At 63.9% G+C, this 55,578-nt stretch carries 56 protein-coding genes and 1 pseudogene (1 of these 57 only partly in view); 43 read left to right on the top strand and 14 right to left on the bottom strand.

Annotation, left to right across the window (positions count from 1 at the left end; genetic code table 11):
* Nucleotides 1–110: the 3' end of an HlyD family secretion protein gene (locus ABIC09_RS16155; protein ID WP_354109874.1), read on the top strand. The gene continues 1,123 nt to the left of window position 1, outside the view; the window shows 110 of its 1,233 coding nt (coding positions 1,124–1,233); its start codon lies off the left edge, out of view; the stop codon is at nt 108–110.
* A 28-nt stretch (nt 111–138) separates the two neighbouring features.
* On the opposite strand, the gene ABIC09_RS16150 is transcribed toward ABIC09_RS16155, so the two are convergent.
* Both ABIC09_RS16150 and queF read right to left on the bottom strand, forming a co-directional pair.
* Nucleotides 139–924, bottom strand: a complete 786-nt coding sequence (locus ABIC09_RS16150) for a substrate-binding domain-containing protein (RefSeq protein ID WP_354109873.1) — start codon at nt 922–924, stop codon at nt 139–141.
* Nucleotides 925–940: 16 nt separating this feature from the next.
* Nucleotides 941–1,429, bottom strand: a complete 489-nt coding sequence (gene queF, locus ABIC09_RS16145) for a preQ(1) synthase (RefSeq protein ID WP_354037005.1) — start codon at nt 1,427–1,429, stop codon at nt 941–943.
* Nucleotides 1,430–1,555: 126 nt separating this feature from the next.
* Here queF and eno point away from each other — a divergent pair, with 126 nt between their 5' ends.
* The 14 genes from eno to ABIC09_RS16075 all read left to right on the top strand — a co-directional run bounded on the left by eno (nt 1,556) and on the right by ABIC09_RS16075 (nt 16,491).
* Nucleotides 1,556–2,839 carry a phosphopyruvate hydratase gene (eno, locus tag ABIC09_RS16140; protein ID WP_148753733.1) on the top strand — a complete coding sequence of 428 codons (1,284 nt, stop codon included), beginning with the start codon at nt 1,556–1,558 and terminating at the stop codon, nt 2,837–2,839.
* 34 nt (nt 2,840–2,873) lie between these two features.
* Complete coding sequence (locus tag ABIC09_RS16135) at nt 2,874–4,013, top strand: zinc-binding dehydrogenase (RefSeq protein WP_148753734.1); 1,140 nt, start codon at nt 2,874–2,876, stop codon at nt 4,011–4,013.
* 111 nt (nt 4,014–4,124) lie between these two features.
* A complete protein-coding gene (locus tag ABIC09_RS16130) occupies nt 4,125–5,123 on the top strand; it encodes an MBL fold metallo-hydrolase (RefSeq protein WP_354109872.1) in 999 nt (332 codons plus the stop codon).
* A gap of 183 nt (nt 5,124–5,306) precedes the next feature.
* Nucleotides 5,307–5,858 carry an NADPH-dependent FMN reductase gene (locus ABIC09_RS16125; RefSeq protein WP_148753736.1) on the top strand — a complete coding sequence of 184 codons (552 nt, stop codon included), beginning with the start codon at nt 5,307–5,309 and terminating at the stop codon, nt 5,856–5,858.
* A gap of 120 nt (nt 5,859–5,978) precedes the next feature.
* On the top strand, nt 5,979–6,296 hold the full coding sequence (locus ABIC09_RS16120) for an FtsB family cell division protein (RefSeq protein WP_148753737.1): 318 nt from the start codon (nt 5,979–5,981) through the stop codon (nt 6,294–6,296).
* A 94-nt stretch (nt 6,297–6,390) separates the two neighbouring features.
* A complete protein-coding gene (locus ABIC09_RS16115; RefSeq protein ID WP_354109871.1) occupies nt 6,391–7,770 on the top strand; it encodes a glycerophosphodiester phosphodiesterase family protein in 1,380 nt (459 codons plus the stop codon).
* A 169-nt stretch (nt 7,771–7,939) separates the two neighbouring features.
* Complete coding sequence (gene pdhA, locus ABIC09_RS16110; RefSeq protein ID WP_148753738.1) at nt 7,940–8,962, top strand: pyruvate dehydrogenase (acetyl-transferring) E1 component subunit alpha; 1,023 nt, start codon at nt 7,940–7,942, stop codon at nt 8,960–8,962.
* A 30-nt stretch (nt 8,963–8,992) separates the two neighbouring features.
* A complete protein-coding gene (locus tag ABIC09_RS16105) occupies nt 8,993–10,381 on the top strand; it encodes a pyruvate dehydrogenase complex E1 component subunit beta (RefSeq protein ID WP_354109870.1) in 1,389 nt (462 codons plus the stop codon).
* A 3-nt stretch (nt 10,382–10,384) separates the two neighbouring features.
* Nucleotides 10,385–10,687, top strand: a complete 303-nt coding sequence (locus tag ABIC09_RS16100) for a DUF5076 domain-containing protein (protein WP_015685879.1) — start codon at nt 10,385–10,387, stop codon at nt 10,685–10,687.
* 2 nt (nt 10,688–10,689) lie between these two features.
* Nucleotides 10,690–11,142, top strand: a complete 453-nt coding sequence (locus ABIC09_RS16095) for a nucleoside deaminase (RefSeq protein WP_354083022.1) — start codon at nt 10,690–10,692, stop codon at nt 11,140–11,142.
* A 62-nt stretch (nt 11,143–11,204) separates the two neighbouring features.
* A complete protein-coding gene (locus tag ABIC09_RS16090) occupies nt 11,205–12,563 on the top strand; it encodes a pyruvate dehydrogenase complex dihydrolipoamide acetyltransferase (RefSeq protein ID WP_354109869.1) in 1,359 nt (452 codons plus the stop codon).
* Between the two features lie 131 nt (nt 12,564–12,694).
* Nucleotides 12,695–14,116, top strand: coding sequence for a dihydrolipoyl dehydrogenase (gene lpdA, locus ABIC09_RS16085; RefSeq protein WP_354036997.1), 1,422 nt, complete (start codon nt 12,695–12,697; stop codon nt 14,114–14,116).
* A gap of 74 nt (nt 14,117–14,190) precedes the next feature.
* Nucleotides 14,191–15,432 (top strand): threonine synthase, encoded by a 1,242-nt coding sequence (locus tag ABIC09_RS16080; RefSeq protein ID WP_354109868.1) that lies wholly within the window; start codon nt 14,191–14,193, stop codon nt 15,430–15,432.
* Nucleotides 15,433–15,519: 87 nt separating this feature from the next.
* Nucleotides 15,520–16,491 carry a tripartite tricarboxylate transporter substrate binding protein BugD gene (locus ABIC09_RS16075; RefSeq protein ID WP_354109867.1) on the top strand — a complete coding sequence of 324 codons (972 nt, stop codon included), beginning with the start codon at nt 15,520–15,522 and terminating at the stop codon, nt 16,489–16,491.
* Nucleotides 16,492–16,523: 32 nt separating this feature from the next.
* On the opposite strand, the gene ABIC09_RS16070 is transcribed toward ABIC09_RS16075, so the two are convergent.
* The 3 genes from ABIC09_RS16070 to ABIC09_RS16060 all read right to left on the bottom strand — a co-directional run bounded on the left by ABIC09_RS16070 (nt 16,524) and on the right by ABIC09_RS16060 (nt 20,100).
* Nucleotides 16,524–16,910 carry a response regulator transcription factor gene (locus tag ABIC09_RS16070; RefSeq protein WP_187435143.1) on the bottom strand — a complete coding sequence of 129 codons (387 nt, stop codon included), beginning with the start codon at nt 16,908–16,910 and terminating at the stop codon, nt 16,524–16,526.
* A gap of 86 nt (nt 16,911–16,996) precedes the next feature.
* Complete coding sequence (locus ABIC09_RS16065) at nt 16,997–17,587, bottom strand: response regulator transcription factor (protein ID WP_502917676.1); 591 nt, start codon at nt 17,585–17,587, stop codon at nt 16,997–16,999.
* 77 nt (nt 17,588–17,664) lie between these two features.
* Nucleotides 17,665–20,100, bottom strand: a complete 2,436-nt coding sequence (locus ABIC09_RS16060) for a PAS domain S-box protein (protein WP_354109865.1) — start codon at nt 20,098–20,100, stop codon at nt 17,665–17,667.
* A 720-nt stretch (nt 20,101–20,820) separates the two neighbouring features.
* Here ABIC09_RS16060 and ABIC09_RS16055 point away from each other — a divergent pair.
* Nucleotides 20,821–21,219, top strand: a complete 399-nt coding sequence (locus ABIC09_RS16055) for a hypothetical protein (RefSeq protein ID WP_246230135.1) — start codon at nt 20,821–20,823, stop codon at nt 21,217–21,219.
* Between the two features lie 322 nt (nt 21,220–21,541).
* On the top strand, nt 21,542–21,754 hold the full coding sequence (locus tag ABIC09_RS16050) for a hypothetical protein (protein ID WP_354083016.1): 213 nt from the start codon (nt 21,542–21,544) through the stop codon (nt 21,752–21,754).
* A gap of 84 nt (nt 21,755–21,838) precedes the next feature.
* Here the strand turns inward: ABIC09_RS16050 and ABIC09_RS16045 are convergent, their stop codons facing one another.
* Nucleotides 21,839–24,016, bottom strand: coding sequence for a lytic transglycosylase domain-containing protein (locus tag ABIC09_RS16045; protein ID WP_354109864.1), 2,178 nt, complete (start codon nt 24,014–24,016; stop codon nt 21,839–21,841).
* A gap of 325 nt (nt 24,017–24,341) precedes the next feature.
* On the opposite strand from ABIC09_RS16045, the gene ABIC09_RS16040 reads away from it, so the two are divergent.
* The 8 genes from ABIC09_RS16040 (at nt 24,342) to ABIC09_RS16005 (ending at nt 29,989) form a co-directional block, all read left to right on the top strand.
* On the top strand, nt 24,342–26,078 hold the full coding sequence (locus ABIC09_RS16040; protein ID WP_354109863.1) for an adenylate/guanylate cyclase domain-containing protein: 1,737 nt from the start codon (nt 24,342–24,344) through the stop codon (nt 26,076–26,078).
* A 105-nt stretch (nt 26,079–26,183) separates the two neighbouring features.
* Complete coding sequence (locus ABIC09_RS16035) at nt 26,184–26,360, top strand: hypothetical protein (protein WP_187435144.1); 177 nt, start codon at nt 26,184–26,186, stop codon at nt 26,358–26,360.
* 209 nt (nt 26,361–26,569) lie between these two features.
* Complete coding sequence (locus ABIC09_RS16030; protein ID WP_148753751.1) at nt 26,570–26,782, top strand: hypothetical protein; 213 nt, start codon at nt 26,570–26,572, stop codon at nt 26,780–26,782.
* Nucleotides 26,783–26,932: 150 nt separating this feature from the next.
* A complete protein-coding gene (locus ABIC09_RS16025; protein ID WP_148753752.1) occupies nt 26,933–27,190 on the top strand; it encodes a hypothetical protein in 258 nt (85 codons plus the stop codon).
* A gap of 216 nt (nt 27,191–27,406) precedes the next feature.
* Nucleotides 27,407–27,697 (top strand): hypothetical protein, encoded by a 291-nt coding sequence (locus ABIC09_RS16020; protein ID WP_354109862.1) that lies wholly within the window; start codon nt 27,407–27,409, stop codon nt 27,695–27,697.
* 2 nt (nt 27,698–27,699) lie between these two features.
* Complete coding sequence (locus ABIC09_RS16015; RefSeq protein WP_354109861.1) at nt 27,700–27,906, top strand: CbtB domain-containing protein; 207 nt, start codon at nt 27,700–27,702, stop codon at nt 27,904–27,906.
* Between the two features lie 10 nt (nt 27,907–27,916).
* Nucleotides 27,917–28,687 (top strand): CbtA family protein, encoded by a 771-nt coding sequence (locus ABIC09_RS16010; RefSeq protein WP_354036984.1) that lies wholly within the window; start codon nt 27,917–27,919, stop codon nt 28,685–28,687.
* Nucleotides 28,688–29,116: 429 nt separating this feature from the next.
* The gene (locus ABIC09_RS16005; RefSeq protein WP_354110005.1) at nt 29,117–29,989 is read left to right on the top strand and encodes a DUF1259 domain-containing protein; all 873 of its coding nucleotides are present in this window, start codon (nt 29,117–29,119) and stop codon (nt 29,987–29,989) included.
* A gap of 33 nt (nt 29,990–30,022) precedes the next feature.
* Here ABIC09_RS16005 and ABIC09_RS16000 read toward each other — a convergent pair whose 3' ends face one another.
* Together ABIC09_RS16000 and ABIC09_RS15995 are read right to left on the bottom strand one after the other, a co-directional pair.
* The gene (locus ABIC09_RS16000; RefSeq protein ID WP_354109860.1) at nt 30,023–31,084 is read right to left on the bottom strand and encodes a nickel/cobalt efflux transporter; all 1,062 of its coding nucleotides are present in this window, start codon (nt 31,082–31,084) and stop codon (nt 30,023–30,025) included.
* A 4-nt stretch (nt 31,085–31,088) separates the two neighbouring features.
* Complete coding sequence (locus tag ABIC09_RS15995) at nt 31,089–31,367, bottom strand: metal/formaldehyde-sensitive transcriptional repressor (RefSeq protein WP_063706516.1); 279 nt, start codon at nt 31,365–31,367, stop codon at nt 31,089–31,091.
* Between the two features lie 522 nt (nt 31,368–31,889).
* On the opposite strand from ABIC09_RS15995, the gene ilvD reads away from it, so the two are divergent.
* Nucleotides 31,890–33,614, top strand: a complete 1,725-nt coding sequence (gene ilvD, locus ABIC09_RS15990; protein WP_354036981.1) for a dihydroxy-acid dehydratase — start codon at nt 31,890–31,892, stop codon at nt 33,612–33,614.
* Nucleotides 33,601–34,425 (top strand): tetratricopeptide repeat protein, encoded by an 825-nt coding sequence (locus ABIC09_RS15985; protein ID WP_148753758.1) that lies wholly within the window; start codon nt 33,601–33,603, stop codon nt 34,423–34,425. Before ilvD ends, ABIC09_RS15985 begins: the two co-directional genes overlap by 14 nt.
* 68 nt (nt 34,426–34,493) lie before the next feature.
* Here the strand turns inward: ABIC09_RS15985 and xth are convergent, their stop codons facing one another.
* Entirely contained in the window at nt 34,494–35,291 is a 798-nt protein-coding gene (xth, locus tag ABIC09_RS15980; protein ID WP_354109859.1) for an exodeoxyribonuclease III, read from the bottom strand.
* A 134-nt stretch (nt 35,292–35,425) separates the two neighbouring features.
* On the opposite strand from xth, the gene ABIC09_RS15975 reads away from it, so the two are divergent.
* Entirely contained in the window at nt 35,426–37,768 is a 2,343-nt protein-coding gene (locus tag ABIC09_RS15975; protein ID WP_354109858.1) for an ATP-binding protein, read from the top strand.
* Between the two features lie 126 nt (nt 37,769–37,894).
* Here ABIC09_RS15975 and ABIC09_RS15970 read toward each other — a convergent pair whose 3' ends face one another.
* From ABIC09_RS15970 to ABIC09_RS15960, 3 genes are all read right to left on the bottom strand, one after another.
* Nucleotides 37,895–38,797, bottom strand: a complete 903-nt coding sequence (locus ABIC09_RS15970) for a hypothetical protein (protein WP_354109857.1) — start codon at nt 38,795–38,797, stop codon at nt 37,895–37,897.
* Between the two features lie 142 nt (nt 38,798–38,939).
* Nucleotides 38,940–39,245 (bottom strand): HigA family addiction module antitoxin, encoded by a 306-nt coding sequence (locus ABIC09_RS15965; RefSeq protein WP_148753762.1) that lies wholly within the window; start codon nt 39,243–39,245, stop codon nt 38,940–38,942.
* Nucleotides 39,246–39,262: 17 nt separating this feature from the next.
* Nucleotides 39,263–39,544 (bottom strand): type II toxin-antitoxin system RelE/ParE family toxin, encoded by a 282-nt coding sequence (locus tag ABIC09_RS15960; RefSeq protein ID WP_354036978.1) that lies wholly within the window; start codon nt 39,542–39,544, stop codon nt 39,263–39,265.
* Nucleotides 39,545–39,844: 300 nt separating this feature from the next.
* On the opposite strand from ABIC09_RS15960, the gene ABIC09_RS15955 reads away from it, so the two are divergent.
* Entirely contained in the window at nt 39,845–40,510 is a 666-nt protein-coding gene (locus ABIC09_RS15955; protein ID WP_354083006.1) for a DUF4272 domain-containing protein, read from the top strand.
* Between the two features lie 245 nt (nt 40,511–40,755).
* Here the strand turns inward: ABIC09_RS15955 and erpA are convergent, their stop codons facing one another.
* Entirely contained in the window at nt 40,756–41,085 is a 330-nt protein-coding gene (erpA, locus tag ABIC09_RS15950) for an iron-sulfur cluster insertion protein ErpA (protein ID WP_354036976.1), read from the bottom strand.
* Between the two features lie 125 nt (nt 41,086–41,210).
* On the opposite strand from erpA, the gene ABIC09_RS15945 reads away from it, so the two are divergent.
* The 12 genes and pseudogenes from ABIC09_RS15945 (at nt 41,211) to surE (ending at nt 52,691) form a co-directional block, all read left to right on the top strand.
* On the top strand, nt 41,211–42,419 hold the full coding sequence (locus tag ABIC09_RS15945; protein ID WP_354109856.1) for a deoxyguanosinetriphosphate triphosphohydrolase: 1,209 nt from the start codon (nt 41,211–41,213) through the stop codon (nt 42,417–42,419).
* A gap of 9 nt (nt 42,420–42,428) precedes the next feature.
* Nucleotides 42,429–44,219 carry an arginine--tRNA ligase gene (argS, locus tag ABIC09_RS15940; protein WP_354109855.1) on the top strand — a complete coding sequence of 597 codons (1,791 nt, stop codon included), beginning with the start codon at nt 42,429–42,431 and terminating at the stop codon, nt 44,217–44,219.
* A 140-nt stretch (nt 44,220–44,359) separates the two neighbouring features.
* The gene (locus tag ABIC09_RS15935; RefSeq protein ID WP_354110004.1) at nt 44,360–45,916 is read left to right on the top strand and encodes an SPOR domain-containing protein; all 1,557 of its coding nucleotides are present in this window, start codon (nt 44,360–44,362) and stop codon (nt 45,914–45,916) included.
* A 246-nt stretch (nt 45,917–46,162) separates the two neighbouring features.
* Nucleotides 46,163–46,393 (top strand): annotated as a pseudogene (locus ABIC09_RS37445) (beta-hexosaminidase); the annotation flags it as partial.
* An 8-nt stretch (nt 46,394–46,401) separates the two neighbouring features.
* Nucleotides 46,402–47,241: a segregation and condensation protein A gene (locus tag ABIC09_RS15925; protein WP_148753768.1), complete on the top strand. Its 840-nt coding sequence runs from the start codon at nt 46,402–46,404 to the stop codon at nt 47,239–47,241.
* A 21-nt stretch (nt 47,242–47,262) separates the two neighbouring features.
* Nucleotides 47,263–48,015: an SMC-Scp complex subunit ScpB gene (gene scpB, locus ABIC09_RS15920; RefSeq protein ID WP_187435146.1), complete on the top strand. Its 753-nt coding sequence runs from the start codon at nt 47,263–47,265 to the stop codon at nt 48,013–48,015.
* Between the two features lie 170 nt (nt 48,016–48,185).
* Nucleotides 48,186–48,422 carry a twin-arginine translocase TatA/TatE family subunit gene (locus tag ABIC09_RS15915; RefSeq protein WP_092028685.1) on the top strand — a complete coding sequence of 79 codons (237 nt, stop codon included), beginning with the start codon at nt 48,186–48,188 and terminating at the stop codon, nt 48,420–48,422.
* Between the two features lie 87 nt (nt 48,423–48,509).
* Nucleotides 48,510–49,034 carry a Sec-independent protein translocase protein TatB gene (gene tatB, locus ABIC09_RS15910; RefSeq protein WP_354109854.1) on the top strand — a complete coding sequence of 175 codons (525 nt, stop codon included), beginning with the start codon at nt 48,510–48,512 and terminating at the stop codon, nt 49,032–49,034.
* Nucleotides 49,031–49,843: a twin-arginine translocase subunit TatC gene (gene tatC / locus ABIC09_RS15905; protein ID WP_148753771.1), complete on the top strand. Its 813-nt coding sequence runs from the start codon at nt 49,031–49,033 to the stop codon at nt 49,841–49,843. Before tatB ends, tatC begins: the two co-directional genes overlap by 4 nt.
* Nucleotides 49,844–50,031: 188 nt before the next feature.
* The gene (gene serS, locus ABIC09_RS15900) at nt 50,032–51,363 is read left to right on the top strand and encodes a serine--tRNA ligase (protein ID WP_354036969.1); all 1,332 of its coding nucleotides are present in this window, start codon (nt 50,032–50,034) and stop codon (nt 51,361–51,363) included.
* Nucleotides 51,364–51,458: 95 nt separating this feature from the next.
* Nucleotides 51,459–51,821: a hypothetical protein gene (locus tag ABIC09_RS15895; protein ID WP_354109853.1), complete on the top strand. Its 363-nt coding sequence runs from the start codon at nt 51,459–51,461 to the stop codon at nt 51,819–51,821.
* Between the two features lie 102 nt (nt 51,822–51,923).
* Complete coding sequence (gene surE, locus ABIC09_RS15890; RefSeq protein WP_187435147.1) at nt 51,924–52,691, top strand: 5'/3'-nucleotidase SurE; 768 nt, start codon at nt 51,924–51,926, stop codon at nt 52,689–52,691.
* Between the two features lie 24 nt (nt 52,692–52,715).
* On the opposite strand, the gene ABIC09_RS15885 is transcribed toward surE, so the two are convergent.
* The gene (locus ABIC09_RS15885; RefSeq protein WP_148753775.1) at nt 52,716–53,087 is read right to left on the bottom strand and encodes a response regulator; all 372 of its coding nucleotides are present in this window, start codon (nt 53,085–53,087) and stop codon (nt 52,716–52,718) included.
* A gap of 240 nt (nt 53,088–53,327) precedes the next feature.
* On the opposite strand from ABIC09_RS15885, the gene ABIC09_RS15880 reads away from it, so the two are divergent.
* On the top strand, nt 53,328–53,978 hold the full coding sequence (locus tag ABIC09_RS15880; protein WP_148753776.1) for a protein-L-isoaspartate(D-aspartate) O-methyltransferase: 651 nt from the start codon (nt 53,328–53,330) through the stop codon (nt 53,976–53,978).
* A gap of 109 nt (nt 53,979–54,087) precedes the next feature.
* Complete coding sequence (locus ABIC09_RS15875; protein WP_354109852.1) at nt 54,088–55,476, top strand: peptidoglycan DD-metalloendopeptidase family protein; 1,389 nt, start codon at nt 54,088–54,090, stop codon at nt 55,474–55,476.
* The last annotated feature ends 102 nt before the right edge of the window (nt 55,477–55,578 follow it).

The following is a 55,578-nucleotide window of genomic DNA, read 5'->3' as shown; positions in this document are numbered from 1 at the left end:
AAAGCTTCGCATTGCACATCGTCGATGCGACCGGACTTGTGCACGCCATGCTGCTGCGGATTCAGGCCCTGCTGTTGCCGGTCAAGACGCTGGTGCTGAGCGGGCATTGATCTGCCCGCGAGCCTGCTCTCGTGGACACTAAGGCCCGATCGGCTCCATCCCGCTCGCGATGATCGCGTCGCGGGCCGCGGGCGAGGCGAGGAATTTGATCAGGGCCCGGCCGGCCTCTTGTTCTTTCGATACGGTCGCGATCCCGGCCGAGAAGATCGTGATCTGCTGCAATTCCTTCGGCAGGGGACCTACGATGTCGATGCCCTTCACGGGCTTCAATTCGCTGATCTGCTGGAAGCCGAGCTCGGCCTCGCCGTGCGCGACGATCTCGCCGACCGGCGTCGCCGGGATCTTTCGCGCCTTGTCCTTCATGGCCTCGGTGATTCCGAGCTTGTCGAACATCTCGGTCGAGACGTAGACGCCGCTGGCGCTGTCGGAATAGGCGATCGTCTTCGCGGCCAGTAGCGCCTGCTTGACTGCGTCTACCGAGCTGATGTCCGGCTTCGGCGCCCCCGATTTCACGGCGACCCCGATCGGCGATCGCGTCAGATCGATCTGGCTGCCGGCCACGACCTTGCCCTTGCTGACGAGATCGGTCAGCGCGTAGCCCACCATGATCAGCACGTCCGCCGGCTCGCCGCGCTCGAGCCGGACCGGAATCGCATTGGTGGTGGTGCCCATCGACGGCCCGTAGGCGGTCAGCACCTTGTTGCCGGTGGCATTCTCGAACTCAGGCACGAGCGCCTGAAAGGCCGCCGTCAATCCTCCCGAGATCATCACGCGGACTTCGGCAGCGTGGGACGCGCCGGTGAACCACAGGACGCCAAGAAGGCCGAAGGCAACGCCGCGGAATTTTGCAGGTATCGATGTCATCGTCACGGGTCTCCAACTAGCCCCGGCCGCGATAGGGCGCGACGCCTTGTTCGGGCAACCATAGGCCCTTCGGCACGCGGCCGGTCTGCCAGAACACATCGATCGGGATGCCGCCGCGCGGGTACCAGTAGCCGCCGATGCGCAAGAATTTCGGCTTGATCTCGGCGGCGATGCGCTTGCCGATCATCACGGTGCAGTCCTCATGGAAGGCGCCGTGGTTGCGGAAGCTCGCGATGTAGAGTTTCAGCGATTTCGACTCCAGCAGCCATTGGCCGGGCGCGTAGTCGATCATCAGATGGGCGAAATCGGGCTGGCCGGTCACCGGGCAGAGCGAGGTGAACTCCGGCACGGTGAAACGGACCAGATATTCGGTCCCTCCTTGCGGATTCGGGACTCGGTCGAGCTTCGCCTTCTCGGGCGCATCCGGCCATTCCACGGCACGGCCGAGCTGCAGGGCAGGGGAATCTGAACGTGAGTTGCTTGATTTGCTGGGTTTTTTCGACATGAGGCCGCCTCCGAGCGGCCCTCTTAGCCAATCGTGGCGCGGCCGTCACCCGGCCTTTTCCGCTTCGATGCATTGCGGTAGAAGCACCGCCAACTGCCCCCCTTTGCTCCCCGAAAAGAGGCCCTCATGACCGCCATCATCGAAATCATCGGACGCGAAATCCTCGATAGCCGCGGCAATCCCACTGTCGAGGTCGACGTCGTGCTGGAAGATGGCGCGCTCGGCCGCGCCGCTGTGCCCTCCGGCGCCTCCACCGGCGCCCATGAGGCGGTCGAGCTTCGCGACGGAGACAAGACCCGCTATCTCGGCAAGGGCGTCACCAAGGCGGTCGGCGCCGTCAATGGCGAGATCTTTGAGGCCCTGAGCGGCCTCGATGCCGAGCAGCAGGCGCAGATCGACCAGATCATGATCGACCTCGACGGCACGCCGAACAAGAGCCGGCTCGGCGCCAACGCCATCCTCGGCGTGTCGCTCGCCTGCGCCAAGGCGGCCGCGAATTCGCTCGACATGCCGCTCTATCGTTACGTCGGCGGCACCTCGGCGCGGTTGCTGCCGGTGCCGATGATGAACATCATCAATGGCGGCGTGCATGCCGACAACCCGATCGACTTCCAGGAGTTCATGATCCTGCCCGTGGGCGCGTCCTCCTTTGCCGAGGGCCTGCGCTACGGTGCGGAAGTGTTCCACACGCTGAAGTCGGAGCTGAAGAAGGCCGGCCACAACACCAATGTCGGCGACGAGGGTGGCTTCGCCCCGAACCTGCCGTCGGCGGACGCCGCGCTCGAGTTCGTCATGAACGCGATCGGCAAGGCCGGCTACAAGGCTGGCAGCGATATCGTGATCGGCCTCGACTGCGCCTCGACCGAATTCTTTAGGGACGGCAAGTACGTCTATGAAGGCGAGGGCAAGACCCGTTCGGTCTCCGAGCAGGCCAAGTACCTTGCCGACCTCGTCGGCCGCTATCCGATCGTCACCATCGAGGACGGCATGTCGGAAGACGACATGGACGGCTGGAAGGAGCTCACCGACCTCGTCGGCAACAAGTGCCAGCTGGTCGGCGACGATCTCTTCGTCACCAACGTCAAGCGTCTCGCCGAAGGCATCAAGGCCGGCCGCGCCAACTCGATCCTGATCAAGGTCAACCAGATCGGCACGCTGACCGAGACGCTCGCCGCCGTCGAGATGGCGCACAAGGCCGGCTACACCTCGGTCATGTCGCACCGCTCGGGCGAGACCGAGGATTCCACGATCGCCGACCTCGCGGTCGCCACCAATTGCGGTCAGATCAAGACCGGCTCCCTTGCACGTTCCGATCGCACCGCCAAATACAACCAGCTCCTCCGCATTGAGCAGCAGCTCGGCAAGCAGGCGCTCTACGGCGGCAAGGCGGCACTGAAGGCGCTGGCATAAGCCAGCGCTTGAACAAGGACAGGGGAGGATCGACATGAGCGACGGCAAGACCGGACTGCAACTGCGTTCGCTGATCAAGAAGAGCGGAGAGCTCGAGATCCTGCTTCTGGACGTGCCGACTCCCGAGCCCGCGGATGACGAGGTCGTCGTCCGCATCGAGGCGGCGCCGATCAACCCGTCCGACCTCGGCCTGCTCGTCGGCGCCGCCGACATGAGCACGGCGAAGGCGTCTGGCACGAAAGAGGCGCCCGTCATCACCGCGAAGGTGCCTGATGGTGCGATGCGCGCAATGGGTGCGCGGCTCGACCAATCCCTGCCGGTCGGCAATGAGGGTGCCGGCGTCGTCATCAAGACCGGCTCGTCGGATGCGGCGAAGGCGCTGATGGGCAAGACCGTCGCGATGATCGGCGGTGCCATGTACGCGCAGTACCGGACCCTGAAGGCGAGGGACTGCCAGCCGTTGCCCGAGGGCACGACGGCGGCAGAGGGCGCATCCTGGTTCGTCAATCCGCTCACTGCGCTCGGCATGACCGAGACGATGCGGCGCGAAGGCCACAAGGCGCTGGTGCACACCGCAGCCGCCTCCAATCTCGGTCAGATGCTGAACAAGATCTGCATCAAGGACGGCATCGGGCTCGTCAACATCGTGCGCAGCAAGGAGCAGGCCGAGATCCTGAAGAAGATCGGCGCCAAGCACGTTGTCGATTCCAGCGTGCCTGATTTCCTCGACGATCTCACGGCCGCGCTGGTCGAGACCGGCGCGACCATCGCCTTCGATGCCATCGGCGGCGGCAAGCTCGCCGGCGACATCCTCAACTGCATGGAAATCGCGATCAACAAGACCGCGAAGGAATACAGCCGTTACGGCTCCAGCGTGCACAAGCAGGTTTACGTCTACGGCGCGCTCGATATCCGTCCGATCGAGCTGCCGCGCGGCTTCGGCATGGCTTGGGGCGTTGGCGGTTGGCTCTTGACTCCGTTCCTGCAGAAGATCGGACCTGCCGACATCGGACGGCTGCGTCAGCGCGTCGTGAGCGAATTAAAGACCACCTTTGCCAGCCACTACACCAAGGTGGTGTCGCTGCAGGAGGCGCTCGATCCCGCCAATATCGCGGTGTACGCCAAACGTGCCACCGGCGAAAAATTCCTCATCAATCCGAATAAATCTTCGTGATCGGCGACGGCAGGTTACCTAAAAGAGGTCTTGCCTTCTGAGAGAAGCGGGAGATTATTCCGCCGCGTTGAAAGCGGAAAAACCGTAACGCGCTCAGAAGGGGACATCTCCATGACCGATCTCAATCGCCGTCATCTGCTTGCAGGCGCCGCTGCAGTCGGCGCGGCCGCCGTCACGGGATTGCGACCAATCGCAACCAATGCCGCGGTGCCGCAAGCCGGCGCGCAGGCGCCGGGCTTCTACCGCTACAAGGTCGGCAGCTTCGAGTGCACCTCGATCAATGACGGCGCGCGCAGCTTCCCGATGCCGGACAAGTTCGTCGCCAACATTCCGAAGGAGGAAGCGCTCGCCGCTGCCGACGCCGCCTACATGCCGAAGGGCATGGTCACGGTCCCGTTCAATCCGCAGCTCATCAACATCGGCTCCAAGCTCGTGCTGATCGATACCGGCAACGGCGTCGCCAATCTGGAGCCCAGCAAGGGCGCCGTCGGCCGCACCCTGCAAAACCTGCAGGCCGCCGGCGTCGATCCGAAGAGCATCGACATCGTGCTGCTGTCGCACCTGCATCCCGACCACACCAACGGCATCCGCCTGGCCGACGGCTCGCTCGCGTTCCCGAATGCCGAGATCATGGTGCCGGTGAAGGATTGGGAGTTCTGGACCAGCGAGGACAACGCCGCCAAGGCGCAATCCAGCGACATGATGAAGAACTACTTCGCCAACGTGAAGAAGACCTTCGCCGGCATCGAGTCCAAGGTGACGAAGTATGAATGGGGCAAGGAGGTCGCGCCCGGAATCACCTCGATCGCGACGCCCGGCCACACGCCCGGTCACACTTCGTTCGCGGTCGCCTCGGGCGACAAGAAGGTGCTGATCCAGTCCGACGTCACCAACATTCCCGAGCTGTTCCTGCGCAATCCGGACTGGCACGTGGCCTTCGACACCGACGGCGTGCTGGCGCAGGAGACCCGCCACAAGTTCTACGACATGGCGGCAGCCGAGAAGGCGACCGTGGTCGGCTTCCACTTCACCTTCCCTTCGGTCGGCCATGTCGAGAAGGACGGCGCCAGGTATCGCCTGATCCCGTCGGCGTGGAATCCGACGATCTGATCCCGTTTGCAGATATGCACGAAAGATCGGGCCGCCGCTTGGCGGCCCGGTTGTTTTGGACGACCATCTGCTTTCAAGAAACTCAGCGTTTCCAAATCGGGTCGGTTCATGCACTTGCATCCATCAGTCCGGATCGCTTAAGTGCTGCCGCGGAACTCTCGCTCCAGATCTCAAGGACAACCCATGGCCTACAATATCGTCGTGATCGCCGGCAGCCTGCGCAAGGACAGCTTCTCTCGGAAGATCGCCAATGCGCTGACCAAGCTCGCGCCGGCATCTCTCAAGCTCGAGGTCGTGACGCTCGGGGGCATCTCGTTCTTCAACCAGGATCTCGAAAGCGCGCCGCCGGCCGACTGGCTGGCTTTCCGCGAGAAGCTGCAGAAGTCCGACGGCGTCATCTTTGTCACGCCGGAATACAATCGCGCCATCCCGGGCGTGCTGAAGAACGCTATCGATGTCGCCTCACGGCCCTATGGCAAGAGCTCGTTCAACGGCAAGCCTGTCGGTATCATCTCCAACTCGCCGGGCCCGCTCGGTGGCGTCAGCGCCGCCAAGACGCTCCAGAACATCCTGCCGGGCATTGCCGGCCCGATCCTGCAGCAGCCCGAGATCTATCTGAATGCGGTCGGCGACGCTTTTGATGCCGAGGGCAATCTGGTCAAGGAGTCGCTCAAGCCCGTGCTCCAGGCCTACATCGACGCGTTCGCCGCGCACGTTGCCAAGCATCACGGCTGATACGGTTCGAGCCTCCGTCATGTCCGGGATAAACCAAGGATAAACCCGGGCATGACGGGTCCGTAATACGGGAAAGGGAAGATTAGCACTCCCTTAACCAAGCTGCCCCATCTTGCCAAAATGGTATCTCGCGCCCGCCTCAAATCGGTCCTGACCGGTCTCGCCCTCTATGCGATGGCGGCCGCCATCGTCGGCTATTTCGGCGTCAACGCCTATACCGGCAAATACGGCCTCAACGCCCGCCAGGAGCTCGACCAGGAGATCATCGCGCTGACCAGCGAGCTCGCCCAGCTCAAGCGCGAGCGCGCCCGCAGCGAGCAGCGCGTCTCGCTGCTGCGCACCGAGAAGATCGATCCCGACATGCTGGATGAGCGGGCGCGGTTCCAGCTCGACTATGTCAATCCGCACGATCTCGTTCGGATGATCCCGCAGAACTGAATCGCCTGCCTTCCGCCGTCATCCGTATGTCAGAGTCTTAAGACAAGACAGCAAGCCCGGCATTGATGCGTTGCCGCGAAGATGGAGGCTTGTCATGACGAACGATCGTTCCCGACGGATGCTGCGTATTGGAGCGATGCTGTTCAGCGCGGCATTCCTGCCGCTGTCGATGGCATATGCACAGACCGCCTCGTCGCCATCAGGCGCCAAACCCTTCCTGACCGTCGACGGAAAGGCGCCGCTGATCCTCGGCCATCGCGGCGTGCCGGGGCTGGTGCCCGAAGAGACCGACGCCTCGTATGATCTCGCCGCAGCGCTCGGAACCGACGCGCTCGAAGAGGATCTTCACCTCACCAAGGACTGCGTCCTGGTCGCGCGCCACAACCCCTGGCTCGCGGACAACACTGACGTGGCCGAGGTGGCGAAGACCAATGCGGTGGTCGCGGCCCGCAAGCGCACGGTGCCCGGCGTGCATGTCAAGGCGCCTTCTCCCACCAACGGGCCCGCCGACTACCTCGTCGATCTCACCGATCCGGCCGATCCCAAATCGGTGCTGAAGTCATTGATCGTCGACGGCGAAGATCACACCAACGACTGGTCGATCACCGACTTCACCATGGCCGAGCTGAAGCAGTGGATCGGGGGCACCACTTACGATGCAGCCAATGAGCGGCCGAAGGTGTTCAACGGCAAATTCCCGGTTATCAGCTTCCAGGACATCCTCGATATCGCCAAGGCCAAGAGCAAGGAGACCGGGCGTCCCATCCTGGTCTATCCGGAAACCAAGAACCCGACCTGGAACAATGCGCAGGCCATCGCCAACGGCTGCGGCGCGCCGGGCAGCCATCCACTCGAGGATGCCCTAATCAAGATCATCAAGGACAACGGCCTCAACACCAAGGACGCGCCGATCCTGGTCCAGAGTTTCGAGCCCGGCAGCCTGAAATATATGCGCGGCCATGGCCTGGAGACGCGGCAGGTTCAGCTCATCGATGGTAACGGCATCGACTTCAAGACCGGCAAGGTCCTGCTCAACAACATCACCAACTCCCGTCCGTTCGACTGGACGGTGGCCGGTGACGCGCGCCTGTACGATGCGATGCTGACCCCGGTGGGCCTCGCCGAGATCAAGACCTATGCCGACGGCATCGGCCCTTGGAAAGCCTATATCGTTCCGCTCAAGATCGCGCCGTGGAAGGACAGCAATGCCGACGGCACGCCCTATAAGTCCTCGACGCCGGAGGCATCGACGCAGGAGGCAACCAGTCTGATCGCCGACGCGCACAAGCTCGGCCTATTCGTCCACGTCTTCACGTTCCGGAATGAGAAGAAATATCTCGCGGCCGACTATCACGCCGATCCGGCCCAGGAATATCTCAAATTTTTCCGTCTCGGCGTCGACGGGGTCTTCACCGACTTCACACACACCGGCGTTGCCGCCCGCGCAACGTATTTGCGAGAGCTCGGCTGGTGAGCCGAGCATTGCCAAAGCCGAATGTTGCCTGATCAAGCCCAAAGATTTTGCAAAATTTCGGCCACGTTGCAGTGCGGCATAATGAAAGTCGTGCCATGTCGCTGCGGTGCTTTCACACGCGATTGAGTTGGGTTAGAGAGGGCTTAGTTTTCTCTGACCCGGAATTCCCATGGCCGCCCCCAAGAAAGCCGCCGCAAGCAGCCCACAAGACAAGACCGACGGCGGTTCGCCCCCGGAGTTCACCAGGGAGCAGGAGCTGAAGGCGCTCCGCGACATGTTGCTGATCCGGCGATTCGAGGAAAAGGCCGGTCAGCTCTACGGCATGGGCGCGATCGGCGGCTTCTGCCACCTCTATATCGGCCAGGAGGCCGTGGTGGTCGGCATGCAGATGGCCCTGAAGCAGGGCGATCAGGTCATCACCGGCTATCGCGATCACGGACATATGCTTGCCACCGGCATGGAAGCCAACGGCGTGATGGCCGAGCTCACCGGCCGCCGCGGCGGCTATTCCAAGGGCAAGGGCGGCTCCATGCACATGTTCAGCAAGGAGAAGCACTTTTACGGCGGCCACGGCATCGTCGGCGCCCAGGTCTCGCTCGGCACCGGTCTCGCCTTCGCCAACAATTATCGCAGCAATGGCAATGTCAGCGTCACCTATTTCGGCGACGGCGCGGCCAACCAGGGCCAGGTCTATGAGAGCTTCAACATGGCGGAGCTCTGGAAGCTGCCGGTGATCTTCGTCATCGAGAACAACCGCTACGCCATGGGCACCTCGGTCTCGCGCGCCTCCGCGCAGCAGGATTTCTCCAAGCGCGGCGCCTCTTTCAACATCCCCGGAATGCAGGTTGACGGCATGGACGTCCGCGCGGTCAAGGCTGCGGCTGATGAAGCTGCCGCCTGGTGCCGCTCCGGCAAGGGCCCGATGATCCTGGAGATGCAGACGTACCGCTATCGCGGCCACTCGATGTCCGATCCTGCCAAGTACCGCACGCGCGAGGAGGTCGAGAAGGTTCGCCACGACCAGGATCCGATCGAGCAGGTGCGCAACCGACTGCTCGCGGCCAAGGTCAGCGAGGCCGACCTCAAGGCGATCGACGCCGGAGTGCGCGACATCGTCAACGCGTCCGCCGACTTTGCCCAGCACGATCCCGAGCCGGATGCCGCCGAGCTCTGGACCGACGTTTACCGCTGAAACGCGCGCAAGCTTTCTTTTGGAGAAGATATGCCAATTCAAGTGCTGATGCCCGCGTTGTCGCCCACGATGGAAAAGGGCAACCTTGCCAAATGGCTGAAAAAAGAGGGCGAGACGATCAAGTCCGGCGACGTGATCGCCGAGATCGAGACCGACAAGGCCACCATGGAGGTCGAGGCGACCGATGAGGGCACGCTCGGCAAGATCCTGATCCCCGAGGGCACCGCCGACGTCGCCGTCAACACGCCGATCGCGACCATCCTCGCCGACGGCGAGAGTGCCGCCGATCTGGCCAAGGCGCCCGCGCCGGCCAAGCAGGAGAAGGCTGCGGAATCCGCACCTCCCGCCACTGCCAAGGCCGAAGCGCCCGCGCCAAAGGCCGCGCCTGCGCTGCAGGCCGTCGCCGAGCCAGATCCCGAAGTGCCTGCCGGCACCGAGATGGTGACGCAGACCATCCGCGAAGCGCTGCGCGACGCCATGGCCGAAGAGATGCGCCGCGACGCCGACGTCTTCGTGATGGGCGAAGAGGTCGCCGAATATCAGGGCGCCTACAAGGTCACCCAGGGCCTGCTCCAGGAATTCGGCGCCAGGCGTGTCATCGACACCCCGATCACCGAGCATGGCTTTGCCGGTGTCGGGGTCGGCGCGGCCATGACCGGCCTGAAGCCGATCGTCGAGTTCATGACCTTCAACTTCGCCATGCAGGCGATCGACCAGATCATCAACTCTGCGGCCAAGACGCTCTATATGTCCGGCGGACAGATGGGCTGCTCAATCGTGTTCCGCGGACCGAACGGCGCGGCTGCGCGCGTCGCCGCCCAGCACAGCCAGGATTACGCGTCCTGGTACTCGAACATTCCGGGTCTCAAGGTGGTCGCGCCGTTCTCGGCCGCCGACTACAAGGGTCTGCTCAAGGCCGCGATCCGCGATCCCAATCCGGTGATCTTCCTCGAGAACGAGATGCTCTACGGCCACACCGGTGAAGTGCCGAAGCTCGACGACTTCGTGATCCCGATCGGCAAGGCGCGGATCGTACGCTCGGGCAGCCATGTCACGATCATCTCCTGGTCGAACGGCATGTCCTATGCGCTCAAGGCCGCCGACGAGCTCGCCAAGGAGGGCATCGAGGCCGAGGTGATCGATTTGCGCACGCTGCGCCCGATGGACACCGAGACGATCATCAACTCTGTCAAGAAGACGGGCCGTGCCGTCACGGTGGAGGAGGGCTGGGCCCAGAGCGGCGTCGGCGCCGAGATCGCTGCGCGCATCATGGAGAACGCCTTCGACTATCTGGATGCGCCGGTCGCCCGCGTCACCGGCAAGGACGTGCCGATGCCCTATGCGGCAAACCTGGAGAAGCTTGCGCTGCCCTCGGCGGCTGAAGTGGTCGAGGCCGCCAAAGCTGTCTGCTACAGGTAGGCCATGGCGGGCCCGAAGGAGCAGCCATTGCCGCCCGACGTCCTCGCCCGCGACGACGCGGTCGAGATCCTGCGCGTGTTCGTGCTGGATGGCGGGCTGTCGATGGCGTTCCAGCGTGCCTTCGAAGAGCCCGACATGTGGGGCCTGCTGCTCGTCGATCTCGCCCGTCACGCCGCGCGCGCCTATGCGCGCGAGAGCGAATACACCGAGGAGGACGCGATGAACCGGATCCTCGAGATGTTCCAGGCGGAAATCGAGCGTCCCACCGACACCGGCACCACGACCCCGCGCGGGAAGGGACACTGACCGTGGCGATCGAATCCCACCATTACGATCTCATGCTGGAGGCGATCCGCGAAGCGGAAGCCTCGATTGCGCAAGGCGGCCTGCCGATCGGCGCCGTGCTGACGCGCGACAACAAGATCATCGCCCGCGGTCACAACAACCGCGTGCAGGAGAACAATCCGATCCTTCATGGCGAGATGAGCTGCCTGCGCGAAGCCGGTGCGATCTCGTTCCATGACACCGTCATGTACACCACGTTGTCGCCGTGCTCGATGTGTGCCGGCGCGCTCGGCTTGTTCAAGGTTCAGCTGGTGGTGATCGGGGAATCCGTCACCTTCGAGGGTTCCAAGGATATTCTCGACAAGTTCGGAATCCCCTGGCTCGACCTTGCCGACGACCGCTCCATCGCCATGATGAAGAATTGGCGTTCCATCCCTGCCAATGAGCGCCTGTGGCAGGGCGACATCGGCAACTAAACCTGGTCTGCTCGTCTTCGCTGTCGGAGACGACGTTTTGCAAAATTCTTCTTGAGGTCAGCATGCCCATCAACATCCTGATGCCCGCTCTTTCGCCGACGATGGAGAAGGGCAACCTCGCCAAGTGGCTGAAGAAGGAAGGCGACAAGGTCAAATCCGGCGATATCATCGCCGAGATCGAGACCGACAAGGCGACAATGGAGGTCGAGGCCATCGACGAGGGCACGATCGCCAGGATCCTCGTGCCTGAGGGCACGCAGGACGTGCCGGTCAATGACGTGATCGCGGTGCTTGCCGGCGAAGGTGAGGACGTGAAGGCCGCTGGTGCCGCCAAGCCCAGCGCGTCGGCCGCGCCTCCGAAAGCCGCTGCTGCGCCTGCTGCCGCTCCTGCTGCCGCTCCTGCGCCTGCCGTCCCCAAGGCTCCGCCGCCTGCTGCCGCTGCTTCGGCGCCGCAGGCCGCTGCTGCACCGGTTGCGCAGAGCAACGGCCAGGGCGGCCGCGTGTTCTCCTCGCCGCTGGCGCGCCGCATCGCCAAGGAAGTTGGCATCGATGTCGGCATGGTCATCGGCACCGGTCCGCGCGGCCGCGTCGTTGCGCGCGACGTCGAGCAGGCCAAGTCCGGCAAGGGTCTCAAGGCACCCGCCGCGGCGCCGTCCGGTGCACCCTCGATTGCCCCGACCATGTCGGACAAGCAGATCCTCTCGCTATTCGAGCCCGGCTCCTACGAGGTCGTCCCGCATGACGGCATGCGCCGCACCATCGCGCAACGCCTGACCGCCTCGATCCAGAACGTCCCGCACTTCTACCTGACCATCGACTGCGACATCGGCAAGCTGCTCGCCGCGCGCGAGGAGATCAATGCCGCTGCTCCGAAGGACAAGGAGAAGAAGCCGCTCTACAAGATCTCGGTCAACGACTTCGTCATCAAGGCGATGGCGGTCGCGCTCCAGAAGATACCGAACTGCAATGTGAGCTGGACCGAAAGCGGCATGGTCAAGCACCACCATTCCGACGTCGGCGTTGCCGTGGCGATGCCCGGCGGCCTGATCACGCCGATCATCCGCAAGGCCGAGACCAAGACGCTCTCCACCATCTCCAACGAGATGAAGGATTTTGCCGCACGGGCGCGTTCTCGCAAGCTGAAGCCCGAGGAATATCAGGGCGGCACCACCGCAGTCTCCAACCTCGGCATGTTCGGCATCAGCCACTTCACCGCCGTGATCAATCCGCCGCACGCCACCATTTTGGCGGTCGGCACCAGCGAGGAGCGGCCCGTCGTGCGCGGCGGCAAGATCGAGATCGCGAACATGATGAGCGTGACGCTGTCCTGCGATCACCGCGCCATCGACGGCGCGCTCGGCGCCGAGCTGATCGGCGCCTTCAAGCAGCTGATCGAAAATCCCGTCATGATGATGGTGTGAGCCGAGAACGGTGGATACGTAGGGTGGGCAAAGGCGCAAGGCGCCGTGCCCACCTTATTTCATAGCGTTAGACGGCGGTGGGCACGCTTCGCTTTGCCCACCCTACGAATTTAAGTTGAATGGGAGCCGCAATGGCCGACACATCCTTCGACGTCATCATCATCGGCTCCGGTCCCGGCGGCTATGTCACCGCGATCCGCGCCGCGCAGCTCGGTCTCAAGACCGCGATCGTCGAGAAAGCCTATCTCGGTGGCATCTGCCTGAATTGGGGCTGCATCCCGACCAAGGCGCTGCTACGCTCCGCCGAGATCTACCACTACATGCAGCATGCCAAGGATTACGGCCTGTCAGCTGAGAAGGTGTCGTTCGATCCGAAGGCGGTGGTGCAGCGTTCGCGCGGCGTCTCCAAGCGGCTGAACGACGGCGTCGGCTTCCTGATGAAGAAGAACAAGGTGAGCGTGATCTGGGGCGCCGCCTCGATCGATGCCCCCGGCAAGGTCACCGTGAAGAAGTCCGACGTCGAGGCACCGAAGGGGACCCTCGGCGAGGGGAGCTACCAGGCCAAGCACATCATCGTCGCGACCGGCGCGCGTCCGCGCGTGCTGCCGGGGCTCGAGCCCGACAAGAAGCTGATCTGGACCTATTTCGAGGCGATGGTGCCGGAGCGGATGCCGAAGTCGCTGCTGGTGGTCGGCTCGGGCGCGATCGGCATCGAGTTCGCCTCGTTCTTCCACACCATGGGTTCTGACGTCACCGTCGTCGAGGTGCTGCCTCAGATCCTTCCCGTCGAGGACGCCGAGATCGCAGGCCTCGCCCGCAAGCGCCTGGAGAAGCAGGGCATCAAGATCATGTCCTCGACCAAGGTGACCAAGCTCGAGAAGAAGGCCGACAGCGTCGTCGCCACGATTGATGACGGCAAGGGCAAGCCGGCCACGACCGAGTTCGAGCGCGTGATCTCGGCGGTCGGCGTGGTCGGCAATATCGAAAATCTCGGGCTCGAAAAGCTTGGCGTCAAAACCGACCGCGGCTGCATCGTGATCGACGGCTACGGCAAGACCAACGTCCCCGGCATCTATGCCATCGGCGATGTCGCCGGCCCCCCGATGCTCGCGCACAAGGCCGAGCATGAAGGCGTGATCTGCGTCGAGGCGATCAAGGGCCTGCATCCGCATCCCATGGACAAGAACCTGATCCCGGGTTGCACCTATTGCCAGCCGCAGGTTGCCTCCGTCGGTCTCACCGAAGCCAAGGCCAAGGAAAACGGCCGTGAGATCCGCGTCGGCCGCTTCCCTTTCGTCGGCAACGGCAAGGCCATCGCGCTTGGCGAGGACCAGGGCCTGGTCAAGGTGATCTTTGACAAGAAGACCGGCCAGCTGCTCGGCGCCCACATGGTCGGTGCGGAGGTCACGGAGCTGATCCAGGGTTATGTCGTAGCCATGAATCTGGAGACCACGGAAGAAGAGCTGATGCACACGGTGTTCCCGCATCCGACCCTGTCGGAGATGATGAAGGAAGCCGTGCTGGATGCTTATGGGCGAGTGCTGAATATTTGACGGGCGCCATCGCCGCCCACCGCTCGCAATGACGGCGGCGAGAGCCGTTTGCAAAATAAGAAGGAAATCACCCCATGCACGACAATGACAACCTGACCATCGAGCGCCCGACCTTCGTCACGCATCTGGAATGCGCGATGGAGGGTGATCATTATGCCGCGGATCAGGTCCACAACCTTTCCAAGGCCGGCAAGCCGCTGCTGGTGCGTTACGACCTCGCCGGTGTGAAGAAGGCACTGACCAAGGACGCGCTGGCCCAGCGTCCCGCCGACATGTGGCGCTATCGCGAGCTGCTGCCGGTGCGCAAATGCAAGGACATCGTCTCGCTCGGCGAAGTCACCACGCCCCTGATCCGGCTGCCCAAGCTCGGCCAGAAGCTCGGCGGCGGCGAGATCATCGTGAAGGACGAGGGTCGGCTGCCGACCGGCTCGTTCAAGGCGCGCGGCCTCGTGATGGCGGTGTCGATGGGCAAGGCGCTCGGCATCAAGCATATGGCGATGCCGACCAACGGCAACGCCGGTGCGGCGCTCGCGGCCTATGCAACCTCCTGCGGCATCAAGACCACGATCTTCTGCCCGGCCGATACGCCCGAGGTGAATGTCAGCGAGATCGAGCTGCAGGGCGCGACCGTCTACCGCGTCAACGGCTATATCGACGATTGCGGCAAGATCGTTGGCGAGGGCAAAGCAAAAGTGGGCTGGTTCGACACCTCGACCTTGAAAGAGCCGTACCGCATCGAAGGCAAGAAGACGATGGGGCTGGAGCTTGCCGAGCAGCTCGGCTGGGACGTGCCCGACGTGATCTTCTATCCGACCGGCGGCGGCACCGGCCTGATCGGCATGTGGAAGGCTTTCGACGAGCTCGAGAAGATCGGCTTCGTCGGCTCGAAGCGCCCGCGCATGGTCGCGGTGCAGGCTTCGGGCTGTGCGCCGATGGTGCGCGCCTATGAGGCCGGCACCGAGCACGCCACGCGCTGGGAGGATGCCCACACCATCGCATCCGGCATCCGCGTGCCGCAGGCGATCGGCGACTTCCTGATTTTGCGCGCGGTGCGGCAGAGCAAGGGTTTTGCCATCGCGGTCGACGACGACAAGATCTCGGCGGCGCTGAACGAAGTGGCGCGCGAGGAGGGGCTGTTGCTGTGCCCGGAGGGCGCCGCAACTTATGCCGCCTACAAGGACAGCCTCGCCGACGGCCGTGTCGGCAAGACCGACCGCGTGATGTTGTTCAACTGCGCGACCGGCCTGAAATACCCGCTGCCGCCGGTCACCCGCACGCTCGATCGCCACAAGCCGATCGACTACACACAGTTCTAGCGCGTCATTTCATCTCTTCACGAACGACCTCTCTTCCCGTACGCGGGAAGAGATAAAAGCAAAAACGACATCGTTGGGGAGAACACAATGAACAAGGCCGTCTGGGCCGGGCTGATCGGTATTCTCGCTCTCGCAGGCAGCGTGCGCGCCGACGATTATCCGTCGCATCCCATCACTATCATCGTGCCCTTCGCAGCTGGCGGTCCGTCCGACGCGATGGCGCGCGTGCTCGCCGAGCGCATGCGCACCTCGCTCGGCCAGCCCTTGGTGATCGAGAACGTCACCGGCGCCGGCGGCTCGATCGGGGTGGGGCGCGCCGTGCATTCGCCGCCGGACGGCTACACCATCTCCTTCGGCCATCTCGGCACCCACGTCGCCAACGGCGCCGTCTACAAGCTCAATTACGATCTCGTCTCCGATCTCGAGCCGGTGGTGCTGCTGCCGAGCAACCCGATGATCGTGGTCAGCAAGAACGCGGTGCCCGCAACCTCGCTGAAGGAGCTGCTGGCTTGGCTGAAATCGCGGCCGTCGCCGCCGACGGCCGGCACGGCTGGCGCCGGATCCGGCAGCCACATCGCCGGCGTCTATTTCGAGAGCATCTCCGGCATCAAGCTGCAGTACGTGCCGTATCGCGGCACCGCGCCCGCACTGAACGATCTGATCGCCGGCCAGATCGATGTCATCGTCGACCAGACCTCCAACTCCATCAACCAGGTGCGGGCCGGCACCATCCGCGCCTACGCCATCACCGACGACAAGCGCCTGGCTTCGGCGCCCGACATCCCGACCGCGGATGAAGCGGGCCTGAAGGGCTTCAACATGACGCTGTGGTCGGGCCTGTGGGTGCCGAAGGGCACGCCGAAGGAGATCGTCACCAAGCTCAATGCGGCGGCCGTAGAAGCGCTGAGCGATCCTGCCGTGAAGAAGCAGCTCGAGGGCCAGGGCCTGGAGATGACGCCGCAGGATCAGCTCACGCCCGAAGCCCTCGGCGCGCGTCAGAAGGCCGAGATCGCAAAATGGTGGCCGATCATCAAGGCCGCCAACATCACGGTGGATTGAGCACCTTATCGCCGGGGCTCGGCGCCGGCGTATCACGTCTCGGTTTTATCGGAGCCGGACAGGGCCATCCGCAGACATTCAAGCAGAGCCGGCGTGGAGAAGGGCTTCGCGAGAAAGCAGATAGCGCCCGCTTTCAGCGCGCGGTCGCGCACGGCATCGTCGGGAAAGGCCGTCATGAAGATGAACGGCGTGTGGTGACCGAGGCTGCGCATGTGCATCAAGAGCTCAACGCCGCCCATGACCGCCATCTGCACATCCGCGATCACGCAGGACGTTGTCTTCAGTTCGGCCGATTGAAGAAATTCGTCAGCGGAGCGAAAGATGTTGACCGTGTATCCCCGCGACGTCAGCAGATTGTTCGTCGCAAGGCGGACTGATCGATCATCGTCAATGACGGAAATAGCCGAGGGGATTGACAAGATGATCGCTCCTGATCGGGGAGCCGCCGATCACGGTGCCGCATCTGGCGGAAGGTGGGCTCTTGGAGCGAGCTTGAAAAGCATACTTAGGTTTGCACCTTTCTTCCCGGGCGTGAGATTCCGAGCGCCTCCACCATTCTGACGAGGTCGGCCAACGACTTGGCGCCCATTTTCCGCATGATCTGTCCGCGATAGATCTTGACGGTAATCTCTGCCAATCCGAGCTCGGCAGCGACTTGCTTGTTCATCAGACCGGACGCCACCAGGATGAGGATGTCGCGCTGGCGCGCGCTCAAACCCTCGAAGCGGGACCGCACTCCCGCAACCGACTCCTCGATATTGCGCCGCCTGCGATCCCGTTCGATCGCGGCCTGAACCGCATCCAGCATGTCCTGGTCGCGCACCGGCTTGGTCAGAAAATCGATGGCGCCGCTCTTCATGGCCCTGACGGTCATCGGAATATCGCCATGACCGGTGATGAAGATAATGGGCGTGTGAATGTTCGCCTTCGCGAGGTCCGACTGCAGGTCAAATCCGCTCGAGCCCGGCAGGCGGATGTCGAGCACAAGGCAGCTGGGGACCGCCGGTGGCTTGGCTTCCATGATCTCCGCCGCCGAGCCGAAAGCCTCGACCCTGAGGCCGACGGATTGAAAGAGGTTCGTGAGCGCACGGCGCATCGATGGATCGTCATCGACGATCAAGACGATCGCATCGTCGACGCTTGTCCGCGCCGTCGCGGCCTTGGGAAGGTCGGTCACGACGTGTCCTCGATCGGCAAGGGCAGGGCAATCTGGAATGTTGCACCGCTCCCGTCATTGGGGAAGGCCGAGAGCCGGCCCGCGTGAGCCTCGATGATCGATCGGCAGATCGACAGTCCCATCCCCAGGCCGCTCGGCTTTGTCGTGAAGAAAGGTGTGAAGATGCGCTCCGTCGCGCCGTTGCCAAGGCCAACTCCGCGATCTGTCACGGTCACGAGCATGCGGCCTTCGCCGTGCTCGCTCACCTGGCTGGAGCGGATCGCAAGCTCGCGCGGGCGTTCCACATTGGCGTGCATGGCTTCAATCCCGTTCATGACCAGATTGATCAGCACCTGCTGCAGCTGGATCCGGTCGCCGCAAACCCGGGGCAGAGCGGACGCCAGCTCCATTCGCACCGACACAGCATGGGTGGCAAGCTCGCGCCGAACGAGCGCCACCGTCTCCCTGACGAGCTGGTTCATGTCGAGTGGAGCCATCTCGATCTCGGTCTTCTTGGCAAGCGCTCTGATCCGGCGGATCACCTCGCTGGCGCGATTGGCGTCCTCGACGATCCATTCCACGGAACGGCGCGCGGCATTCAGTTCGACCGGCTCGCGGTCGATCCATCCGATGCAGGCATCCGCATTGGAGATCACGGCGGCTAAGGGTTGATTGATCTCGTGGGCAATCGAGGCCGCGAGTTCGCCGAGCATCGTGACGCGCGTGACGTGAGCAAGCTCGGCTTGCGCTTTGCGCAGTGCTTCTTCGGCCTGCTCGGCTCGGATCGCCGCCGTCACGTCGCTGCTGACGCCACGATAGCCGAGAAAGTTGCCGTTCGCATCGTGCAAGGGCTTGCCGCTGGTGCGCACGTAGATTGGAGATCCGTTGCGATCCTTGCTTCGGTACACCAGGTCGCGAAACGGAAGATGGGCATCGAGCGTCGCGCGATGCCGCTCCCACTTCTCGGGCTCGAGCTCGGCGTCGGGCGGAATGTCCCAACGGGCGAGACCGATCACGCCCGTGGGCACGGCACCGGCCGTATCGGCATGTTCCGAGATCCGTGTGATACGGTGGTCCGGCCCGGTCTCCCAAAACCAGTCCGATGCGGTTTCGGCATAGTCGCGGAATCGCTGCTCGGATTGCTTGAGCTCGTCAAAGGCCTTTCGCAGCGCTTGTTTTGCAGCAAACTGCTCGGTGACGTCCACGTGGGTGCCGATGATTTCCATCACATCGCCGTCCCCGCCGATGACGGGATGCCCCTCCGTATGGACGTGTCTTACCAAACCGTCCGGACGCATAATCCGAAAATCAACTTCGAAAGGCTGCTTTTGCTGGATTGCCTGACGTTCCATATCGACAATCCGGCCAAAGTCTTCGGCGAGGATCCGCTGTTGGAAAGCCCGTGCCGACAGATCGATCTGGTCCGGGTCGAATCCAAACAAGCGGTAGAGTTCGGCCGATCGGTAAGCGAACTCCTGGCGACGCACGTCCCAGGCCCAGCTGCTGGTATGGCTGAGGCGCTGGGCTTCGGTCAAATAGGCCTCGCTGCGGCGCAACCTCTGTTCCGCTTCCTTCGCAGTCGTGACGTCAGTGACGGCTCCGACAAACTCGATGTGCCCGGATCCATGTCTCACCGCGCGTGCCACGGAATGGAGATATTTGATTGATCCATCGGGCATCAGCAGGCGATACTCATGGTCGAAATCCTCCACGTCGCGGAAGGCACGATCGAGGGTCTTGCTGACCGCATCGCGATCTTCCGGATGGATGCGCTGGAAAACGAAATCCAGGGTCGGCTTTACCTCCGGATCACATTGGAAGATGCGAAAGGTCTCCCTGGACCAGACGGCCTCGCGGGTTGCCAGACTCAAGCCGAAGCTGCCGGTGCGGCTCAATTCCTGAGCTTGGGCAAGGTAGGCCTCGCTCTGTCGCAGCGCATCCTCCGCCTCCTTGCGCTGGGTGATGTTCTCGCAGGCGACCAGCACGAGGGGCGTACCGTCGCCGCGCAGCATGGCCTTGGCGTTTTCACGGACCCAGAGAACCGAGCCGTCCTTCCGGATCTTGCGAATCTCCCAGGTGTGCGACTGGTCCACGGTTTCCAGGCACAGCCCGACACAGCGACGGACGAAATCGCGGTCCTCTTCGAAGAAGACGTTCAGCACGGATTGGCCGGTCAGCTCGGCCGCGGTGTAGCCCAGTTGCGCGGCGCCAAATGGATTCACGTTGAGCACCGTTCCGGCGGGATCGACCATGAAGTACATGACCGGATTGTGCTCGAACACCTGTCGCCATTGCTTTACGGCGTCGCGCAGGTCGGCGTTATCCTGCCGCCGGCCTTCTCCAGCCGCGGGCTCGTCTTTCGCTGCATTGCCGAGAGATCGAAGCGCCGCAAGGCCGCCGAGCAGGAATTGCGCGGCCGAGTTCCCTAATTTTGCGATCTGGCCAGGCATCATCGCAGGCGTCCCGGCCCGCTTGGGGGCAGGGCGAGTAGAGCACTTTGCTCCAAGAGGGGCAATTCCGATCAAAGCGGGATTTCCGCACCGGAAATTCGCGGCCTCCGTGCAGCTTGCCAGGCTTGCGCCGTCTCGTTGCGCGCGGGCGAAACTCCGGAAAACTACCGGACAAACCTATGTATAGGTCGCGCAACCCTAGTCATACGCTGCATTTACTTCCGTACAATTGAGCGGCCCGCCGCATGGGGACTAGTCTCACCGTCAATCCAGTGGAGTCGATCGCGAAGCACGAACCGTCGAGTAGCTCGGTGTCGTGCACCCAAGAGGCCTGCTTCGCCTTCGCCGGCGCCTGACTTGCCGATGATCTGGCCGGTCATGATTGAGAAGCCGCATTTCGTTGACGAACGTGATGACCGTGCATCAGCGCCCGTGGGAGCCTGGACCATCAGAGGCACCCATCAGAGGCGAAGAGGAGAGGATCATGTGCGATAAGCCCGAACACTCCGAGCGCCCTTCTGCCGCAAAAAGCTGCGCCGTCTGCAGCGGGAAGTTCGGCCTGATCCGGTATTATTCCTGGCGAGCGCCGCTCTGCTCCCGGAAATGTCTCGATCGCTTCAGGGCGCGCCGTGAGCGCGACCGCCGCTGGCTGTTCCGGTTCCAGGCGGCGTAAGGACCAGCCGCGGGGACCGTCACCAGGAAACTTCCGAACCAGGAGGCTACGTGTTGAACCGTGTCGGCAAGCTCCTCCTGGCGATCGCGCTGCCGCTTCCCCTGATGACGGGCGTGAAGGCCGACGAGGTTGGACCGGATGCTGCACATCGTCACCATCCGCCTCAGGACGAGCTTCTGCACGAGAAGTTTTATTCGAGCTGGCACATGCCCGACAATCCGGTGCTGAGCTGCTGCAACAGCGCGGATTGCTACCCGACCGAGATCCGCTATGTCGACGGCAAGATCTACGCGCGGCGCCGGGAGGACGGGAAATACATCCTGATCCCGGTCCAGAAAGTCGAGCGAAACAGGGACAATCCCGACGGCCGCAACCATCTTTGCGCGCCGCCGCCGTCCGCTTCCCTGGTCGATACGGTCTATTGCTTCGCGCTGGGAGGTGCCACGTGAGGTTCATATTGGTGAACGGCAGGACCCCTTTCCGCAAGACGTTCTGTCTGTGGTGCTGCGAGGAGATCAGCGGCAGCTATTTGCGCGACGTCCGAACGCTGCTGCCCTACTGCGACCACGAATGCTACGCGCTTCATCACGAAGCGTTGGCGCCGATCGGGGAGCGTGTGCGAGCGGCGTCCTGAGGAGAGAACCGGTCGAGGCGGCAAGAGAGGGCACGACGTTGAGATTCATGCTCGTCAATCAGGAAACACCTCGCCTCGGCGCTACCTGTAGCGCCTGCGCCCGGCCGCTGGGCGCGAGTTACCTCCGGCATGCCTCCATGCAAGAGCGGTACTGCGACTATGACTGCTACCGGCAGCAGGCAACCATGGAGATATTCTGGCCCTACCGCAGTTCGCTCGAGGCGATCACGGTGCTCACGGCCATTTCGGCCTGGAGCTTGATGATGCAGATGGGCGCACTCTCGCGCTCGCTGACCGAAGCCTATCTGCGCGCGCACGACCTTCTGACCACGGAAGGAGGTGACGGCTGACCCCACGATGCCGGCCGCGCAGAGCCGTCGGCCGCAGTCACCCCGTCCAGCTTCGCGCCGCGCTCCAGCCCCGGCGGTGCGGGCCTAGGGCGAGGGGGCTGCGGCCGATGCCGTCGGTGCCGCACCCACGTCTTGTGACGTGACACGCTGGACGTCCTTGCCGGCCACCATACCGCTGCCCTCGAAGCGGGCCCGGTAAACCAGCACGTTCTCCATCACCCGCTGCACGTAGTTGCGCGTCTCCGACAGCGGGATGCGCTCGACCCAGTCGACCGGATCGATCTTGGGATCTCTGGGGTCGCCGTGGGCCTGCACCCATTCGCGCACCCGGCCGCGGCCGGCATTGTAGCCGGCGAAGGTCATGATCTGGTTGCCGCGATATTCCGACAGCAACGCGCTGAGCTCGGCGGCACCCATCTGCGTGTTGTAGACGGGATCGGAGACCATCCTGTCCCAGTCATAGGTCACGCCGAAGCGCTTTGCTGTATCGCGGCCGGCTTCGGGCGTTACCTGCATGAGCCCGACGGCATTGGCGGCCGACTTGTCGCGCTGGTTGAACGAGCTCTCGGTGCGCGCCACTGAATAGATCACGCTGGTCTCGATCGCGGGCGCGACCTGCTTATGTTCAGGAATGCCGATCGTCGGGAAGGCGTAATGGTCCAGCGCCAGCCCGCGCGCCAGCGCCGACTTGCCGACCTCGAGCATGACGCGCGCATCGTTGCGCCGGCCGGCGAGCTCGCCGAGCGCTTCGAGCGCCGCGACGTCGGTGCTCTCCTTGGCGAAATCCTCGGCGTAGTAATACACCGTGTCGCGCTCTCCGATGCCGTACAGCATGTCGGCGGCGCGCACGCGCTCGTCCGTGGCCGGCGTGCCGACGGAGGCCAGCACGGGCGAGGGCGCCCGCAGCTCGATTCCCTCGAGGCCGAGGCGTGCACGGGCGAGCTGGCCGTAATAGGCGGTTGGATAGCGCGCGGCGGCCCTGTAGCTCATGCGCGCGTCGGCTGTGGCCCCCATGGCTTCGGCGGCGCGCCCGCGCCAGTAATGGGCGCGCGATAGCGCGAGCGGATTGGGCGAGCCCTCGTCGATCGCCGCAAAGTGCATCATCGCGGTCTTGGGATCGTCGAGATAGCGCAGCGCGATCCAGCCGCACATGAAGTGATAGTCGACGCGATAGACCTCCATCGCCGGCACCGCGGCGGCGCGCACCACATCATAGGCCGTCCCGGACTTGCCCTGGTCGAGCAGTTTTCGCGCCAGGAGGCGGCGCTCGCGCCACCAGGCATCGGTATCCTGCACCGCCATGGTGTCGGGCGCCGCAGCGAGGATCACCTCGGCCGCATCGTCGATGCGGTCCTTCTGGAGATGCCATTGCGCGCGGCAGAGGACATAGCCGAGGTCGCGGCGAGCATCGGCCGAGACGTCTTCGAGGTAGTCCTTGGCCTTGTTCTCCTTGCCGTTGACCGCCGAGCAGGCCTTGACGATCGCGAGCGCGTCCTCGCCGAGCCGCTTGGCCGCACGCCTTGCGCCGGCGTAGTCCTTGGCGCCAAGGCGCTTGTCCATGCGGGCGCGATGATCCTCGGCGGTCAGGAGGTCGCGGAACGCTGCGTAGGAATCCTCCTCGCTGCGCTCGGACAGTTCCTCCGAGCGCCAGGCCTCACGCACCAGACGCGCGGCCCTGTCGCTGTCGCCTTCGGCGAGCAGCACGCGGGCGAGCGCGAAACCGCCCTTGGCACTGGTGGGCCGGTCCATCGTGAAGGCGTGCACGGTGGCCGCATCGGTCTTCTCCTGCCACAGCCGCGCCTCGGCGCGCCGGCGCAGCAGCGCGGCGCTCGGCCAATCCGGATTGGCGGCGAGGAAGGCGGCGTAGCGCTTGAAATCCGCCGTGCTCTCGGAATGGCGCAGCATGAACCAGTCGGCGAGCTTTTGTCCGGCGGGATCGGCAATGCGGTCGCGCGCCGCGGTCGCATCATCAGTCTTGCCCTTGCGTGCAAGGTCGATCGCGTCCTTGAGCGCGGCGAGGTCGCCGGTCAGCGGCGGCGGGGCGGGCTTGTCCGCGGGCTCGTCGTCCTGCTTTTTCGACTTGCGCCTGGCCTCGGCATGTTTGCCGTGCTTGCCGGATTCAGCATGACGGTGCTTGCCGGTTTTGGCCTCATGCGTCTTCTTCGGCGCTGATGACTTGCTCTTCGCTGCCAGCTCCGTCGGAAGGAGGGCTACAGCGGCCATGGCAAACACACACGCGAGCGAGCGTAGGCACTGGTTCATTCCGTGGTTCCCCCCTGCGAAACCAGCACAAACCAAAGTCCGCGACGACATGCGGCCGAGAATCAAAACCCCATCAAGAACGATGACACGGCATCGTTTCGCATTCCTCACGCTGCCGCAACAATGCGGCAAAATACGGATGGAACGCGGGAACTTGCGCAACGGAGGATAAACGGAGAGCTCTTAACCTTCGTTAACGAATAGGGGTTTGCGCGACGGTTGCGGCAGCTCTTGGCGCGTGAACGGCCAGATTGCGCGTGTTCCCGGGCCCAAATTCGGTGTATTGGGTTCCCGAGCCTTCTTTCACCCCTTTTGCCCGCGCCTCATGCCGCTTTTCAACCAGTCGATCCGGCGCAAGATCGTCGGCATCGCCCTCGGATTGATCGTCCTGATGCTGGTCACCTCGATCCTGTCGATCGTGATGTCCAGCCAGGTCGGCATCCTCCTTGACGAGCTGACCAACCGCTACATCCCGGCCTACGGAGATCTCGCGCGCGCCAATATCCGTTCGCTGGAGCGGGCGGTAGCGCTGCGGCGCATGGTCATGATGAAGATGCAGTCGCCAACGGACGAGGAGGCCTATGCGGCGCGCTTGCGCGAGTTCGAGGACGCTGACCGCAAGATCGAGCAGGAGGCCGAGAGCGCACGCAAGCACATCAACGCGATCATCGACGATACCAGGACGCCTTCCGACAATGCCGCGCTGGCCCGGATCGAGACCCGGATCGAGACCGCCGTCATCGAGCTGCGCCGCGATCAGAACGAGGACCACGCAAAGCTGCTCAAGCAGATCGACGCCCAGCAGATGATAGAAGCCCGCAATACGCTGGAGCATATCGACGCGCTGCGCGACCAGTTCAACCAGAAGATCGACGCGATCCGGGCCGACATGCTGAAGCAGGTTTTCGTCTCTACGTCGCAGGTGATCCGCCACCAGCGGCAGGCGATCATCATTTCCGGCATCGTCACCGTCCTTGCGGCGGTGGTCGGATTTGCCTTTGCGCTGCTGGTCAGTAGCGGCATCACCCGCCCGGTGCGGCTGCTGCTCGCCGGCACTCGCGAGGTCGAGGCGGGCCGCTTCGACAAGGCCATCACGGTCTCGACCCAGGACGAGATCGGCGAGCTCGCGGCCGCATTCAACCGCATGATCGAGCAGTTGCGCCACAACGAGCGCATCCGCGAGACGTTCGGCCGCTATATCGATCCCAAGGTGGTGCAGGGCCTGATCGACCGGCCCGAGGTTGCCATCGACGGCCAGCGCCGGGTGATGACCATCATGTTCTCTGACATGAGCGGCTTCACCTCGATGAGCGAGGGCATGACCCCGCGCGGCCTGGTCAAGGTGATGAACCACTATTTCACGGTGATGTCCGCTCCGATCCGGAACAACCGTGGCGTGATCGACAAATATATCGGCGACGCCATCATGTCCTATTGGGGCCCGCCCTTCGTCGAGGAGGACGAGCAGGCGCTGCTCGCCGGGCTTACCGCCATCGATATGGCCGACGAAGTGCCCGCATTGCAGAAGCAATTGCCGGACCTGCTCGGCATCCGCGCCATGCCGGTGCCGTGCGATTTGCGCATCGGCATCGCCACTGGCGAGGTCCTGACCGGTAGCATCGGCTCCGAGCTGATGATGAGCTTTACGGTGATGGGCGACGCGGTGAACCTCGCCTCGCGGCTGGAGGCCGCCAACAAGGTCTACGGCACCCGCATCCTGATCTCGCAGGCGACCGCCGAGGCGATCGGCGCGCGCCTCGAATTGCGCGAGATCGACCGTCTCGCGGTGGTCGGCCAAAGCGTGCCGCAGCCCGTGTTCGAGGTGATGGGCAGGGCAGGCGCGCCCAATCCGCCGCAGGAGAGCTTGCGCGCGTACTATGCGGAAGGCCTTGCCGCCTATCGCGCGTGTCGTTTCGACGAGGCACGCAGCGCGTTCAACGCGGCGCTGGAGAGCGCTCCCGGCGACGGCCCGTCGCGCGCCTTGCTCGCCCGCATTGCACAGTTCGAGGCCAACCCGCCGGCAGCCGATTGGAACGGCGCTTGGCGGTTGGAGAGCAAATAGCCGTCCGCCCGCGAATAATTGATTCTACCCTATAACAATGTTCGCAATGACCTAATGTCTGGGCTTAGGTTAGTTGTCCTTGAGGCGTTTAATGGGGATACGCCGATGACAGAACTTGAGGACAGGCTGGAGCGGTTCGAGACGCTCACCGCCGAATGCGAGCTGATTGCCAAGCTCGCCACCGACAGCAAGAAGCGCGAGTTTTACCTGAAGCTCGGGGAGCAGTACCGCCAGCTTGCGGTGGACATGCGCCAGGCGATCGCGACCAAGGCGGCGGCCTGAAACGGCTTAAGGGTTCCAATTGGAACGAGGCACGACGCGGCATCCCTGCGTTTGCAGGATCGCGCGTGATCGCAAGCCGTTCTTAACAATTGAGACGCATCCTTGATGGGAAAGCGGGGAGTCGCGCATTGCGTCTCCCGGCGATGGGAATGCCTGGGGCAAGGTCGCCATGCGAAATTGCCTGTAGCTCGTTCGATGGTTGACATCCCATGCGTCTGCTTGCGGTCATCTTGTTTGCGCTTCTGACGGCAGCCTGCAACCAGGAGCAGGACGTCACGGGCTCGACACCGCTCTGCGCGCTGCGGAACTACAGCTCCTACAATCCCCGCGACATGAACCAGTGCGTTGCCGCCTGCAAGTCGTGTGACCACGGCAATACGGTCACGTGCACCACCTCCTGCACGCTCCGCGGCGCGCACTGAAAGCAAGGCATGCCGGCGAGGTCGCGCACGACACGCTGGCCTATGTGGCTATGAGCTCGCTCGGCGGTGCCGGGACACCGGAACGATCACGCAGGATGGTCATTACAGGATAGTCATTGGAGTAAGCGGGCAGGACACGGAGTCCTATGGATGGGTACGCTCGATCCCGGCCGGTTTCTCGTGTCTTGCTCGCATTGCGAGGCTTGGCCGATGGCGGCCAACGTCAAACGCGCGAGCTGGTCGGCGCAGCCGCATGAGGTTAGGTTCGTCTGTCCGCGCTGCCGCCGTGAGGAGACCGCGATCGTCTCTGCGTCCGGGCAGCTGTTACCGATCAAGCGCGTCGACATTCCCCCGCACGAGGTGACCGCGGCCTGGGCCCGGGCCCAACGCCTGCGCGGGCGAACCTAGGGTTTCGGCAGGTCGGTCGCCGAGAACATCATCCGCTGCCCGCTGATGGGCCGCACCGGCATCGGCCAGCTCGTCGATGCCGGCGAGCGAGCGGGCCATGATCAGGACGCGCGCGGAGCGTGAGCCGGCCTGATTGCGGGCTGGCGGAATTCGTCGATAGCTGTGGTAGGGTAGCGCCGGGAGTTCACCTATGGTGCTCACGGGGCGCGCGACAGATTGAGCAACGAGGTCCATTGGCGCGACGACATCGCGTCGCTGGTGTTTCCCGTCGCCGGACATGGCGCGATCTGCGCCGTGCACCGGGGCGCCTTCCGGACCTTGCTGGGCAGCGAGCCGACGCCGGACGCCTGCCTCGGCTATTTCCGGCAGTTTGAGGCCGCCTTTCGGGCCGCAGCCGGTGCCAAGATCGCCCGCAAGGGCATTTTGCCGGGGACGAGCCTGCATCTTACCAGTCGCGACATTGCCCGGAAGCTGCTAGAAGACGCGCAAATCGCCAACGGAGAATAGCCATGAGCCAGTCCCAGCTCGCAGACGCCCAGGTCACGGCCCAGGTCACGCTTCCGGTCGCCGCCGGGCAGGTGGGACGGCGGTCGCAGGCTCTGATGGCCATGGTGCTCGGCGTGTTCGTCGTCGGCATGGTCGGCTTCTCCCACATCGACGTCGTCCACAACGCCGCCCACGACGTGCGGCACTCGAACGCGTTCCCCTGCCACTAACCGGGGTGGCATGAGCACATTTCGCTCGATCGTCTTCGCGTCGGTCATTGCCGGTTTCATCGTCGGTCTCATCGTCACCGTCGTCCAGCAGTTCGGCACCGTCCCCCTGATCCTGAAGGCGGAAGTCTTCGAGAAGGCGGCGGAGGCGCACCAGCATGACACTCCGGCCACTGCGCAACCGGCAGCAGCCGGGCATGACCACGCAGGCCATGACCATGGCGCCGGCGGCCACGACCATGGCGCCGGGGCCTGGGAGCCGCGCGATGGTTTCGAGCGCAACGCCTATACTGCGGCCGCCAATATCCTGACCGCGATCGGATTCGCGCTGCTGCTGGCCGGCTTCTTCGCCGTGCGCAGCGGCGCTACGGGGGCCCTTGTGTCCTGGCATGAAGGCCTGCTGTGGGGCCTTGCGGGCTTTGCCGTCTTCACCCTGGCGCCCGGCCTCGGCCTGCCTCCGGAGCTGCCCGGCGTGCCCGCCGCGCCGCTTTTGTCGCGCCAGATCTGGTGGCTCGCCGCCGTGCTGGCCACGGCGGGAGGGCTCGCTTTGATCGCCTTCCGCCGCTCGGTGCCGGCCGCGGTCGCCGGCGTGATCCTGCTGACCCTGCCGCATCTGATCGGCGCACCGGAGCTCGCCAACATCGAGACCAACGTGCCGTCGTCGCTGACGCATCAGTTCGTCACGGCGGTAACGGTGACGAGCCTGGTGTTCTGGACCTTGCTCGGCGGTCTGACGAGCGCGATGTTCGCGCGTTTCGATCGCGGTGCGGACCAGCGCACCTAAAGCTTGCCCGTCGTCCCGACCGTCTCGACGAAGCCGAGCGGCCAAGCGCCCTGGACAAAGCCGGGGCGAGAGGGCGTCAATCGATTTCGTTCCATGGGATCGGCGAAATCTTTTCGCGGATCCGCTGATTGCACGCGATTGACAGCTTGGACTCCCGGGTTTCTAGTTGAGGCATCGGGGATATGCGGTCTCCCCGCGAGGCGACATGCCCAAGCATCGCGTCCTGATCATCAAGGGCGCAGCATGTCCACTTCACGCACCTCGATTTCTTTCGACAGAATGGCTCATTCGCCTCGCGCGGCATGCGTCGGCGCGCGCGGTGCGGATGCCTGAGCCCGAAAAACGGATTCGACCTGGGGCAGGGACACCAGGAGAATGACCATGCGACTACGAACAACCTGTCACGCAGCCATCTTGCTGGCCGCCGTCATGGGCCCAGCGTCGCTCGCTGCGCAATTCATTGCGCCGGCCCAGGCGGAAGACATCAACTGGCAGGCGATCGACCAAACGCTAGGCCGCAAGGCCGCCGTCTCGGATGATGTCCACCGATACGGGTTTCCTCGCAACGATCTGTCCGTGACTCTGGACGGGGTCGCGATCAAGCCGGCACTGGCCCTCGGCGGCTGGGTGGCGTTCAAGCCAGCCCATGGTGGCGCCATGGTCATGGGCGACCTTGTGCTCCTCGAGACCGAAATCAATCCCGTGATGGCGAAGATGATCGCGAGCGGTCTCGAGATCACGGCCGTGCACAACCACCTCCTGCGTGCGAGCCCGGCGACGTTCTACATGCATGTCGCGGGACACGGCGACCCCGTCAAATTGGCCTCAGCGATCCACGACGCACTCGCCGAAAGCAAGACCCCGCCGACTGTTGCCGCGCCGGCCAATCCGCCGCCCGCCGTCGATCTCGATACAACCAAGCTCGACCAGATCATCGGCGCGAAGGGACAGGCCAATGGCGGCGTCTACCAATTCAACGTCAAGCGCCGCGATCCGATCACGCAGGAGGGCATGCCGCTCACCCCCGTCGGGGCGATGGGCGTTGCAATCGGCATCAACTTCCAGCCAACCGGCGGGGGCAACGCCGCCATCACCGGCGACTTCGTTCTGTCAGGTGACGAGGTGAATTCGGTGCTTGCGGCACTGCTGGCGAATGGCATCGAGGTGACGGCACTGCACAGCCACATGCTGGATGAGCAGCCACGGCTCTTCTTCATGCACTTCTGGGCTCATGACGACGCCATCAAGCTCGCCAAGGGCCTGCGGGCCGCGCTTGATAAGACTGCGAGCACGAAAGGCTGACCGGACAGGCAGCCGATGTCGCGCCGCTGCCGATCACAACATCAGTTCGTGCAGGCCAGTCCAGCCGGTGTAGAGGCCGACGAAGACGATCAGGGCCGCCGACACGTAGGGCGCGCGGTGGGCGTAACGGCTGAAGCCGCCCCAGTGCCGTTCGACATGGCGCAGGCTGAGCGCGGCGAGAACGCCTGCCGACACCATCGTGATCGCAAGCCCGACACCGAAGGACAGCACAAGGACAAAGCCGAGGCTGAATTGCTTCAGCTGTATGCAAAGCAGCAGCACGGTGATCGCGGCGGGGCAGGGGATCAGTCCGCCGGTGAGGCCGAACAGCACAATCTGCGCCCTCGTCACGTTGCGCCCCCCAAAGCGCTTGCGGATGTCGGCGGCATGGGCGCGCGCGTGCGCGTCGTCCTCGTCGCCGAGATCCATGTGGTCGTGATCATGCTCCTCAAACAGGATCTCGGTGGCGTCGCCTGCAAGCGCGATGCGCGCCTTGAACGCATGCGGCTCGGGAATCTCCCCGACGCTTTCGAGGTATCCATCGCAAGCGGCAAACGCGAATGTCTGCTCCGAGCCGTCCTCGCGGATGGTGGTCACCTTGATATCGCCGGCGGCGGGAAGTTCGCCGGCCTCGTTCCGGATCCGCCAGCGAGGGGGCACGCCGTCCTCGAACACCTCCAGCAAGAGCTGCAACCCTGCCAGCGAGATGGATTGCGGTTCGTCGTGGTGGTGATGGTCGTGCGCGTGGTTCTGCTCCCGCCAGGTGCGCCAGACCATCCAGCCGGCGATGCCGATGATGATGACGGCGGACGCCATTTGCAGATAGGCCTCGCTGCGTTCGCCGGATAATTCCCGGCCGAAATACAACCCCGCGAGTGCGATCGCCCAGACGATGGCGGTATGGGAGATGGTCGCCGACAGGCCGAGCAGCACGGCCTGGAGCACGGTGCCCCTGATGGCGATGATGAACGCAGCCATCATGGTCTTGGAATGCCCGGGCTCGAGACCGTGCAGCGCGCCGAGGAGAATGGCGCTGGGCACGAACAGCCATGCATGCGCGCTGCTCTGCTGGAGCAGGTGAGACAGGTCGGTCATCCCTTCACTTCAAATAGGTTCGGACGACGTCGATGAGGTCGGCGGCGCCCTTGGCTTTCTCCGGATCCTTCTCGTGCGCGGGATCCACGACATGATGGCGGATGTGGTCTTCCAACAGCTCGGTGGTGAGACCGCTGATCGCGCCTTTCACCGAAGCCACCAGCATCAGCACATCGGCGCAGCCGATCTCCGACTCGAGCGCGCGCTCGACGGCCTCGAGCTGGCCCTTGATACGCCGGACCCGACCGATGAGCTTCGACTTGTGCTTGATCGTATGTGACATGCCCATAAGATAGGGGGGTACCCTATACGAGTCAATGCGTTGATGCTGATCGTCCTGCTGCCTTTGGCTAAGGCGACGGTGTGGAGGGAGAGAGCTCTCATCCCATCGCCGTCACCCCGAGGCGCCGGCGCGCAGCGGAGGCCCCGAAGGATGCGTGGGGTGGGAAACGGTCGACTCAGTCTGGCTCCGCTCGCCATTGCCGCGAGGCGGGGCGCGCCTCTCCCTTCACAAAATCTGCAGTTGTGGATGGCCGGTCTCACGAGGGTAATACAGTAGGCTTTTCCGTGTCCTCTGAGCCACTTTTGTGCTCTTCATGCAACATTCCCGCGCGATTTGACCCCTATCGCAGTCCGTTCGCATCGGCGCCGCTTTTTGGCCACACCCAAACATGAATAAAATCCAACTCTAATGTTTCAGGGGCTGGGCTGGTCCCTTGCAGGCGGCGGAAAATCCCAAGGTCGATTCAAATCTTGGGTCTGATGTTCCGGGTCTGACAAGGGTTAGCCAAGGAAACTGGTCGCGATGGACGCCAAGACCAACATCAAGCAGAGGCTGCCGAGCCGTCACGTGACGGAAGGCCCTTCGCGCGCGCCCCACAGGTCCTACTTCTACGCCATGGGTCTGACCACCGAGCAGATCCACCAGCCCTTCGTCGGGGTCGCCTCGTGCTGGAACGAGGCCGCCCCCTGTAACATCTCTCTGATGCGCCAGGCGCAGGCGGTGAAGAAGGGCGTCGCGTCCGCCGGCGGCACGCCGCGCGAATTCTGCACCATCACGGTCACCGACGGCATCGCCATGGGCCATGACGGCATGCGCTCCTCGCTGCCCTCGCGCGAATGCATCGCCGACTCCGTCGAGCTGACCGTGCGCGGCCATGCCTATGACGCGCTCGTTGGCTTGGCCGGCTGCGACAAGTCGCTGCCGGGCATGATGATGGCGATGGTCCGCCTCAACGTGCCCTCGATCTTCATCTATGGCGGCTCGATCCTGCCCGGCAATTTTCGCGGACAGCAGGTCACCGTGCAGGACATGTTCGAGGCCGTCGGCAAGCACTCGGTCGGCGCCATGTCGGACGAGGATCTCGACGAGATCGAGCGCGTGGCGTGCCCCTCGGCCGGCGCCTGCGGCGCGCAGTTCACCGCCAACACCATGGCGACCGTCTCCGAGGCGATCGGCCTGGCGCTGCCTTACTCGGCCGGTGCCCCGGCACCGTATGAAATCCGCGACGCCTTCTGCATGACCGCAGGCGAGAAGGTGATGGACCTGATCGCGTCCAATCTCCGGCCGCGCGACATCGTCACCCGCAAGGCGCTCGAGAACGCGGCCGCCGTGGTCGCGGCCTCCGGCGGCTCGACTAATGCTGCGCTGCACCTGCCGGCGATCGCGCATGAAGCCGGCATCAAGTTCGACCTGTTCGACGTCGCCGAAATCTTCAAAAAGACACCGTATGTCGCGGATTTGAAGCCGGGTGGCCGTTATGTCGCCAAAGACATGTTTGAAGTAGGTGGCATACCGCTTCTGATGAAGACGCTGCTCGACAACGGATTTCTCCACGGTGACTGCATCACTGTCACCGGTCGAACGATCGCCGAAAACCTCAAGAGCGTGAAGTGGAATCCGCACCAGGACGTGGTGCACCCGGCAGACAAGCCCATCACCGTCACCGGCGGTGTGGTTGGTCTGAAGGGGAATTTGGCGCCAGAAGGTGCGATCGTGAAAGTCGCGGGAATGTCCAATCTGAGGTTCACCGGTCCGGCGCGTTGCTTCGACCGGGAAGAGGACGCCTTTGAAGCCGTCCAGAACCGCACGTACCGCGAAGGCGAAGTCATCGTGATCCGCTACGAGGGCCCCAAGGGCGGCCCCGGCATGCGGGAAATGCTCCAGACCACCGCGGCGCTGACCGGCCAGGGCATGGGCGGCAAGATCGCGCTCATCACCGACGGCCGCTTCTCCGGCGCCACCCGCGGCTTCTGCATCGGTCATGTCGGGCCCGAAGCTGCCATCGGCGGCCCGATCGCACTGTTGCAGGATGGCGACATCATCGAGATCGACGCCGTTGCCGGAATCCTTAACGTAAAATTGAGCGACGCCGAGCTCGCGCAACGCAAGACCAAATGGAGCGCTCGCGCGACTAACCACACGACGGGCGCGCTCTGGAAATATGCCCAGCAGGTTGGACCAGCGGTCGGTGGGGCAGTAACCCATCCGGGCGGCGCGCACGAGAAACAGTGTTATGCGGACATCTAGGCGTGCCATCGTTGCGTTTGTGTTGGGGGCTGCCGCGCTGGCGGCGCCGGCGCTCGCCTTTGATGGTGCGCCGGTCAACCAGAAGGATGCGACCATCCCGGTCGTGACCACCTTGCCTGGTGCTGCGGGCGCGGTGCGCAAGTCCTTGCCGCCGGTCGCGACCCAGGAAACCTCGCTCAGCGCTCTGCAATATGCCGCGGAGGGCGGTCACCCGATCGCGCAGTGGAAGCTTGGCCGCATGTACGCCAGCGGCGACGGCGTGGCCCAGGACGACGTGCGCGCCTTCGAATATTTCACCCGCATCGCCAATGCCCATGCTGAGGACAGCCCGTCCGCGCCGCAGGCGCAGGTCGTGGCCAACGCCTTCGTCGCGCTCGGCCGCTACTATTTGAGCGGTATCCCGAACTCGAAGATCAAGGCCGATCCGGACCGGGCGCGGGAGATGTTCTCCTACGCGGCCTCTTATTTCGGCAACGCGGATGCCCAGTACGATCTCGCCCGGCTCTATCTGAAGACGCCGGACGCCTCGCGCGAGGATTTCCGCTACGGCGCACGATGGCTTGGCCTCGCCGCCCAGAAGGGCCAGCACGAGGCCCAGGCGCTGCTCGGGCAGATGCTGTTCAACGGCGACCGCCTGCCGCGGCAGGCTGCGCGCGGCCTGATGTGGCTGACCTTGGCGCGTGACAGCGCCGGCACCGACGAGACCTGGATCAAGGAAAACTACAACCGCGCTTTCGCCAAGGCGTCGGACGACGACCGCGCCATGTGCCTGCAAATGCTGGAACAGTGGGTTCAGGGCCGCCACGAGTAAGCGCGGCGACCTCGGTGCCGTAGGTGAGGTGGGGCAAAAGCGGAGCGCGCCCACCACCTGAGTGGCGCTTACGCCGCCTCCAGATCCAGATCCGCCCACACCGGCACGTGGTCCGATGGCTTCTCCCAGGCTCGCACATAGCTATCGATGCCGACATTGGCGAGCCGGTCGCTGGCCTGCGGCGATAGAAGCAGATGGTCGATGCGCAAGCCCTGGTTCTTCTGCCAGGCCCCCGCCTGGTAGTCCCAAAAAGTATAGAGCCCGGGCTCGTCGGTGACCGCGCGCAAGGCATCGGTAAGGCCGAGGCCGAGCAGGGACTGGAAGCTCTCCCGCGTCTCGGCCTTGAACAGGGCGTCCTCGGTCCAGGCGGCGGGATTGTGGACGTCGCGGGCGTGCGGAATGACGTTGAAGTCGCCTGCGAGGATCAGCGGCTCCTCCGTCTTAAGGCGCTCCTTCGAATACTCAAGAAGCCGGGACATCCATTTGAGCTTGTAGGGATATTTCTCGGTCCCGACCGGATTGCCATTGGGCAGATAGAGGCAGGCGATGCGCATCACGCCGCGCCTGAGCGTCACCACGCCCTCAAGGAAGCGGGCGTGTGCGTCCTCGTCGTCGCCGGCGAGCCCCGACTTGGTCTCGTCGAACTTGAGCTTGGAGAGCAAAGCGACGCCGTTGAAGGTCTTCTGCCCGTGGGTGACCACGTTGTAGCCCAGCGCCTCGATCTCCAGCCGCGGGAACGCCTCGTCGACGCATTTGATCTCCTGCAGGCAGACGATGTCCGGTTGGCACTCCCTGAGCCAGGTCAGCAGCAGGTCGATCCGCTGCCGGACTGAATTCACGTTCCAGGTGGCTACTCTGATGGGCATGTCGACGGGCTCCGGGCAGGGGCCATGGTTAGAACAAAATGCAAACGTGCCCGTCAAGGACGCCGCAAAATCTCCCACAAAATTAACCCGGCTTAAGCAGGCGGCAGGCCATTGATGCGGAAAAGGTTCCTCGGATGGGATGGCCGGACAAATCCGCTACAGAGACTGAGCCGCAGGATGGCCTGAAAGACGGCCTGATCGGCGCGTTCCTGTACTGGCTCGGCGGCTTCGAGATCGAGGACGGCCTGACCGCCGGTCTCAGCGAGCGCGAGCTGCGCCGCATCCGCGCCAAGCAGATCGACGCCGTGACGCGGGCCATCCCGGTGACGATGGCCGTAACCATGCTCAATGTCGCCATCGTGCTGATCCTGTTCTGGGGCCGGGGCTGGAACGATTTCCTCGCGATATGGGGCATGACGCTTGCCGCCGCCGCCTCGCTCGCGGTGAGGGCGTGGCGGCGCGCGCAGCAGAATCCGCCGCAGGAAGCGTCACGCCGCGCGACGCGGCAAATGATGCGGCAGGCATTCTTCCTGGCCGCGATCTGGGGCATGCTGCCGCTCGCATTGTTCAGCCGCGTCGGCCCGACCAGCCAGCTGATCCTGGCCTGCCTGATGGTTGGCATGATGTCGGGCGGCGCCTTCACGTTGTCGACCTTTCCGCGTGCGGGCCTCGTCTATCTCGCGACCATGACGGTCGCCTGCGCCGGCGCGATGCTGTTGTGCGGTGCTGGTCCGTATGCCCTGACCGCGGTGTTCCTGCTGCTGTTCGCGTTCTTCATGGCGCGCAACATCGTCTCGCAGGGCAATCTGTTCCTCGGCAATCTCAAGGCCCGGCTCGAGCTCGAACGCCAGACCGAGATCATCTCGCTGCTGCTGAAGGATTTTCAGGAGAACGCCAGCGACTGGCTGTGGCAGACCGACGCCGAAGGGCATCTCACGGATGTGCCCGAGCGCTTCGCCGACGTCGCGCAGCTGCCGCTTCCACTGCTGAAGGGGTCGCTCTTCGCCGACGTGCTCGACATGCTGTGCCCCGAAGATCAGGCGGCGGCCTACAACGTCGTCGGCCTGATGGAGCACGCCGAGCCGCTGCACGAGATGAACCTCAAGGTCGTTGCGGGCGGCGAGGCGCGGCTGTGGTCGCTGACGGCGAAGCCGGCCTATGACCGCGACGGGCAATTTTTGGGCTATCGCGGCTTTGGCCGAGATGTCACCGAGCGCTGGCGCGCGGAAAAGGCCGAGGCCGAGAGCCGCGCGAAGTCGGATTTTCTCGCCGTGATGAGCCACGAGATCCGCACGCCCATGAACGGCGTGCTCGGACTTGCGAGCATGCTGCTCGAAACAAATCTCGATCCGGAGCAGCGCGAGGCCGTCACCACGATCCGCGAATCCGGTGACAACCTCCAGCGCATCCTCAACGACATCCTCGACCTGTCCAAGCTCGAGGCCGGACGCTTCGCGTTCGAGGCGATCGACTTTGCGCCGCAGACGCTGGTCGAGACGGTCGCGACCGTGGTGCGCGCAAGCGCCAAGAGCAAGGGGCTCGCAGTCAAGGTCGAGCTCGATCCGGACCTGCCGCCGACGCTGCGTGGCGACGTCGCGCGTATCCGGCAGGTGTTGCTCAATCTCGCCTCCAACGCCGTGAAGTTTACCGATCAGGGCGAGGTGACGATCAAGGCCATTTGCCAGGCGCGCCGCGATCTGCTCGCGACCGTCGAATGGACCGTGTCGGACACCGGCATCGGCATTGCGCCCGAGAAGCTCGGGCAGCTGTTCTCGGATTTCGCGCAGGCCGATGCCTCGATCAGCCGCCGCTTCGGCGGCACTGGCCTCGGTCTCGCGATCTCCCGGCGTATCATCGAGCAGATGGGCGGCACCATCGGCGTCATCTCGACGCCGGGCGAGGGCTCGACCTTCCGCTTCACGCTGGTGCTGCCGTGGAGTCAGGCGCAGACGTCAAGTCAGGACGCGGGCCGCGATGAAGCGGACGACCTCAAGGCCCGCATCGCGAGCCTCGACCGGCCGCTGAAGGTGCTGGTCGCCGAGGATGACGCCGTCAACCGCATGGTCGTGAGCAAGATGCTCGGTGCCTTCGAGGTCGAGCTGCGGGTCGTCGCCGATGGCGTGGACGCCGTCGCGGCCGTCTCCGAAGGCGATTACGACATCGTGCTGATGGACGTGCGCATGCCAGAGATGGATGGCCTTGCCGCGACCCGGGCGATCCGCGCGGAAGGCGGGCGCTTCGAGGCCCTGCCGATCATCGCACTGACAGCCAACGCCTTCCCCGAAGACGTCAAGATCTGCCGCGAGGCCGGCATGTCGGACTTCCTGGCCAAGCCGCTACGGAAGCCCGCGCTGGCCGCGGCCCTGCTGCGCGGGCTGGACGGTCACGTGATGGCAGAGGACGCGCCGCTCCAGCCGGAGTTGATGCCGGTCGAGGCGGAGTGGACGGACGAGGAAAGGCAGATGACCGGGGCTTAAAGCACTTTCAAGCGAAGTGAATGCCGGTTGGCGCAAAGCAAACGCGTCAAAAAGAGAATCGCCGATCAAATCGCCGGCGAAATCGATTTGGTGCTCTGCTACGGCCGACAATGCAACGCGGCGCCGTTACAGTTTTCCATAAACTCGCCCGGCGACTGCCTTCAGGCGCTCGACCGAACCGGACTCCGGATGCGGCTTGACCGGTGCGAACAGGATCGAAGCCTGCCTGCCGTTCTTCCAGACATAGATGTTGACGGCGTTGCCGTTGCCCTTGGTGCAGGAATGCTCGCCAAACGCTTCATTACCGAGCTCGGGGATCGCCACGTGCTGGCACGGGTCCGTGCGTTTCATCATGCTGATGACCGTGTCGCGCGAGCTCGCGATCACCGCAACTGTCATGGTGTTGGCCGCGCGATCGAACATCATGCAGCTGCCGGCGCCGGTCCGCTGCACCGTCAGCGTGCCTTTGTCGAGAAAACCGTCGGCATCCGCGGCAGTGAGCCACTCGCAATTGCCGAACCGCTCGCTGCTCTTGCTCACGTTGGCGATGGCAACGCGGGCGCCTTCGGTGAGCGGCCCGAGCAAGGCCTCGTCGGCACGCCGGCCGGTCGGATAGACGCTGATCTGCAGGATGTAATCGCCGGACAAGGCGACGACCGATGCCTCCTGGCGCTCCGCGCCGGCGGCGCTTGTTCCGCCCTGGCCTTCGTCGCCGATGTCAGCGACTGCGTTAAGCGGCATGCGCTCGCCAAGCGTCTTGACGAAGGTCGCGTACAACTCCTTGGCGCGGTCCTTGTCGGGATTGCGAAACACGGTCAGCATCATCGTGTCGCCGCGCCCGCCCTGATAGATGCAACCACGGCCGTCCTGATTTGAAATCAGCGACCATTTGAGCGCCGGCATCGCGTCGGCGAGATCCTTGGCGCTGATGAACGGGCAGGTTTCGGCAGCGTGCACGGGCAGCACCGGGACGGCTGCGATTGCAAGGAATAGAACGAAGCAACAGAGCAGCCGATCGATAATGCGCATTTGATAATTGACTTCCACTATTGGCGCGCCACGGCCGATGAAGATGGGCACAATTGCTTTCGCCGGGGCGCTATGATGGAGCGGCCGGCCGCCCGCGCCGATCCGCAAATTTTCGACGCCTTGCGATATTGCGCTCCGCCGCTCAGGCTGCTTCCGGCTTGTTTACGGTCTCGATGCGGTCAAGAGTCTTACCGAGTTCGCGCTTTGCGAGCTGCATATCATAGTCGTTCTGCAGGTTGAGCCAAAGCTGGGCGGTTGTCCCGAGCGCCTTAGCGAGCCGGAGCGCAGTGTCGGCAGTAATGCCGGTCTGTTCGCTGGCGATCCGCTCGATCCGGGTGCGAGGCAAGCCGCAGGCCTTGGCAAGAGCGCCCGCCGACATTTTCAGCGGAACCAGGAACTCCTCCCGCAGAACCTCACCTGGATGCATGGGCTTGAGCTTCTTGGCCATTGTCGCGTCCTCTTCTTCTAATGGTAATCTACAATTTCGACGTCCGCCGGGCCTTGCGCTGTCCAAACAAAGCACGCGCGGAATTGGTCGTTGATTCTGATTGAGTGTTGCCCCTTGCGATCGCCCGCCAATGCCTCAAGGCGGTTGCCAGGAGGCGATTTCAAGTCGCCCAAATCGCCCGCGGCGTTCAGGTAGCGCAGTTTCCGGCGCGCTACCTTGACCAGGTCGGCCGGAAAGCCCTTGGGACTTTCGCCATTGAAGACGGCCTCGGTGGTTTTGTCCCGGAAGCTTCTGATCACTCACAAGGTGTATCATTGGATGATACGCCTGTCAATATCAACGTATCAATCAATGATACGCGGCCTAGCCACAGCCTCGGCGCGGTAGCTGATCGTAGGAGCGGCAGCGCAGGAACGGCCGCTACGCGGGCCGTGGCGTGCCCTAGCGTAGAACGGCGCGCCACGGCAGACGAAGATGGGTGCTTCGCCGTCTGGCATGCGCTCCAAGCGGCGGCATGCTCGATCCTGTCGCGGCCGAGGATGCCTCGTGATATTGTACGTCCGGCAACCGTTGGGGGGATTGGCGCGATGAATGGAAGGATGTCAACGGATAATGGAGGGATCTCAGCGGAAGCTATTGATAGAAAGCTCAGATCAGAGAGGATCCTTCAAGCCGAGGGCGTACCTTTCTTTGCCGCATTACCCGTTATTGAGACCAAGGCTGAGGCGCTGAAACGATCTAAAGAAGAAGTCGCGCTACGCACTCTTTGTCTCCTTTTTGTTGCTGCAAAAGGCGAGGGACTTGAGGAAGAATTAGTCGAACGACTTCTAGAAACATACGAACTCCGGCCGCATCTGACTCCCAAGGAACTCGCGTTCGTGCTCGACAATTCCCCTTCGCAGCACGACCGGATTCAATTCACTTGGAGGCACGAAGCCGCCTGGACTCTGCTTTGGGCATTGGGCTTCGTGGCCCAGCTAGGCAAGCCAGATCAGATTTGCGACGTGGAATTCGCCGCGAAGACCATGGCCGAAAGGACGACATCTGAGTTTATCGACGACTCCGAACTTCGTCCGATCGCCGACATTCTTGATCAGGCCGATCTGATCTACAGGTACCACTGGGCTGTCAGAAACGCGCGTACTAAAGGACAGCAGGTACCCGCAGCTCTAGATCCTGGCGTGACGGCAGAAAGACACCACGCTTTGAATTGGCTTATCGGATACGGCCAACAAACGTGGGATCATGTCACCACTCACACCTGACGCCACTGACGAGATTCAAACCTTCTCGAAGGATTGGACTGCGGCAAGGGACGCTTCGGCGTTGGGCTGTATCGACCCGCCCCGTGTGCGCCCGGTCGAGCTCCCCGACCTTGGGGGATCTCGCGATGATGATACATTACCCCTGTTTTGCCCGACGGGTCAACCGATCTTCGCAAAAGCCGAAATACACCGTGCCGGCGTCCCGGCTACTGTGCATGGGGTTGTTTTTCAGATTTTGAGCCGGATCAGATCGAGAAGCTGGTACCGCAGCCGCAGGACGCCGTCGCGTTGGGATTGTTGACGCGGAACGAGGCGCCGATCAGATCGTCGACGAAATCCACCTGCGAGCCCGCCAGGAACGGCTGCGAGGCGGAATCGACCAGCACCACCGCGTTCTCCTGCTTGATGACGAGATCGTCATCGGTGCGGTCGCGATCGATGTCGAACTTGTACTGGAACCCGGAGCAGCCACCGCCCTCGACGGAGATGCGCAGCATCGCGCCTGTGCCTTCGCCCTTGAGGATTTCTCCAATCCGGCGCGCGGCGCGGTCACTGATGGTCACGTCAGTCGTCATGGCTCGTCTCTCCGATAGGCCCGCAGTCGTACCAAATTCATTTGGCCAATTCATTTGGTATCCCGCGTCCGGCATAGTTAAGTGCAAGGATACGCAGAATCAAATGGATAGGGACTAAATTCGTCGTGTCCGTCGGAATGGCAGCCCCCCATGCGCCCTATGCCTGCGACCCCGATCGCAGCCGAGGCCGGCTGGTCGCCGAGCCCCCGAGCCGGACCAGGAGCCCGTTCCGGCGCGATTGCGACCGGGTGATCCATTCCACCGCGTTCCGCCGCCTCAAGTACAAGACCCAGGTGTTCGTGTTCCATGAGGGGGACCATTACCGTACCCGGCTGACCCATTCGCTGGAGGTGGCGCAGATCGCCCGCGCGCTGGCGCGCCAGCTTGGGCTGGACGAGGATCTCACGGAAACCCTGGCGCTCGCCCACGACCTCGGCCATCCGCCATTCGGCCATGCCGGCGAGCGGGCGCTGGATGCCTGCCTGAAGGATTTCGGCGGCTTCGACCACAACGCCCAAGCGCTCCGCGTCGTCGGCTCGCTGGAGCACCGCTATCCCGAGTTCGACGGGCTCAACCTGACCTGGGAGTCGCTCGAGGGCATCGTCAAGCACAACGGCCCGCTGACCGATCGCAGCGGCGCGCCGGTCGGGCGCTACCGCGAGCACGGCATTCCCGTCGGCATCGCCGACTATATCAAGTCCTACGATCTCGAGCTCTGGAGCTTCGCCTCGCTGGAGGCGCAGGTCGCGGCGATTGCCGACGACATTGCCTATGACGCCCACGATATCGACGACGGCCTGCGCGCCGGCCTGTTCCACCTCGATGATCTCAAGGTGATGCCGCTCACGGCGGAGATCATCGCCGAGACCTCGGCGCATTACCCCGATCTCGAAGACGTCAGGCGCGGGGCTGAGCTGGTGCGCGAGCTGATCTCGCATCTGATCGGCGCGGTGTTCGCGGAGGCGAAAAAGAACATCGCCGCGGTCAGCCCGCAATCGGCCCAGGACGTGCGCCAGCAGAGCCGGGCGCTGATCGCGTTCCCTGCCGAGGTCGCCGAGGAGGAGGCCGCCATCAAGCGATTTCTCTATGGACACATGTACCGCCACAAGCGGGTGGTGCGGGTGATGGCGGAGGCGGAACAGATCCTGTTCGACCTGTTCGCAAAATACCTGATATCGCCGGCCGACCTCCCGCCGGAATGGCTGGCCGGGGCGGAGGCGGACGACGAGGGCGACCGGGCCCGCCGGATCGGCAATTTCATTGCCGGAATGACCGACCGTTTCGCCCTGACCGAGCACCAGCGGCTCTTTGACTCGACCCCGGATTTGCGTTAGGCGGCGACCATGCCCGACACATCCTCAGCACCGCATTTGTTCGCCGACGTGCTCGCGCGCGTGCACGCCGCCTGCCGCGCGCTCGCGGCCGAAGCCAACTGGCCCGAGGGCATCGATTTCTCGCGCGTGGTGGTCGAGCCGCCGCGCGATGCCTCCCACGGCGACATGGCGACCAACGCCGCCATGGTGCTTGCGAAAGAGGCAAAGGCAAAACCGCGTGATCTCGCTGAGCAGATCGCCGAGCGGCTGCGCGCCGACGCGCTGATCGCCAAGGTCGACGTCGCCGGTCCCGGCTTCATCAATCTGACGCTGAAGCCCGCCGCCTGGGCCGAGGCGCTGCGGACGGTGCTGCGCGAGGGCGCCGATTACGGCCGCGTCCGCGGCGGCTCCAAGGTCAACGTCGAATACGTCTCGGCCAATCCGACTGGGCCGATGCATGTCGGCCATTGCCGCGGCGCCGTGTTCGGCGACGCGCTGGCGAGCCTGCTCCAATTCGGTGGCCACGACGTCACGCGTGAATATTACATTAACGATGCCGGCGCGCAGGTCGACGTGCTCGCGCGCTCCGCCTTCTTGCGGTATCGCGAGGCGCTCGGCGAGAACATCGGCGCCATTCCGGAAGGCCTCTATCCGGGCGACTATCTGAAGCCGGTCGGTGTGGTGCTGGCCGAGGAGCATGGCGACAAGCTCCTCGCGATGAGCGAGGCGCAATGGCTGCCGACGGTACGGTCCAAGGCGATCGGGATGATGATGGACGAGATCAAGGACGATCTCGCCGCGCTCAATATCCGCCACGACGTGTTTTTCTCGGAGCGCTCGCTGATCGAGAGCGGCAACAACAAGGTTGCCGAGACCATCGATTTCCTGAAGGCCAAGGGTGACATCTATGAAGGCCGCCTGCCGCCGCCGAAGGGCGCACCGGTCGAGGACTGGGAAGACCGTGAGCAACTGCTGTTCAAGGCAACCGCCTACGGCGACGACGTCGATCGTCCGTTGATCAAGTCGGACAATTCCTACACCTACTTCGCCTCCGACATCGCCTACCACAAGAACAAGTTCGACCGCGGTTTTGCGGAGATGATCGACGTCTGGGGCGCCGATCATGGCGGCTACATCAAGCGCATGCAGGCGGCGGTGAAGGCGACGACCTCTGGCAAGGGCGCGCTCGACGTCAAGATCGTCCAGCTCGTGAAGTTGCTGCGCAACGGCGAGCCGGTGAAAATGTCCAAGCGGAGCGGGGACTTCGTCACTTTGCGTGAGGTGGTGGATGAAGTCGGCCAGGACGCCGTCCGCTTCATGATGCTCTACCGCAAGAACGACGCCGTGCTCGACTTCGACCTCGCCAAGGTCATGGAGCAGTCGCGCGACAACCCGGTGTTCTACGTCCAGTACGGCCACGCCCGCGGCCACTCGATCTTCCGCAACGCGCGGGCGGAGGTGTTTCCGGAACTCCCCGAGGACGCCCGCAAGCGGATCGCATGGCTCAGCGAGTCGGACGTGGAACGGCTGTCGGACCCCGTTGAACTCGACCTTCTCAAGCGCCTTGCAATTTATCCGAGGATGCTGGAAGCCGCCGCGGCGGCTCACGAGCCGCACCGTATTGCCTTTTATCTCTATGACTTAGCGAGCGAATTTCACGCACTTTGGACGAAGGGGCGCGATTTGCCCTATTTACGCTTCATTATCAATAATGATGCAGTTCTAACAAAGGCGCGGCTGGCCATGGTCCAGGGCGTCGTCTCTGTCCTGGCATCGGGCCTCGCCATCCTCGGCGTCCATGCTCCGGACGAGATGCGGTAGTTTGGGGCGAACTACTTAAGGGGAATATTGGGGGTACCGGCAGAAGCCGGATCGCTTAGACTTGGTTGAAAGCCTTGTGGGTCGAAAGCCGCGCCTTGGTCGAGGGGCGCGCGGCTTTCCCGAAGGGACGCATCATCACGATGGCCGATCGATATCACGACAGACCGTTTCCGTCCGACGACTATGGCCGCGGCGCCGACCAGCATGGGAAGGCGGAAAACGATCCCTTGGCTGAGCTCGCCCGCCTGATCGGGCAGACCGATCCGTTCGCAGCACAGGGCCGCCCGGGCGCGCGGCCGGCCGCAGCGCCAGCACAGACTTATCAGGACGAAGATTATTCGCAGGACGGCTATCGGCAGGAATATGCCGAGCAGGCTGCCCCGACTCAGCCGGGTCCGCCGTCATGGATGCGCCGCGCCAACGTGCAACCGCAGCCGGCGCCCGAGCCTGACTATCCCGTCGCGGTGAATCCCGTTCATCCGCTGCATCGCTATTCAGCCCAGCCGGCTGCGCCGGAGCCTGAGTTTCATCAGCCCCAGACCTATCAGGATCAGGCCTATCAGGATCAGGCTTACCAGCATCAGGCCTATCATCAGGAGCAGGCCCAGGACCAAGCCCACGAGGCGTCATCCGAGCAGCCCGATTCGGCGCGTTACGATGATGCGCTCTACGGGCGGCTCGAGTCGGGTGAGCAGGATTTTCAGCGTGAGCCGGCCTATCCGGACGACCCTTACGCGTTCCAGAGCGACTATCCCGAGGCCGATCTCGACGAGCCCAGGAAATCGCGCGGCGGCATGATGACGGTCGCCGCGATCCTCGCGCTGGCCGTGGTCGGAACTGGTGCTGCCTTCGCCTACAAGACCTATATCGGATCGCCCCGCAGCGGCGAGCCGCCGATCATCAAGGCCGACAACACGCCGACCAAGATCGTGCCCGCGCCGTCGGACTCCTCGGCCAAGGTGCCGGACCGCATGGCGAGCGGCGACGGCAGCGAGAAGATCGTGCCGCGCGAGGAGGCGCCCGTCGACGTCAATGCCAAGGCGGCCGGTCCGCGCGTGGTGTTTCCGCCGCTGAACCAGAATGCGAACCCGCCGCCGGTTGCGAGCGTGTCGCCGTCCAACGTTCCGCCACCGAATGCCGGTCCGGTCCCGAGCAACGGGACGATGCCGAACAGTGCGCCACGCTCGGTCAAGACCGTGGCCGTGAAGGGTGACCAGACCGACAGCGCCGCGCCGCAGGCCGCCGCGTCATCAGCGCCCAAGCCGGCCGCGCCGCCGAAGCCGGTCGCTGCACCAGCCGCGCCGCGTACGCCGCCGACTTCGGCCAATGCCAGTGCCAACCAGCCACTCTCGCTGGCGCCGCAGGCTGCGCCGGCCGAACCGCCGCAGCGTATGGCCGCGACCAATCCGACCCAAATTGCACCCACGCCCAGCGGCGGTGGCGGCTTCGTCGTGCAGGTTTCCTCGCAGCAGAGCGAGGATAGCGCCGCCGCGTCCTACAGGGTGCTGCAGAGCAAGTATGGCAGCGTGCTCGGCGGCCGCTCGCCGGTCATCAAGCGCGTCGATCTGACCGATAAGGGCAAAGGTATCGTCTACCGCGCCTTCGCCGGACCGTATGGCTCGGCCGACGAGGCGGTGCAGGCCTGCAACAATCTGAAGTCGGCTGGCCTGCCGTCCTGCTTCGTCCAGAGGAATTAGCGGCCGTTTCCTTGACCCCCTGCCGGGGCAGGGTTAATCGGCCCCATGAGCACGCGGGCCTTCAATACCGGCGTATCCGGAATGGAACTGACCGCCGCCGAGCTGGCGTTTGGCCGTGCCGAATGCCCACGGGATTTCATTCGCTTCAGGCGTAGCATCGAAATCTCGACGCAAGTCACGGTACTGCTTGAGGAATTGGTGGTTGCGGGCTTAACCGCGGCCAATCTCGGCAGTCTCAGCATTCCCGTGGATGGCGCCGCCGCCCCCGCCCATCCGGTGACGACTTCTGCGACAATGATTGCTCAAGTGATTCGCAGCGCAATTGGGTTCCAGGGTTTGTTAATGAGTAATGACGTGCCGATGAACGCGCCGGCGGGCGGAATCGCCGAGCGAATTCGCGCCATGTTCGCGGGCGGCTGCGACACGACGCTTCACAGCAATGACAATGCGGAACTGGACGCATTGACCGCAACCACGGCATCCGCATGACCGCAGAAATCCTATCGTTTGAAACCGGGCGGCCCGCAGAGCTGGCCGAGGGCGAGCCGGCGTTGGTGGTCGATGTCGAGGGCTATGAAGGCCCGCTCGATCTCCTGCTCGCGCTGGCGCGGCAGCAGAAGGTCGATCTCGCCAAGATCTCGATCCTGGCGCTGGCCGACCAGTACCTTCACTTCATCGAAGCTGCTCGAAAAATCCGCCTCGAGCTTGCCGCCGACTATCTCGTGATGGCCGCCTGGCTTGCCTTCCTGAAGTCGCGCCTGCTGCTGCCGGAGCCGCCGAGTGCGGAAGGTCCGAGCGCCGAGGAAATGGCGACCGCGCTCGCCAACCGTCTGCGCCGCCTGGAAGCCATTCGCGAAGCCGCCAACCGGCTGATGAACCGGCAGCAATTGCTGCGCGACATTTTTCCGCGCGGCGAGCCCGAGCAGATCGCCGAGATCCGGCATCCGAAATACACGGCGACGCTGTATGACCTGCTCACGGCCTATGCTTCACAGCGCCAGTCGCGCGTGCTGGCGAGCGTGCATCTGGCCAAGCGCACGGTGTGGTCGCTCGCCGAGGCGCGCGCCACGCTGGAGCGGCTGGTCGGCAGCATCACCGACCAGGATGACTGGGGCGTGCTCGACGATTTCCTGGTCCGTCACGTCGCTGATCCGACGCAGCGCGCGACGGTGTTCGCCTCGAGCTTCGCCGCTGCGCTCGAGCTGGTGCGCGAAGGTCAGCTCGAGCTGAATCAGAAAGAGGCGTTTGCGCCCATCTATTTCCGGAAGGGGCGTCCTAAACCGGTTCCGGACGCAGCTCCTGCGCCCGATGCGCCGGTCGCTTAAGTGCAAGAAGGAGAATCTGCCATGGCAAGCCTGGCTGAAGTGCGGGTAGATGAGGCCGAGCCGATGGAGAACGAATCCCAGGCGCGTCCCGAAGAATTGCGGCTGCTGGAAGCGCTGCTGTTTGCTTCGAATGAACCACTGGATACGGCGACGCTGGCCAAGCGCATGCCCGAGGGCGTCGACATCAAGGCCGCGCTCGAGCAGCTCCAGGCCGACTACGCCTTGCGCGGCGTGAACCTCGTGCGGGTCGCCAACAAATGGACGTTCCGCACTGCCGGCGATCTCGCCTGGCTGATGACCCGCGAGAGCACCGAGACCCGCCGCCTGTCGCGTGCGGCCATCGAGGTTCTGGCGATCATCGCCTATCACCAGCCGGTGACGCGTGCCGAGATCGAGGAGATCCGCGGCGTCGTCACCTCAAAGGGCACGCTCGACGTGCTGCTGGAGACCGGCTGGATCAAGCCGCGCGGTCGTCGCAAGACGCCTGGCCGTCCTCTGACCTTCGGAACCACCGAGGACTTCCTCTCGCAGTTCACTCTGGAACAGCTCGGCGACCTGCCGGGTCTGGAGGAGCTGAAGGGTACGGGACTGCTGGATTCGCGGCTGCCGACCGGCTTCAGCGTGCCGACGCCATCGGATGATCCTCAGCTGCGCGAGGACGAGGACCCCCTGGAACCGGGCGAGGACCTCGATCTGGCGCTGGCGCCTGCGGTCGAGCCCGAGACGCCGCCGGAAGGCGGCAATGAGGGCGGCGAAGGCGGGAACGAGGAGTGATCCTCCGGTCGCTCTGCGGGCCGCCTGCGACCAGTTAACACTAGGCAAGATTACGTAGCGCCAACAGCGAATTGGCGCTGCCTTGGTCCTTGTTTTTGAGGCCTGCGAAGCCTAGGTTTCGGTGAAGATCGGCCGGGGGTCCCGGCGATGCGCGTTTGGAGGGTTGCAGGATGGGTTCACTTAGCATTTGGCACTGGATCTTGGTGATCGCAGTGGTCCTGCTGCTGTTCGGCCGTGGCAAGATTTCGGATCTGATGGGTGACGTGGCGCAGGGCATCAAGGCCTTCAAGAAGGGCATGCAGGACGACGACAAGGTCGCTGACAAGCCCGCCGAGCCGTCCAAGTCCATCGAGCACAATGCGGCGCCGACCGCGGCGCGATCCGACGTCGGCAGCAAGGCCGTCTGAGCCAGGAGCACGCGAGACACGGGTAGCGGCCCGATCCTGCGCGTGAGGGATCAGGCCGATCGTGATTTCGCGTGAACGGAAGACGTCATGTTCGACATCGGGTGGAGTGAACTGGTTCTGATCGGGGTCGTGGCCCTGGTCGCCATCGGCCCGAAAGAGCTGCCGGGCGTGCTGCGCATGGTCGGTCAGTGGATGGGCAAGGCCCGCAAGATGGCCGCCGAATTCCAGGGCCAGTTTCAGGAAGCCATGCGCGAGGCCGAGATGGCCGACCTCAAGAAGAGCTTTGACGAGGTCAAGGAAGCCGCTTCCGGCTTCACCGGCGGCGGTCTGATGACCTCGCTGCAGAAGGACGTCAGCGACGCGCTGCGCGTCGATGCGCTCGACAAGCCGGCCGAGACCGCCACGACCACCGCTGTCGAACCGCCGGCGATTTCAAGTGAAACGCCGACGACACCAACGACACCCGAAGCCCCGACGCCTGAAACCTTCGTGGAGGCCGAGGCGCACGCGGCGATCAACGAGCCGCTCGCGATCACGCGCGAGGTCGAGCCGCAGGCGACGGTAGAGCAAGACACCGCGCCCGAAGCGATCAAGGACGCCAAAGCGTCATGAGCGACGCCGAGATCGAGGCCAGCAAGGCCCCCTTGATGGACCATTTGATCGAGCTGCGCTCGCGGCTGATCAAGGCGCTGCTCGGATTCGGCGTGGCCTTCATCTTCTGCTTCTTCTTCGCCAAGCAGATCTACAACGTGCTGGTCTGGCCGTTCGTGTGGATCGCAGGCGCCGAGAACTCGAAATTCATCTACACGGCGCTGCTGGAATATTTCATCACCCAGCTCAAGCTCGCGCTGTTCGGTGCCGGCTTTATTTCCTTCCCGATCGTCGCGACGCAGATCTACAAATTCGTCGCGCCCGGCCTCTACAAGCACGAGAAGCAGGCGTTCCTGCCGTATCTGGTCGCGACGCCGTTCTTTTTCGTGCTCGGCGCGGCGCTGGTCTATTTCGTCGTGCTGCCGATGCTGGTGCGCTTCTCGCTCGGCATGCAGCAGGCCGGCAGCGACGAGACCGCGCAGATCCAGCTTCTGCCCAAGGTCGGCGAATATCTCTCGCTGATGATGTCGCTGATCTTCGCCTTCGGTATCGCCTTCCAGCTTCCGGTGATCCTGACGCTGCTCGGGCGGATCGGCATCATCACGTCAAAGATGCTGCGCGAGAAGCGCCGCTATTTCATCGTCGTCGCCTTCATCATCGCGGCCGTGCTGACGCCGCCTGATGTGCTTAGCCAGTGCTCGCTGGCGATTCCGCTACTGGCGCTCTACGAGGGCTCGATCATTGCGGTCTCGATGGTGGAGAAGAAGGCGGCCGCCTCGCAGGCCACGACCGGCACCGACGTGTCGACGCCGCCGAATCCGGCCGAGTAGGGCGCCTCTGTGTCATTCCCCGCGAAAGCGGGGAATCCAGTACGCCGCGGCCTCTCGGAGAATCACCCCTGTCTCTGGAATACTGGATCGCCCGCTTTCGCCGGCGATGACGCCTGTGGTAGTGGGAAGCGCTGTGCACCCCGCCAACACGCGCTTCGGCCATTGCACGCTGATTCAGGACCACCGCCATGCACGACATCAAATCGATCCGCGACAATCCGCAAGCCTTCGACGCCGGTCTCGCCCGGCGGGGCCTGAAGCCGCTATCGGCGTCGCTGCTCGCGATCGACGAGCGGCGGCGGGCGTCGATCCTGGCTTCCGAGCAGGCACAGGCGCGGCGCAATGCGGCCTCGAAGGAGATCGGCGACGCCAAGAAGGCGAAGGACGATGCGCGTGCGGCCAAGCTGATGGCTGAGGTCGCCGAGCTCAAGACCACGATGCCGCAGCTCGAGGCTGCCGCGAAAACGGCCGACGATGAGCTGACCAAAGAGCTGTCCGCGATCCCGAACATTCCGTTCGATGAAGTGCCCGATGGGGTCGACGAGCACGGCAACGTCCAGCACCACGTGTTCGGTGCCAGGCGCAACTATGGTTTTGCGCCGAAGCTGCACGACGATCTCGGCACCGCGCTCGGCTACATGGATTTCGAGGCGGCGGCAAAACTCTCCGGCGCGCGCTTCGTCGTGCTGAAGAAGGGCCTCGCGCGCCTTGAACGCGCGATCGGGCAGTTCATGCTCGACCTGCACACGAATGAGCACGGCTACACCGAGATCAACCCGCCGCTCTTGGTGCGCAACGAGGTGATGTTCGGCACCGGGCAATTGCCGAAATTCGAGGATGACCAGTTTTGGGCGATCAAGGGCGAGCTGCTCGCTTCGCCCGATCATGAGCGGCTGAAGACCGAGCGTCTCGGCCTGATCCCGACGGCGGAAGTCTCGCTCACCAACCTTGTCCGCGAATCCATCCTCGACGAGAAGCAACTACCAATGCGGCTGACTGCGCTGACGCCGTGTTTTCGCGCGGAGGCGGGTGCCGCAGGGCGTGATACCCGCGGCATGATCCGCCAGCACCAGTTCACCAAGGTCGAGCTGGTCTCGATCACGACGCCTGAAACCAGCAAGGACGAGTTGGAGCGGATGCTGTCCTGCGCCGAGCAGGTGTTGCAGAAGCTCGACCTGCACTATCGCGTCATGACGCTCTGCGCAGGGGATATGGGTTTCTCGTCGCAAAAAACCTATGACATCGAAGTCTGGATGCCCGGGCAGGGCGACGGCGGCATGTTCCGTGAGATCTCGAGCTGCTCGGTCTGCGGCGATTTCCAGGCGCGGCGCATGGATGCGCGTTCGCGCGGCCCGGACGGCAAGCCGCGCTTCGTGCACACGCTGAACGGCTCCGGTACGGCGGTCGGCCGCGCGCTGATCGCCGTCATGGAGACTTATCAGCAGGAGGACGGCTCGATCGCCGTTCCCAGCGTGCTTCAGCCCTATATGGGCGGGCTGAAAGTGGTCGCGCGCGAATAATTCTCGTTGCCCGCCTGAAACGCAGAAACGTTTGGTTGCGAAGATCGGGCGGCCGGTTATCCTGCCGGCCATCCGTCAACGCGAACCGACCGTCCATGGCCTTGCACCGCGACATCTTCTGGGTCGGCCGACAATGGGCGGTGACCGGTTCCGGTATCCAGGCCGTCGACCAGCGCTTGCGTGGCGTGCTGGACATCGACATCGCGCGGCTCTGGGACGACACGCATGTGCAAAGCCGGCGCGCCAAGCCGGGCGTCAATGTCGAGGATTTTGACACGGCGGTAACGGTAGCGCGTGAGCGCTTTCCAGAGGCGCCCGTGTCGGCTCCATTCGTTGCGCAGCTGAAGGCGCTCGGTGTGATCGAGACACCCGTCGTCAGCCCTGTCGTGCCGGCGATGCAGCTGCGCGCGGAGGGCAAGCTTGCGCGCTTCCTGCCGCAATGGCGCGTCCGGCGTTAATTGCGTCCGGCGTTAATAATGCGTCGGGCCTGGATACCGGTTTGCCTGATGCGCCATAGCGGGATAAGACGGCCTGACCCAGCTCAGGAATCGACCACCGGCATGCGCATTCTCTGCACCAATGACGACGGCATCCACGCTCCCGGCCTCAAGGTCGTGGAGGAGATCGCGCGCGCGCTGTCCGACGACGTCTGGGTGGTCGCGCCCGAGCTCGACCAGTCCGGCGTGTCGCATTCGCTGTCGTTGAACGATCCGCTCCGCCTGCGCGACGTCGGGCCGCGGCACTTCGCGGTGCGCGGTACACCGACCGACTGCGTCATCATGGGCGCGCGCCACATCCTCGGCGCCAAGCTGCCCGATGTCGTGCTCTCCGGCGTCAACAAGGGCCGCAACGTTGCCGAGGACGTGGTCTATTCCGGCACCATCGCCGGTGCGCTCGAAGGCACCATCCTAGGGATCCCGTCATTCGCGCTGTCGCAGGAGTTCAGCGTCGAGACGCGCGAGCGGCCGCCGTGGGACACCGCGCGCAAATTCGGTCCCGACATCCTGCGCAAGGTGATCAAGGCCGGCATCCCGAAGGACACCGTCATCAACGTCAACTTCCCGTCCTGCGCGCCCGAGGATGTGCTCGGCATTCGCGTCACGCGGCAGGGCAAGCGCAATCTCGGCTTCCTCAGGATCGACGAGCGCAGGGACGGCCGCAACAATCCTTATTTCTGGATTGGCTTCGAACGTGCCGCGATGATGGACATGCCGGCCGCAGGCACCGATCTCGCGGCGCTGCGCGAGCGCTATGTCTCGGTCACGCCACTGCGGCTCGATCGTACCAATGAAGCGTTTTCCGAAGAGCTGAGCGCGACGCTAAAGTGAAGATGATTTGGAAGTAGAAGCTAGCTAGCCGGTGCGAAGCGCGGCTTCGATGGTCTTGCCGAGCGCGTCGAGCTGAAACGGCTTCTGCAGCGCTGGCCGGTCGCGATATTGCTCCGGCAGGCCCGACGAGCCGTAGCCGGTGGCAAAGATGAACGGGCAGCCCTTTTCCCTGATGAGATCGGCAACCGGCGAAATGACCTTGCCGTTGACGTTGACGTCGAGGATGGCGATGTCGAACTCGGTGGCTTGGACCAGCCGCAGGGCCTCGTTGATATCGCCCGCTTCCGCCGCGACCTTGTAGCCGAGCTCCTCCAGCATATCCGCGACCATCATTCTGATCATGACCTCGTCCTCGACGAGGAATACAGAGCGGCCCGAAAGCCCGGTCGCGGTCATTGTCGTTGAGTCCTTGCCCATCTCCGGAAAACGTTCGCAGATAACATGAATCGACGCAATGCGCGTTTCGGCCGGCGGACGCGCGGAAATGCGTTTGCGGCTGGCCCGCTGCAAGCCGATTTGTGGTCAAATACCGCAGCGAAAGGCTATCATAGGTTCCTGAGCAGGAACAGGATTCTTGCCCGGGCCTGAGCGACGCGTGCGACGATCCGGCCCTCTGACGAGACGATATAAGCAGCGATGACCTCCAACCAGCCCCCGCCGGAAAAGATGATGTTTCAGCTCACGCTGAGGCGTCGCGGCATCAGCAATCAGACCGTGCTGCGGGCCATGGAAGAGGTGCCGCGCGATCTGTTCGTCGAAGCGTCCGATCGCGACGCCGCCTATCGTGACAGCGCGTTGCCGATCGCCTGCGGGCAGACCATCAGCCAGCCATTTGTCGTCGCCTACATGACCGAGCAGCTTCAGCTCCAGAAGCAGCATCGCGTGCTCGAGATCGGCGCCGGCTCCGGTTATCAGGCCGCCGTGCTGTCGCGGCTTTCGCGCGAGGTGCTGACGGTCGAGCGCTACCGCAAGCTTGCGGACGCCGCGCGCGCCAGGCTTGAAAAGCTCGGGTGTCACAATGTCGAGGTGATGCTGGGCGATGGCCTCAATCTGCCACCCAACATCGGCCCGTTCGACCGCATCATCGTTACCGCCGCGGTGGAGCAGATTCCGGAGAACCTCGTCGAACGGCTCGAGGTCGGCGGCATCCTGATTGCGCCGGTCGGGCCGCATCAGGGCGTGCAGACGCTGACCCGTCTCAGCCGTACCGAAGCCGGGATCGAACGCAGGGAACTCGTGGAGGTCCGTTTCGTGCCGGCGCTGCCCGGCGTGGCGCGGGAGCTGTAGAATTCCGGATCGGCTGTGCTGCCAACATCTTATTGGGAGGGTTAAGCCGTTATTTACTCGCGACGTGTTTACTTAAAAGACCAGTTCTGTTGCGTACGAGTGAGTAACCATGTCTGTTGTCGCCGAGTTGCTTTACTCGCGCCGCGTACCGCAGGTCGCGGTGCTGGCGCTGATTTCCTTCAGCTTCGCAGGGTGCAGTGCCGACATGCAGTCGAGGCTGTCCCAGTCGAACTTCTCCAATCCCTTCTCTGAATCGACCGGTTCGGTCCAGCAGGCCCCGCCGCCGCAGCGTGAGCTGCCGCAATATGCACGGCCGCAGACCCAGCCCGGCTACTATCAGTCTCAGGCCTTGCCGCCGCCGGCTGTCGCTGCGCCGCAATCCTATCCGGTTGCATCGGGTGGGGGCGTCTCCGGAGGCGGTCGCGGCCTCGGCTCCTACACGCCGCCGGCTCAGCCGCGTCTTGAAGCCACCGGCACCGTGCCGCCGCGCTCAGTTGCAGCTGCCCAGCCCGTCGGCGGAACCAAGATCATCGTCGGCACCAGCGACACGCTCGACGTGCTCGCCAAGCGCTACCATGTGAGCCCGCAGGCGATCATGGCCGCCAACGGCTACAAGGGGCCGCGCGCGCTCTCGCCTGGCCAGCAGCTGGTCATCCCGCATCCGGGTGCAACGGCTGCTGCACCGGCGCCGGTCACGGCTCCGGTTGCGGCGGCTCCCGCAATGGCGAAACCGGTTGCCGCCGTCGCTGCGCCATCGAGCTACCACTTCGTCAATCACGGTGACACGCTCGCCAGCATCGCGCGCAAGAACCATATCTCCGCGGCCGAGCTCGCTCGCGCCAATGGTCTCGAGCCGTCGACCAAGCTGAAGCTCGGCACCAAGCTGACCGTGCCGGGCGCCAAAACCGCAGCGGTTGCCGCTCCGCTTGCCCCGGCGCCTGTCGCCGCGGCCCCCGTGGCGGCTGCGCTGCAGCCGGTTGCGGCCGCTCCCGCACCGACCACCAGGATGGCCGCTGTTGCCCAACCGGCGCAGAGTGCGCGCCTGGCTCAGGCCAACACGAATATCGAAGAGAAGGCCGCCGAGACGCCGGCGAAAGCCGCAGAGACCACCAGCTCGCTGCCGACCTTCCGCTGGCCGGTGCGCGGAAAGGTGATCACGAGCTACGGCGCCAAGACCAACGGCAAGTCGAATGACGGCATCAATGTCGCGGTGCCCGAGGGTACGCCGGTCAAGGCGGCTGAAGACGGCGTCGTGGCCTATTCCGGCAACGAGCTGAAAGGTTACGGCAATCTGGTCCTGGTTCGGCACTCCAACGGCTACGTCACCGCATATGCCCATGCGAGTGAGCTGTTGGTGAAGCGCGGCGATCCCATCAAGCGCGGTCAGGTCATTGCCAAGTCGGGTCAATCCGGGGAGGTGGCGTCGCCGCAGCTCCACTTCGAGATCCGTAAGGGATCGAGCCCGGTTGACCCGTTGCAATTCCTCAACGGTGCATGAAGCCCTAGAGCGTTAGCCGATCAGGTTGCAAGTACCCTGCGGCCACGAAGTAGTTTGTGGATTCTGCGGGCGTGTAGGTGTCGACGATGCGACCAATAGCGT

The organism is Bradyrhizobium sp. S3.12.5 (genome assembly GCF_040548225.1).
Lineage (GTDB): Bacteria > Pseudomonadota > Alphaproteobacteria > Rhizobiales > Xanthobacteraceae > Bradyrhizobium > Bradyrhizobium cytisi.
The sequence above is the reverse complement of the archived record's forward strand: the minus strand, read 5'-3'. Positions and strand labels throughout refer to the sequence as shown.

Excerpts from the sequence above, each read along its gene's own strand:
- ABIC09_RS16150 (WP_354109873.1), bottom strand. The coding sequence starts at position 924 with ATGACATCGATACCTGCAAAATTCCGCGGCGTTGCCTTCGGCCTTCTT.
- queF (WP_354037005.1), bottom strand. The coding sequence starts at position 1,429 with ATGTCGAAAAAACCCAGCAAATCAAGCAACTCACGTTCAGATTCCCCT.
- eno (WP_148753733.1), top strand. The coding sequence starts at position 1,556 with ATGACCGCCATCATCGAAATCATCGGACGCGAAATCCTCGATAGCCGC.
- ABIC09_RS16135 (WP_148753734.1), top strand. The coding sequence starts at position 2,874 with ATGAGCGACGGCAAGACCGGACTGCAACTGCGTTCGCTGATCAAGAAG.
- ABIC09_RS16130 (WP_354109872.1), top strand. The coding sequence starts at position 4,125 with ATGACCGATCTCAATCGCCGTCATCTGCTTGCAGGCGCCGCTGCAGTC.
- ABIC09_RS16125 (WP_148753736.1), top strand. The coding sequence starts at position 5,307 with ATGGCCTACAATATCGTCGTGATCGCCGGCAGCCTGCGCAAGGACAGC.
- ABIC09_RS16120 (WP_148753737.1), top strand. The coding sequence starts at position 5,979 with ATGGTATCTCGCGCCCGCCTCAAATCGGTCCTGACCGGTCTCGCCCTC.
- ABIC09_RS16115 (WP_354109871.1), top strand. The coding sequence starts at position 6,391 with ATGACGAACGATCGTTCCCGACGGATGCTGCGTATTGGAGCGATGCTG.
- pdhA (WP_148753738.1), top strand. The coding sequence starts at position 7,940 with ATGGCCGCCCCCAAGAAAGCCGCCGCAAGCAGCCCACAAGACAAGACC.
- ABIC09_RS16105 (WP_354109870.1), top strand. The coding sequence starts at position 8,993 with ATGCCAATTCAAGTGCTGATGCCCGCGTTGTCGCCCACGATGGAAAAG.
- ABIC09_RS16100 (WP_015685879.1), top strand. The coding sequence starts at position 10,385 with ATGGCGGGCCCGAAGGAGCAGCCATTGCCGCCCGACGTCCTCGCCCGC.
- ABIC09_RS16090 (WP_354109869.1), top strand. The coding sequence starts at position 11,205 with ATGCCCATCAACATCCTGATGCCCGCTCTTTCGCCGACGATGGAGAAG.
- lpdA (WP_354036997.1), top strand. The coding sequence starts at position 12,695 with ATGGCCGACACATCCTTCGACGTCATCATCATCGGCTCCGGTCCCGGC.
- ABIC09_RS16080 (WP_354109868.1), top strand. The coding sequence starts at position 14,191 with ATGCACGACAATGACAACCTGACCATCGAGCGCCCGACCTTCGTCACG.
- ABIC09_RS16075 (WP_354109867.1), top strand. The coding sequence starts at position 15,520 with ATGAACAAGGCCGTCTGGGCCGGGCTGATCGGTATTCTCGCTCTCGCA.
- ABIC09_RS16065 (WP_502917676.1), bottom strand. The coding sequence starts at position 17,587 with ATGCGCCGTGCGCTCACGAACCTCTTTCAATCCGTCGGCCTCAGGGTC.
- ABIC09_RS16060 (WP_354109865.1), bottom strand. The coding sequence starts at position 20,100 with ATGATGCCTGGCCAGATCGCAAAATTAGGGAACTCGGCCGCGCAATTC.
- ABIC09_RS16050 (WP_354083016.1), top strand. The coding sequence starts at position 21,542 with ATGCAAGAGCGGTACTGCGACTATGACTGCTACCGGCAGCAGGCAACC.
- ABIC09_RS16045 (WP_354109864.1), bottom strand. The coding sequence starts at position 24,016 with ATGAACCAGTGCCTACGCTCGCTCGCGTGTGTGTTTGCCATGGCCGCT.
- ABIC09_RS16040 (WP_354109863.1), top strand. The coding sequence starts at position 24,342 with ATGCCGCTTTTCAACCAGTCGATCCGGCGCAAGATCGTCGGCATCGCC.
- ABIC09_RS16035 (WP_187435144.1), top strand. The coding sequence starts at position 26,184 with ATGACAGAACTTGAGGACAGGCTGGAGCGGTTCGAGACGCTCACCGCC.
- ABIC09_RS16030 (WP_148753751.1), top strand. The coding sequence starts at position 26,570 with ATGCGTCTGCTTGCGGTCATCTTGTTTGCGCTTCTGACGGCAGCCTGC.
- ABIC09_RS16025 (WP_148753752.1), top strand. The coding sequence starts at position 26,933 with ATGGGTACGCTCGATCCCGGCCGGTTTCTCGTGTCTTGCTCGCATTGC.
- ABIC09_RS16015 (WP_354109861.1), top strand. The coding sequence starts at position 27,700 with ATGAGCCAGTCCCAGCTCGCAGACGCCCAGGTCACGGCCCAGGTCACG.
- ABIC09_RS16010 (WP_354036984.1), top strand. The coding sequence starts at position 27,917 with ATGAGCACATTTCGCTCGATCGTCTTCGCGTCGGTCATTGCCGGTTTC.
- ABIC09_RS16005 (WP_354110005.1), top strand. The coding sequence starts at position 29,117 with ATGGGCCCAGCGTCGCTCGCTGCGCAATTCATTGCGCCGGCCCAGGCG.
- ABIC09_RS16000 (WP_354109860.1), bottom strand. The coding sequence starts at position 31,084 with ATGACCGACCTGTCTCACCTGCTCCAGCAGAGCAGCGCGCATGCATGG.
- ABIC09_RS15995 (WP_063706516.1), bottom strand. The coding sequence starts at position 31,367 with ATGTCACATACGATCAAGCACAAGTCGAAGCTCATCGGTCGGGTCCGG.
- ilvD (WP_354036981.1), top strand. The coding sequence starts at position 31,890 with ATGGACGCCAAGACCAACATCAAGCAGAGGCTGCCGAGCCGTCACGTG.
- ABIC09_RS15985 (WP_148753758.1), top strand. The coding sequence starts at position 33,601 with ATGCGGACATCTAGGCGTGCCATCGTTGCGTTTGTGTTGGGGGCTGCC.
- xth (WP_354109859.1), bottom strand. The coding sequence starts at position 35,291 with ATGCCCATCAGAGTAGCCACCTGGAACGTGAATTCAGTCCGGCAGCGG.
- ABIC09_RS15975 (WP_354109858.1), top strand. The coding sequence starts at position 35,426 with ATGGGATGGCCGGACAAATCCGCTACAGAGACTGAGCCGCAGGATGGC.
- ABIC09_RS15970 (WP_354109857.1), bottom strand. The coding sequence starts at position 38,797 with ATGCGCATTATCGATCGGCTGCTCTGTTGCTTCGTTCTATTCCTTGCA.
- ABIC09_RS15965 (WP_148753762.1), bottom strand. The coding sequence starts at position 39,245 with ATGGCCAAGAAGCTCAAGCCCATGCATCCAGGTGAGGTTCTGCGGGAG.
- ABIC09_RS15955 (WP_354083006.1), top strand. The coding sequence starts at position 39,845 with ATGTCAACGGATAATGGAGGGATCTCAGCGGAAGCTATTGATAGAAAG.
- erpA (WP_354036976.1), bottom strand. The coding sequence starts at position 41,085 with ATGACGACTGACGTGACCATCAGTGACCGCGCCGCGCGCCGGATTGGA.
- argS (WP_354109855.1), top strand. The coding sequence starts at position 42,429 with ATGCCCGACACATCCTCAGCACCGCATTTGTTCGCCGACGTGCTCGCG.
- ABIC09_RS15935 (WP_354110004.1), top strand. The coding sequence starts at position 44,360 with ATGGCCGATCGATATCACGACAGACCGTTTCCGTCCGACGACTATGGC.
- ABIC09_RS15925 (WP_148753768.1), top strand. The coding sequence starts at position 46,402 with ATGACCGCAGAAATCCTATCGTTTGAAACCGGGCGGCCCGCAGAGCTG.
- scpB (WP_187435146.1), top strand. The coding sequence starts at position 47,263 with ATGGCAAGCCTGGCTGAAGTGCGGGTAGATGAGGCCGAGCCGATGGAG.
- ABIC09_RS15915 (WP_092028685.1), top strand. The coding sequence starts at position 48,186 with ATGGGTTCACTTAGCATTTGGCACTGGATCTTGGTGATCGCAGTGGTC.
- tatB (WP_354109854.1), top strand. The coding sequence starts at position 48,510 with ATGTTCGACATCGGGTGGAGTGAACTGGTTCTGATCGGGGTCGTGGCC.
- tatC (WP_148753771.1), top strand. The coding sequence starts at position 49,031 with ATGAGCGACGCCGAGATCGAGGCCAGCAAGGCCCCCTTGATGGACCAT.
- serS (WP_354036969.1), top strand. The coding sequence starts at position 50,032 with ATGCACGACATCAAATCGATCCGCGACAATCCGCAAGCCTTCGACGCC.
- ABIC09_RS15895 (WP_354109853.1), top strand. The coding sequence starts at position 51,459 with ATGGCCTTGCACCGCGACATCTTCTGGGTCGGCCGACAATGGGCGGTG.
- surE (WP_187435147.1), top strand. The coding sequence starts at position 51,924 with ATGCGCATTCTCTGCACCAATGACGACGGCATCCACGCTCCCGGCCTC.
- ABIC09_RS15885 (WP_148753775.1), bottom strand. The coding sequence starts at position 53,087 with ATGACCGCGACCGGGCTTTCGGGCCGCTCTGTATTCCTCGTCGAGGAC.
- ABIC09_RS15880 (WP_148753776.1), top strand. The coding sequence starts at position 53,328 with ATGACCTCCAACCAGCCCCCGCCGGAAAAGATGATGTTTCAGCTCACG.
- ABIC09_RS15875 (WP_354109852.1), top strand. The coding sequence starts at position 54,088 with ATGTCTGTTGTCGCCGAGTTGCTTTACTCGCGCCGCGTACCGCAGGTC.